64 protein-coding genes (2 of these 64 only partly in view) are annotated in these 55,024 nt (G+C 69.6%); 40 read left to right on the top strand and 24 right to left on the bottom strand.

Annotated features, from left to right (window positions below; translation table 11 throughout):
* A protein-coding gene (locus LOZ83_RS33535; RefSeq protein WP_236795784.1) for a TetR/AcrR family transcriptional regulator crosses the window boundary here: on the bottom strand, positions 1-552 show its 5' portion. It extends 30 nt beyond the left edge of the window; 552 of the gene's 582 nt are visible here — the first part of the coding sequence; it begins with the start codon at positions 550-552; its stop codon lies beyond the left edge, outside the window.
* Between the two features lie 69 nt (positions 553-621).
* Between LOZ83_RS33535 and LOZ83_RS33540 the strand changes: the two genes are divergently transcribed.
* Together LOZ83_RS33540 and LOZ83_RS33545 are read left to right on the top strand one after the other, a co-directional pair.
* Positions 622-2,010 carry an FAD-dependent monooxygenase gene (locus LOZ83_RS33540; protein WP_236795786.1) on the top strand — a complete coding sequence of 463 codons (1,389 nt, stop codon included), beginning with the start codon at positions 622-624 and terminating at the stop codon, positions 2,008-2,010.
* Positions 2,007-2,231: a hypothetical protein gene (locus LOZ83_RS33545; RefSeq protein ID WP_236795787.1), complete on the top strand. Its 225-nt coding sequence runs from the start codon at positions 2,007-2,009 to the stop codon at positions 2,229-2,231. Before LOZ83_RS33540 ends, LOZ83_RS33545 begins: the two co-directional genes overlap by 4 nt.
* On the opposite strand, the gene dapD is transcribed toward LOZ83_RS33545, so the two are convergent.
* Together dapD and LOZ83_RS33555 are read right to left on the bottom strand one after the other, a co-directional pair.
* Complete coding sequence (dapD, locus tag LOZ83_RS33550) at positions 2,206-3,186, bottom strand: 2,3,4,5-tetrahydropyridine-2,6-dicarboxylate N-succinyltransferase (RefSeq protein WP_236795789.1); 981 nt, start codon at positions 3,184-3,186, stop codon at positions 2,206-2,208. The genes LOZ83_RS33545 and dapD overlap by 26 nt on opposite strands.
* Positions 3,187-3,210: 24 nt before the next feature.
* Positions 3,211-3,639, bottom strand: a complete 429-nt coding sequence (locus tag LOZ83_RS33555; protein WP_236795791.1) for a hypothetical protein — start codon at positions 3,637-3,639, stop codon at positions 3,211-3,213.
* 35 nt (positions 3,640-3,674) lie between these two features.
* On the opposite strand from LOZ83_RS33555, the gene dapE reads away from it, so the two are divergent.
* Genes dapE through LOZ83_RS33570 form a run of 3 tightly spaced genes read left to right on the top strand, consistent with a single transcriptional unit; the run spans position 3,675 to position 6,092 of the window.
* Positions 3,675-4,739 (top strand): succinyl-diaminopimelate desuccinylase, encoded by a 1,065-nt coding sequence (dapE, locus tag LOZ83_RS33560; protein WP_236795792.1) that lies wholly within the window; start codon positions 3,675-3,677, stop codon positions 4,737-4,739.
* Between the two features lie 13 nt (positions 4,740-4,752).
* Positions 4,753-5,523 (top strand): TIGR00730 family Rossman fold protein, encoded by a 771-nt coding sequence (locus tag LOZ83_RS33565; protein ID WP_236795994.1) that lies wholly within the window; start codon positions 4,753-4,755, stop codon positions 5,521-5,523.
* Positions 5,523-6,092: a TIGR00730 family Rossman fold protein gene (locus LOZ83_RS33570; RefSeq protein WP_236795793.1), complete on the top strand. Its 570-nt coding sequence runs from the start codon at positions 5,523-5,525 to the stop codon at positions 6,090-6,092. The genes LOZ83_RS33565 and LOZ83_RS33570 overlap by 1 nt, the downstream gene beginning before the upstream one ends.
* 415 nt (positions 6,093-6,507) lie before the next feature.
* Here LOZ83_RS33570 and LOZ83_RS33575 read toward each other — a convergent pair whose 3' ends face one another.
* Positions 6,508-7,179: a 1-acyl-sn-glycerol-3-phosphate acyltransferase gene (locus LOZ83_RS33575; protein WP_236795795.1), complete on the bottom strand. Its 672-nt coding sequence runs from the start codon at positions 7,177-7,179 to the stop codon at positions 6,508-6,510.
* Between the two features lie 98 nt (positions 7,180-7,277).
* Here LOZ83_RS33575 and LOZ83_RS33580 point away from each other — a divergent pair, with 98 nt between their 5' ends.
* From LOZ83_RS33580 to LOZ83_RS33590, 3 genes are read left to right on the top strand one after another with little or no spacing between them, the layout of a single operon-like run.
* Entirely contained in the window at positions 7,278-7,574 is a 297-nt protein-coding gene (locus LOZ83_RS33580; RefSeq protein WP_236795797.1) for a DivIVA domain-containing protein, read from the top strand.
* Positions 7,571-8,026: an SRPBCC family protein gene (locus LOZ83_RS33585; protein ID WP_236795798.1), complete on the top strand. Its 456-nt coding sequence runs from the start codon at positions 7,571-7,573 to the stop codon at positions 8,024-8,026. Before LOZ83_RS33580 ends, LOZ83_RS33585 begins: the two co-directional genes overlap by 4 nt.
* Positions 8,023-8,589 carry a DNA-3-methyladenine glycosylase I gene (locus LOZ83_RS33590; RefSeq protein ID WP_308190361.1) on the top strand — a complete coding sequence of 189 codons (567 nt, stop codon included), beginning with the start codon at positions 8,023-8,025 and terminating at the stop codon, positions 8,587-8,589. The genes LOZ83_RS33585 and LOZ83_RS33590 overlap by 4 nt, the downstream gene beginning before the upstream one ends.
* Before the next feature lie 198 nt (positions 8,590-8,787).
* Here LOZ83_RS33590 and LOZ83_RS33595 read toward each other — a convergent pair whose 3' ends face one another.
* Positions 8,788-9,582 (bottom strand): enoyl-CoA hydratase-related protein, encoded by a 795-nt coding sequence (locus LOZ83_RS33595; RefSeq protein ID WP_236795799.1) that lies wholly within the window; start codon positions 9,580-9,582, stop codon positions 8,788-8,790.
* A 175-nt stretch (positions 9,583-9,757) separates the two neighbouring features.
* On the opposite strand from LOZ83_RS33595, the gene LOZ83_RS33600 reads away from it, so the two are divergent.
* Positions 9,758-9,925, top strand: coding sequence for a DUF3117 domain-containing protein (locus LOZ83_RS33600; protein WP_081617745.1), 168 nt, complete (start codon positions 9,758-9,760; stop codon positions 9,923-9,925).
* Between the two features lie 71 nt (positions 9,926-9,996).
* Positions 9,997-11,388, top strand: coding sequence for a M17 family metallopeptidase (locus tag LOZ83_RS33605; protein ID WP_236795801.1), 1,392 nt, complete (start codon positions 9,997-9,999; stop codon positions 11,386-11,388).
* On the opposite strand, the gene LOZ83_RS33610 is transcribed toward LOZ83_RS33605, so the two are convergent.
* The gene (locus tag LOZ83_RS33610) at positions 11,379-12,290 is read right to left on the bottom strand and encodes a LysR family transcriptional regulator (protein ID WP_236795803.1); all 912 of its coding nucleotides are present in this window, start codon (positions 12,288-12,290) and stop codon (positions 11,379-11,381) included. The genes LOZ83_RS33605 and LOZ83_RS33610 overlap by 10 nt on opposite strands.
* A gap of 108 nt (positions 12,291-12,398) precedes the next feature.
* On the opposite strand from LOZ83_RS33610, the gene LOZ83_RS33615 reads away from it, so the two are divergent.
* Positions 12,399-13,541, top strand: a complete 1,143-nt coding sequence (locus tag LOZ83_RS33615; RefSeq protein ID WP_236795996.1) for an MFS transporter — start codon at positions 12,399-12,401, stop codon at positions 13,539-13,541.
* Between the two features lie 109 nt (positions 13,542-13,650).
* Here the strand turns inward: LOZ83_RS33615 and LOZ83_RS33620 are convergent, their stop codons facing one another.
* Positions 13,651-14,283, bottom strand: coding sequence for an O-methyltransferase (locus tag LOZ83_RS33620; RefSeq protein ID WP_236795804.1), 633 nt, complete (start codon positions 14,281-14,283; stop codon positions 13,651-13,653).
* Positions 14,284-14,459: 176 nt separating this feature from the next.
* Between LOZ83_RS33620 and sigE the strand changes: the two genes are divergently transcribed.
* The 4 genes from sigE (at position 14,460) to tatB (ending at position 17,782) form a co-directional block, all read left to right on the top strand.
* A complete protein-coding gene (gene sigE / locus LOZ83_RS33625) occupies positions 14,460-15,077 on the top strand; it encodes an RNA polymerase sigma factor SigE (RefSeq protein WP_236795806.1) in 618 nt (205 codons plus the stop codon).
* Positions 15,074-15,733 (top strand): anti-sigma factor, encoded by a 660-nt coding sequence (locus tag LOZ83_RS33630; protein WP_236795807.1) that lies wholly within the window; start codon positions 15,074-15,076, stop codon positions 15,731-15,733. Before sigE ends, LOZ83_RS33630 begins: the two co-directional genes overlap by 4 nt.
* A gap of 81 nt (positions 15,734-15,814) precedes the next feature.
* Entirely contained in the window at positions 15,815-17,335 is a 1,521-nt protein-coding gene (locus LOZ83_RS33635) for a S1C family serine protease (RefSeq protein WP_236795809.1), read from the top strand.
* 42 nt (positions 17,336-17,377) lie between these two features.
* Positions 17,378-17,782 carry a Sec-independent protein translocase protein TatB gene (gene tatB / locus LOZ83_RS33640; protein WP_236795811.1) on the top strand — a complete coding sequence of 135 codons (405 nt, stop codon included), beginning with the start codon at positions 17,378-17,380 and terminating at the stop codon, positions 17,780-17,782.
* 604 nt (positions 17,783-18,386) lie between these two features.
* Here the strand turns inward: tatB and LOZ83_RS33645 are convergent.
* The 3 genes from LOZ83_RS33645 to LOZ83_RS33655 are packed head-to-tail and all read right to left on the bottom strand — an operon-like array spanning position 18,387 to position 21,342.
* Entirely contained in the window at positions 18,387-19,535 is a 1,149-nt protein-coding gene (locus LOZ83_RS33645; RefSeq protein ID WP_236795812.1) for an Mrp/NBP35 family ATP-binding protein, read from the bottom strand.
* A gap of 9 nt (positions 19,536-19,544) precedes the next feature.
* Positions 19,545-20,063 (bottom strand): DUF1003 domain-containing protein, encoded by a 519-nt coding sequence (locus tag LOZ83_RS33650; protein WP_236795814.1) that lies wholly within the window; start codon positions 20,061-20,063, stop codon positions 19,545-19,547.
* Positions 20,056-21,342: a magnesium transporter MgtE N-terminal domain-containing protein gene (locus LOZ83_RS33655; protein ID WP_236795815.1), complete on the bottom strand. Its 1,287-nt coding sequence runs from the start codon at positions 21,340-21,342 to the stop codon at positions 20,056-20,058. The genes LOZ83_RS33650 and LOZ83_RS33655 overlap by 8 nt, the downstream gene beginning before the upstream one ends.
* Positions 21,343-21,731: 389 nt before the next feature.
* Between LOZ83_RS33655 and LOZ83_RS33660 the strand changes: the two genes are divergently transcribed.
* The 10 genes from LOZ83_RS33660 (at position 21,732) to LOZ83_RS33705 (ending at position 30,719) form a co-directional block, all read left to right on the top strand.
* Positions 21,732-22,613 (top strand): SPFH domain-containing protein, encoded by an 882-nt coding sequence (locus tag LOZ83_RS33660; protein WP_236795816.1) that lies wholly within the window; start codon positions 21,732-21,734, stop codon positions 22,611-22,613.
* A 138-nt stretch (positions 22,614-22,751) separates the two neighbouring features.
* Positions 22,752-23,948 carry an acyl-CoA dehydrogenase family protein gene (locus tag LOZ83_RS33665; protein ID WP_236795817.1) on the top strand — a complete coding sequence of 399 codons (1,197 nt, stop codon included), beginning with the start codon at positions 22,752-22,754 and terminating at the stop codon, positions 23,946-23,948.
* A 134-nt stretch (positions 23,949-24,082) separates the two neighbouring features.
* Complete coding sequence (locus tag LOZ83_RS33670; RefSeq protein WP_236795818.1) at positions 24,083-24,619, top strand: general stress protein; 537 nt, start codon at positions 24,083-24,085, stop codon at positions 24,617-24,619.
* A gap of 122 nt (positions 24,620-24,741) precedes the next feature.
* On the top strand, positions 24,742-26,052 hold the full coding sequence (locus LOZ83_RS33675; protein ID WP_236795819.1) for an ABC transporter substrate-binding protein: 1,311 nt from the start codon (positions 24,742-24,744) through the stop codon (positions 26,050-26,052).
* On the top strand, positions 26,049-26,999 hold the full coding sequence (locus tag LOZ83_RS33680) for a carbohydrate ABC transporter permease (protein ID WP_374202746.1): 951 nt from the start codon (positions 26,049-26,051) through the stop codon (positions 26,997-26,999). The genes LOZ83_RS33675 and LOZ83_RS33680 overlap by 4 nt, the downstream gene beginning before the upstream one ends.
* Positions 26,999-27,841, top strand: a complete 843-nt coding sequence (locus LOZ83_RS33685) for a carbohydrate ABC transporter permease (RefSeq protein WP_255826322.1) — start codon at positions 26,999-27,001, stop codon at positions 27,839-27,841. Before LOZ83_RS33680 ends, LOZ83_RS33685 begins: the two co-directional genes overlap by 1 nt.
* Before the next feature lie 2 nt (positions 27,842-27,843).
* Entirely contained in the window at positions 27,844-29,028 is a 1,185-nt protein-coding gene (locus tag LOZ83_RS33690; RefSeq protein ID WP_236795821.1) for an ABC transporter ATP-binding protein, read from the top strand.
* Positions 29,029-29,055: 27 nt separating this feature from the next.
* Complete coding sequence (locus tag LOZ83_RS33695; protein ID WP_236795822.1) at positions 29,056-29,352, top strand: toxin-antitoxin system HicB family antitoxin; 297 nt, start codon at positions 29,056-29,058, stop codon at positions 29,350-29,352.
* Positions 29,349-29,783, top strand: coding sequence for a type II toxin-antitoxin system VapC family toxin (locus LOZ83_RS33700; RefSeq protein WP_236795824.1), 435 nt, complete (start codon positions 29,349-29,351; stop codon positions 29,781-29,783). The genes LOZ83_RS33695 and LOZ83_RS33700 overlap by 4 nt, the downstream gene beginning before the upstream one ends.
* Before the next feature lie 60 nt (positions 29,784-29,843).
* A complete protein-coding gene (locus tag LOZ83_RS33705) occupies positions 29,844-30,719 on the top strand; it encodes a DMT family transporter (protein ID WP_236795825.1) in 876 nt (291 codons plus the stop codon).
* Here the strand turns inward: LOZ83_RS33705 and LOZ83_RS33710 are convergent.
* The 3 genes from LOZ83_RS33710 to LOZ83_RS33720 all read right to left on the bottom strand — a co-directional run bounded on the left by LOZ83_RS33710 (position 30,665) and on the right by LOZ83_RS33720 (position 32,930).
* Positions 30,665-31,843 carry an RNA polymerase sigma factor gene (locus tag LOZ83_RS33710; protein ID WP_236795827.1) on the bottom strand — a complete coding sequence of 393 codons (1,179 nt, stop codon included), beginning with the start codon at positions 31,841-31,843 and terminating at the stop codon, positions 30,665-30,667. The two genes, LOZ83_RS33705 and LOZ83_RS33710, sit on opposite strands and share 55 nt — an antisense overlap.
* 1 nt (position 31,844) lies before the next feature.
* Complete coding sequence (locus LOZ83_RS33715) at positions 31,845-32,174, bottom strand: YciI family protein (RefSeq protein ID WP_236795828.1); 330 nt, start codon at positions 32,172-32,174, stop codon at positions 31,845-31,847.
* 90 nt (positions 32,175-32,264) lie between these two features.
* Positions 32,265-32,930 (bottom strand): TetR/AcrR family transcriptional regulator, encoded by a 666-nt coding sequence (locus LOZ83_RS33720; protein ID WP_236795829.1) that lies wholly within the window; start codon positions 32,928-32,930, stop codon positions 32,265-32,267.
* A 101-nt stretch (positions 32,931-33,031) separates the two neighbouring features.
* On the opposite strand from LOZ83_RS33720, the gene LOZ83_RS33725 reads away from it, so the two are divergent.
* Entirely contained in the window at positions 33,032-34,534 is a 1,503-nt protein-coding gene (locus LOZ83_RS33725) for an MFS transporter (RefSeq protein WP_236795831.1), read from the top strand.
* Between the two features lie 25 nt (positions 34,535-34,559).
* On the opposite strand, the gene LOZ83_RS33730 is transcribed toward LOZ83_RS33725, so the two are convergent.
* The 3 genes from LOZ83_RS33730 to corA form a co-directional block, all read right to left on the bottom strand.
* Positions 34,560-35,408, bottom strand: a complete 849-nt coding sequence (locus LOZ83_RS33730; RefSeq protein ID WP_236795833.1) for a chromosome partitioning protein ParB — start codon at positions 35,406-35,408, stop codon at positions 34,560-34,562.
* Complete coding sequence (locus LOZ83_RS33735) at positions 35,405-36,061, bottom strand: metallophosphoesterase (RefSeq protein WP_236795835.1); 657 nt, start codon at positions 36,059-36,061, stop codon at positions 35,405-35,407. Before LOZ83_RS33735 ends, LOZ83_RS33730 begins: the two co-directional genes overlap by 4 nt.
* Positions 36,062-36,232: 171 nt before the next feature.
* Positions 36,233-37,315 (bottom strand): magnesium/cobalt transporter CorA, encoded by a 1,083-nt coding sequence (gene corA / locus LOZ83_RS33740; RefSeq protein ID WP_236795836.1) that lies wholly within the window; start codon positions 37,313-37,315, stop codon positions 36,233-36,235.
* A gap of 300 nt (positions 37,316-37,615) precedes the next feature.
* Here corA and LOZ83_RS33745 point away from each other — a divergent pair, with 300 nt between their 5' ends.
* Both LOZ83_RS33745 and LOZ83_RS33750 read left to right on the top strand, forming a co-directional pair.
* A complete protein-coding gene (locus LOZ83_RS33745; protein WP_236795838.1) occupies positions 37,616-38,119 on the top strand; it encodes a MaoC family dehydratase in 504 nt (167 codons plus the stop codon).
* A gap of 12 nt (positions 38,120-38,131) precedes the next feature.
* A complete protein-coding gene (locus LOZ83_RS33750; protein WP_236795840.1) occupies positions 38,132-39,232 on the top strand; it encodes a DUF2332 domain-containing protein in 1,101 nt (366 codons plus the stop codon).
* Between the two features lie 278 nt (positions 39,233-39,510).
* On the opposite strand, the gene LOZ83_RS33755 is transcribed toward LOZ83_RS33750, so the two are convergent.
* A complete protein-coding gene (locus LOZ83_RS33755) occupies positions 39,511-39,897 on the bottom strand; it encodes an NUDIX hydrolase (protein WP_236795842.1) in 387 nt (128 codons plus the stop codon).
* A 181-nt stretch (positions 39,898-40,078) separates the two neighbouring features.
* Here LOZ83_RS33755 and LOZ83_RS33760 point away from each other — a divergent pair, with 181 nt between their 5' ends.
* From LOZ83_RS33760 to LOZ83_RS33785, 6 genes are all read left to right on the top strand, one after another.
* Positions 40,079-40,243: a hypothetical protein gene (locus LOZ83_RS33760; protein ID WP_236795844.1), complete on the top strand. Its 165-nt coding sequence runs from the start codon at positions 40,079-40,081 to the stop codon at positions 40,241-40,243.
* A gap of 3 nt (positions 40,244-40,246) precedes the next feature.
* A complete protein-coding gene (locus LOZ83_RS33765; RefSeq protein WP_236795845.1) occupies positions 40,247-40,807 on the top strand; it encodes a PH domain-containing protein in 561 nt (186 codons plus the stop codon).
* Between the two features lie 172 nt (positions 40,808-40,979).
* Positions 40,980-41,840, top strand: coding sequence for a PHP domain-containing protein (locus LOZ83_RS33770; protein ID WP_374202747.1), 861 nt, complete (start codon positions 40,980-40,982; stop codon positions 41,838-41,840).
* Positions 41,841-42,458 carry a MarC family protein gene (locus LOZ83_RS33775; RefSeq protein ID WP_308190362.1) on the top strand — a complete coding sequence of 206 codons (618 nt, stop codon included), beginning with the start codon at positions 41,841-41,843 and terminating at the stop codon, positions 42,456-42,458.
* Positions 42,459-42,474: 16 nt separating this feature from the next.
* Entirely contained in the window at positions 42,475-43,332 is an 858-nt protein-coding gene (locus LOZ83_RS33780) for a PD-(D/E)XK nuclease family protein (RefSeq protein ID WP_236796003.1), read from the top strand.
* Positions 43,329-43,646 carry a hypothetical protein gene (locus LOZ83_RS33785; RefSeq protein ID WP_374202748.1) on the top strand — a complete coding sequence of 106 codons (318 nt, stop codon included), beginning with the start codon at positions 43,329-43,331 and terminating at the stop codon, positions 43,644-43,646. The genes LOZ83_RS33780 and LOZ83_RS33785 overlap by 4 nt, the downstream gene beginning before the upstream one ends.
* A 129-nt stretch (positions 43,647-43,775) precedes the next feature.
* On the opposite strand, the gene LOZ83_RS33790 is transcribed toward LOZ83_RS33785, so the two are convergent.
* Genes LOZ83_RS33790 through LOZ83_RS33805 form a run of 4 tightly spaced genes read right to left on the bottom strand, consistent with a single transcriptional unit; the run spans position 43,776 to position 48,573 of the window.
* On the bottom strand, positions 43,776-44,549 hold the full coding sequence (locus LOZ83_RS33790) for an alpha/beta fold hydrolase (RefSeq protein ID WP_236796006.1): 774 nt from the start codon (positions 44,547-44,549) through the stop codon (positions 43,776-43,778).
* A 2-nt stretch (positions 44,550-44,551) separates the two neighbouring features.
* Positions 44,552-45,409: an alpha/beta fold hydrolase gene (locus LOZ83_RS33795; protein WP_236795848.1), complete on the bottom strand. Its 858-nt coding sequence runs from the start codon at positions 45,407-45,409 to the stop codon at positions 44,552-44,554.
* Positions 45,406-46,935 (bottom strand): hypothetical protein, encoded by a 1,530-nt coding sequence (locus LOZ83_RS33800; RefSeq protein WP_236795849.1) that lies wholly within the window; start codon positions 46,933-46,935, stop codon positions 45,406-45,408. Before LOZ83_RS33800 ends, LOZ83_RS33795 begins: the two co-directional genes overlap by 4 nt.
* 36 nt (positions 46,936-46,971) lie before the next feature.
* Positions 46,972-48,573, bottom strand: a complete 1,602-nt coding sequence (locus LOZ83_RS33805; protein ID WP_236795851.1) for a DEAD/DEAH box helicase — start codon at positions 48,571-48,573, stop codon at positions 46,972-46,974.
* Positions 48,574-48,891: 318 nt separating this feature from the next.
* Here LOZ83_RS33805 and LOZ83_RS33810 point away from each other — a divergent pair, with 318 nt between their 5' ends.
* Entirely contained in the window at positions 48,892-49,539 is a 648-nt protein-coding gene (locus LOZ83_RS33810; protein ID WP_236795853.1) for a ferritin-like fold-containing protein, read from the top strand.
* Positions 49,540-49,584: 45 nt separating this feature from the next.
* Positions 49,585-49,815 (top strand): DUF3107 domain-containing protein, encoded by a 231-nt coding sequence (locus LOZ83_RS33815; RefSeq protein ID WP_236795855.1) that lies wholly within the window; start codon positions 49,585-49,587, stop codon positions 49,813-49,815.
* 50 nt (positions 49,816-49,865) lie between these two features.
* On the opposite strand, the gene LOZ83_RS33820 is transcribed toward LOZ83_RS33815, so the two are convergent.
* Entirely contained in the window at positions 49,866-50,171 is a 306-nt protein-coding gene (locus LOZ83_RS33820; RefSeq protein ID WP_236795857.1) for a DUF4873 domain-containing protein, read from the bottom strand.
* A complete protein-coding gene (locus LOZ83_RS33825) occupies positions 50,161-50,907 on the bottom strand; it encodes a TetR/AcrR family transcriptional regulator (protein WP_236795859.1) in 747 nt (248 codons plus the stop codon). Before LOZ83_RS33825 ends, LOZ83_RS33820 begins: the two co-directional genes overlap by 11 nt.
* Before the next feature lie 49 nt (positions 50,908-50,956).
* Here LOZ83_RS33825 and LOZ83_RS33830 point away from each other — a divergent pair, with 49 nt between their 5' ends.
* Complete coding sequence (locus LOZ83_RS33830) at positions 50,957-51,853, top strand: diiron oxygenase (protein ID WP_236796007.1); 897 nt, start codon at positions 50,957-50,959, stop codon at positions 51,851-51,853.
* Entirely contained in the window at positions 51,850-52,746 is an 897-nt protein-coding gene (locus LOZ83_RS33835; RefSeq protein WP_236795861.1) for an alpha/beta fold hydrolase, read from the top strand. The genes LOZ83_RS33830 and LOZ83_RS33835 overlap by 4 nt, the downstream gene beginning before the upstream one ends.
* Before the next feature lie 52 nt (positions 52,747-52,798).
* Here LOZ83_RS33835 and LOZ83_RS33840 read toward each other — a convergent pair whose 3' ends face one another.
* Positions 52,799-53,428: a TetR/AcrR family transcriptional regulator gene (locus LOZ83_RS33840; RefSeq protein WP_236795863.1), complete on the bottom strand. Its 630-nt coding sequence runs from the start codon at positions 53,426-53,428 to the stop codon at positions 52,799-52,801.
* Between the two features lie 85 nt (positions 53,429-53,513).
* Between LOZ83_RS33840 and LOZ83_RS33845 the strand changes: the two genes are divergently transcribed.
* Complete coding sequence (locus LOZ83_RS33845; RefSeq protein ID WP_236795865.1) at positions 53,514-54,518, top strand: alpha/beta fold hydrolase; 1,005 nt, start codon at positions 53,514-53,516, stop codon at positions 54,516-54,518.
* Positions 54,519-54,598: 80 nt separating this feature from the next.
* Positions 54,599-55,024, top strand: partial view of a DUF3152 domain-containing protein gene (locus LOZ83_RS33850; protein ID WP_236795867.1) — the 5' portion only. 672 nt of this gene lie beyond the right edge of the window; only the first 426 of its 1,098 coding nucleotides appear in the window; its start codon is at positions 54,599-54,601; its stop codon lies off the right edge, out of view.

Consider the following 55,024-nt stretch of genomic DNA (forward strand, 5'->3'; position numbering starts at 1 on the left):
GAGGAAGCGAGTAAGCGCTTCCACGACGTCCTCTTCGGACAGTTCGGGTAGGACGGTGCGCCACATCTGGACGAAGTTGTCGACCATCGCGGCCATCATCGTGACACTGACCCGCGGCTCGGCCGGAAGGTCCAGCCCGTCGAGATGGCCGAGCAAGTCCGCCGCCTCGTTCGCGCCGAAGCGGGCGAGGCGTTCGGCGAACGTGGTGCTCACCAGCGCCGCCTGCTGCAGCGCGCGCATGGTCGGGGCGTTCTTCCGGTAGAAGTCCAGGTAGGCCTGGACATGCCAGCGGATCGCGTCCGGATCGGCGAAGTCGCTCTTGTGACCGGCCTGGGTGGCCGCCTCGTCGCTTTCCGCGGACATATCCGTGAGCAGTGCTTCGAGTAGCTCTTCCTTGCCCGCGAAGTGGTTGTAGAAGGAACCGGCCGCGCGTCCCGCTTCCGCGGTGATGTCGGTGATCTTGGTGTTCAGGTAGCCGCGGTCGGCGAACAACCGCTTGGCCGCTTCCTTCAGCGCGGCCTCCGTCTCGGCCGCCTTGTCCTTGCGCTTCACGGCACCTCCTTGACAGGAACGCTAGCAGCGATAACTATGAATCTAAATTCACTGAAAGGAAGTTCAGTTATGCGGGTACTCATCGCCGGAGCCGGACCGACCGGGCTCACGCTGGCCATCGACCTTGCCCGGCGGAACATCGACGTCCGGATTGTTGACAAAGCGACCGAGTTCTTCGCCGGTTCGCGCGGGGACGGGATCCAGCCGCGCACCCTGGAGGTGTTCGACGACCTGGGCGTCATCGACGCCGTGCTGGCCGCGGGAATGTCGCCCGCGACCGTCCGGGTGCACCTCGACGGGAAGTTCGCGATGGAACGGCGGATGGCGCCGCGGCGCGAGCCGTTGCCCGATGTGCCGTATCCGAACGCGTGGATGCTGGGTCAGTCGCAGACGGAGGGGATCCTGCGCGACCGGCTCGCCGAATTCGGTGTGCACGTTGAGCTCGGCACCGCGGTCAGCGGGTTCGAGCAGGACGCCGACGGTGTGACCGTGACCTTGTCCACTGGGGAAGTCGTCAGAACGTCCTACCTCGTCGGCGCCGATGGTGGGCGCAGCTTCGTGCGCAAGACGCTCGGGATCCCGTTCGTGGGCACCACGGACGAGTCGATCCGCATGCTGCTCGGTGACGTCGCCGCCGATCTCGACCCGGCCTACGGGTACTGGTTCGCGAAGGAGGCCGACCCGATGACCGGTGTCGTGCTCAGCCCGCTGCCCGGCATCGGGCTGTTCCAGTTCGGCGCACCGCTGACCGAGGACGACGACTCGGACTCGCTGGAGACCTTGCAGGCGAAGCTCGACGACGTCTCGGCCGGCGTCCGGTTGTCGCGGCTGACCTGGTCGACCGTCTGGCGCCCGAACATCCGGCTGGCCGAGCACTTCCGTGCCGGGCGGGTGTTCCTGGCCGGTGACGCCGCGCATGTGCACCCGCCGACGGGCGGCCAGGGTCTCAACACCGGTGTGCAGGACGCCTACAACCTGGGCTGGAAGCTCGCCGACGGCTCGCCCGAGCTGCTCGACAGCTACGAAACCGAGCGCCGCGCGGTCGCCGCGCACGTGCTCGGGGTCAGCACCGGACTGATGCGGAAATATGCCGAGCGTGACGAGCGCGCGCACGAGCGCGGCGCGGAAACGCAGCAGCTGGATATCAGCTACCGCACCGAATCCGGGAAGCTCGTGGCGGGCGACCGCGCGCCGGACGCCCCGGTCAAAGACGCCGCCGGCAAGGACGTCCGGCTGTTCGACCTGTTCCGTGGGCCGCACGCGACGACGCTCGTCTTCGGTGGCGGCGCTCCGGAGGCGCTGAATACGTACAACGTCCTACGTCCTGGTGAGGACGCTCGGGGTGTGTACGTTGTCGATACCGAGGGACACGCGTTCGCCGCGTATGACGCGTCGGGCGGGGTTACCGTCCATGTGCGGCCGGACGGTTACGTCAGTTCGCGTGTAGTGCGGCGTTGAGTTCGACCGTCGCATCCGGGAAGCCCGTGGCGGGCGACCGCGCGCCCGGCGCCCCGGAGGCGCCGAATACGTACAACGTCCTACGTCCTGGTGAGGACGCTCGGGGTGTGTACGTCGTCGACACCGAGGGGCACGCCTTCGTCGCGTACGACGCTTCGGACGGGGTCACCGTCCACGTGCGGCCGGATGGCTACGTCAGTTCGCGTGCAGTGCGGCGTTGAGCTCGACCGTCGCACCGGCGCGGGGCACGACCTCGACCGCGCCGTTGGCCGAGTTGCGGCGGAACAGCGCGTTGGAAATCCCGGACAGCTCGCGGGCCTTGACCGACCGGCCTTCGAGGACGACCTTCGTGCCCGCCGTGACGTACAGCCCGGCTTCCACCACCGAGTCGTCGCCGAGCGAGATGCCGACGCCGCCGTTGGCGCCGATCAGGCAGCGCTCGCCGAGTGAGACGACTTCCTTGCCGCCGCCGGAAAGCGTGCCCATGATCGACGCGCCGCCGCCGACGTCGGTGCCGTCGCCCACCACGACCCCGGCCGAGATCCGGCCCTCGACCATGGACGCGCCGAGCGTGCCGGCGTTGAAGTTGACGAAGCCCTCGTGCATCACGGTGGTGCCGTTCGCCAGGTGCGCGCCGAGGCGGACGCGGTCGGCGTCGCCGATGCGGACCCCGGCGGGCATGACGTAGTCGACCATCCGCGGGAACTTGTCCACGCTGTACACCGTGACCGCGCCCCGGCCGCGCAGCCGCAGGCGGGTGACCTCGAAGCTCTCGACCGGACACGGCCCGTGATTGGTCCAGACCACGTTGGCCAGCAGGCCGAAGATGCCGTCCAGGTTCTGTCCGTGCGGCCGGACCAGCCGGTGGGACAGCAGGTGCAGGCGCAGGTAGACGTCGTGCGCGTCGGCGGGCGCGTCGGCGAGGCGGGCGAAGCCCGTACGGACGGCGATCACCTCGACACCGCGGTCGTCGTCCGGGCCGAGCAGCGCGGCGGCGGCCTCACCGAGGGCGTCGACGGCCTGGTCGTGGGAGAGCCGCTCCGTCCCGGTGGTGCCCGGCTCGCCCAGCTTGGGGTGCGGGAACCAGGTGTCCAGCACCGTGCCGTCGCCTGCGACGGTCGCCAGCCCGACGCCGTGCGCGCCGGTGGTCTCGGGGTTCGGGGTCTCTTCGCTCACGGCCCCACGGTAACCGACCGAGAGTCAGCTGGTCGCGACCTGGGTGTCGATGACCTGCTTGATGTCGCGGAGGCTGGTCGCGATCTCGCGCAATGCGGGTGAGCAGGGGTTTCCCGGGGTCGCGACCGTGTCGCAGTGCGGGCCGCGGTAGGCGGCGATCGCCTTGTCGAGCGAGTCGGCGAGGGTGTTCAGGTTCGGGTGCTTGGCGCCCGCCTGCTCGCGGATCATGCCGATGCTGCCGCCCAGCTCCGTCACATACTTCTGGCAGCCCCTCGGCGTCTGCTGTTCCGGAGCGGTGAAGCAGGTGTCGGCCGTGTACACACGCAGCTTTGTCGCGAGGGCCGCCGGGTCGGTCGCGACTCCGCCGCCTTTCGGCGTCGGCCCGGCTTCGCTGCCGCAGCCGGCCAGCATGAGTGCGAGAGCGAGGACGGTCATGGTCTTTCGCGTGCGCACGCTGACACCGTACGCGCACCGTCTAATGTCGGCGTATGGCCCTCGACCTGCACGCCGACCCCGTCGATATCACCGCCGAACTCGTGGACATCCAGAGTGTCTCGGGCGAGGAGGCAGTGATCGCCGACGCCGTGGCGGCGGCGCTCACCGGGCAGGCCGGGCATCTGGAGGTCGTCCGCAACGGCGACACGGTGCTCGCCCGGACGAACCTCGGGCGCCCGTCTCGGGTGATCTTCGCGGGGCATCTGGACACCGTGCCGGTCAACGAGAACCTGCCGCTGCGCCGCGACGGCGACATTCTGCACGGGCTCGGCACGGTCGACATGAAGGGCGGCGACGCCGTTTTCCTCAGTCTCGCCGCGACGGTGCCGGAGCCGCGGCACGACGTGACTTTCGTCTTCTACGACTGCGAAGAGGTCGACGCGGCCCGGAACGGGCTGGGCCGGATCGAGCGTGAGCTGCCGGACTGGCTCCAAGCCGATCTCGCCGTCGTCGGCGAACCGTCCAATGCGGTCATCGAGGCCGGTTGCCAGGGCACCATGCGCGTCGAGCTGCGCACCGCGGGCCGGCGTGCCCACACGGCGCGGGCGTGGATGGGGGAGAACGCGATCCACGCGCTCGGGGAACCGATGCGGCGGCTGACCGCGTATGCCGCGCGTGAGGTCGAGATCGATGGGCTGCGCTATCGCGAGGGTTTGCAGGCCGTGCGGGTTTCGGGCGGGGTCGCGGGCAACGTGGTGCCGGACGAGGCGGTGCTCACGATCAACTTCCGGTTCGCGCCGGATCGCTCCGGGGAGCAGGCGGAGAAGCATCTGCGCGAGGTGTTCGACGGGTTCGAACTGTCTGTTGTGGACCTTTCGCCGGGAGCTCTGCCCGGCTTGTCCGCCCCCGCCGCGGCGGAACTCGTCCAGGCCGCCGGGGGCCAGGCGGCGGCGAAGCTGGGGTGGACGGACGTGGCCCGGTTCGCGGCGCTGGGCATGCCGGCGGTGAACTTCGGCCCCGGCGATCCGACCCTCGCGCACACCCGGGAGGAATTCGTTCACGCGGCGGAAATCAGGCGGGTGGCCGGTGTGCTGCGAGAGTTTCTGACGGGCCGCTAATCTGGCGGAGATGATGGAAGAAACGGACGAGTACCCCGAACACCCGCGGGAGAAGCATCGCGGCCCGGTGGTGCTGCGCCGCGGCCGGCGGGAAGAAAGCAGTACCACCGACCAGCGGCTGCTCGACGCGCGTGGCCCGAGCGACTGGGTGCACACCGATCCGTGGCGGGTGCTGCGGATCCAGGCCGAATTCGTGGAGGGCTTCGGCGCGCTGGCCGAGGTCCCGCGTGCCGTGACCGTGTTCGGCTCGGCCCGGACCCCGCGTGAGCACCCCGACTACGAGCTGGGCCGCAAGATCGGCACCGCGCTCGCCCACGCCGGGTTCGCGTGCATCACGGGTGGTGGGCCGGGTTCGATGGAGGCGGTCAACCGCGGTGCGTCGGAGGCGGGCGGGCTGTCGATCGGGCTCGGCATCGAGCTGCCGTTCGAGCAGGGCCTGAACCCGTGGGTCGATCTCGGCGTGAACTTTCGCTATTTCTTCACCCGCAAAACGATGTTCATCAAATACGCGCAGGCGTTCATCTGCCTGCCCGGTGGTTTCGGCACCCTCGACGAACTGTTCGAGGCGCTCACGCTGGTCCAGACCAAAAAGGTGACCAAGTTCCCGGTCGTCCTGTTTGGACAGGATTATTGGGGCGGGCTGTACGACTGGGTGAAGAACACCGTCTGCGGTGAGGGCAAAATCGGCGAGAAGGACCTGGCCCTGCTGCACGTCACCGATGACATCGACGATGCGGTGCGGGTGGTGCAGGAATCGTACAAAGCTTGGGAGGACACTCACTAGTGCGCCGGATCTGCGTGTTCTGTGGTTCGTCGACGGGCAACGATCCGGTTTACGCCGAGCAGGCCGCGGTGCTCGGAAAACTGCTCGCCGAGCGGGGCATCGGGCTCGTCTACGGTGGGGCGAGCGTCGGCATCATGGGTGTGGTCGCCGACGCGGTCCTCGCGGCGGGCGGCGAGGCGATCGGCGTGATCCCGGAGCATCTGGTGCGCGCCGAGGTCGCGCACCAGGGCCTGACGGAGTTGCACGTCACCGCGGACATGCACGAGCGAAAGGCCAAGATGGCCGAGCTCGCCGACGGTTTCCTCGCACTGCCGGGCGGCGCGGGCACGCTGGAGGAGCTGGCCGAAGTGTGGACCTGGGCCCAGCTCGGCCTGCACTCGAAGCCGCTCGGCCTGGTCGATGTCGCGGGCTACTACCAGCCGCTGCGGGAGTTCTTCGACCACATGGTGACCGAGGGCTTCCTGCGGCAGGAGTTCCGGGACCTGGTGTTCGTGGACTCGGATCCGGTGGCACTGCTCGACGCCTTCGCGACGTACCAAGCGCCGAACATCGCGAAGTGGATCAAGTAGCGGCGCGAGCGCCGCTAAAGGGAAAGATCGCAAGATGTCCTCGCCGGACGGGCAGGCTCCGAGATGGCCGGGCCCAAAGGGATCTCACCTTTTCAATGTGGTCGAGCTGGGTGGTCATCCCGTCGCCTGCGGTTTTGAATATCACTTTGAGGACCAGCCGCAAGTTTTGGTCGTTCGGCCGCACGGTCCGGCGCAGGTTGCGGCTGCTCCTCAAAGTGATCGTGCCGGTGTCAGGCGACGGGATGACCACCCAGCTCTTTGGCGGCTTTGCCGCCCGCCCGCGCGAGTCCCCGGTTCCGTGTCCGCGAGTCCTGCCTTCCACGTGTGCGAGTTCCGCGTTCGGTGCGCATGAGTTCTGCGTTCCCGGAGGCGAGCGTCGCGAGGAACGCGCAGCTGAGAACCGGGGCCCCGGCACTCAAGCGGCTTCGCCGGGGCGTTTGTGGTACTTGTCCACGTACTCCAGCTCCGAAAGTTCCAGGATCTTGTACATGATCTCGTCGGTGATGGCGCGGCGGATGGCTGGCGAGTTCTCCATCCCCTCGTACCGCGAGAAGTCCAGCGGCTCGCCGAACCGGACGCACACGTGGGCCGGGCGCGGGATGGTCTTCCCGATCGGCAGCATCTTCTCCGTCCCCGTCAACGCGACCGGCACCACCTTCGCGCCGGTCGCCAGGGCCAGTGCGCCGACACCGGTGTGCCCGCGGTGCACCCGGCCGTCGAGCGACCTGGTGCCCTCCGGGTAGATCCCGAACGCGTCACCGGCGTCGAGGACCTTGCGTGCCGCCTCCAGCGCCGCCAGGCCGGCAGCCGCGTTACCGCGTTCGACGGGGACGTAGTTCAGCGCCCGCAGGAACGCGGCGAACAGCCGGGCCCGCAGACCTCTGCCGGTGAAATACTCGGCCTTCCCCAGGAACGAAACGGGACGCGGCGCGACGATCGGGATCAGGAACGTGTCCACCGCCGCTCGGTGGTTCGCCGCGAAGATGACGGGACCGGTCAGCGGCACCTTGCCGGCGCCGTGCACCTCCGGACGGTAGATCAGGCGTGCGAGCGGCGCCAGCACTCGCCGGATCAACAGCTGTAGCAAAGCTCCTCCAACTCTCTCCTCCCAGCATGACACCCCGGCCCCAGCCGTTCCAGGTGCGTATCCGCCGTCCGGCCGAGCGCTGGTGTCACAATCGTGGCGTGACGACCGCGCTGATCTACCTCGTAGTCATGGTGCTCGTGGCGGCGGTGGTGTTCCTGCTGGCCGCCGTCGTGTTCGGGCGCGGTGAAGAACTCGCACCCCTGCCGCCGGGCAGCTCGCCGACCCGGCTGCCGGTTCGCGACATCACGGGCGAGGACGTGCAGGGCGTGAAGTTCCAGCTCGTCCTCCGCGGCTACAAGATGTCCGAAGTGGACTGGGTGGTGCGCAGGCTCGGCACCGAGATCGACTCACTGCGGGCCCGGGTCGCGGAGCTGGAAAAAGAGTCTTCCAGATGACGGACCTCGTCTTCTCCGTCGACATCGAGGCGCCCGCGGGCACGACCTGGCTGGCGCTCACCGACTGGGCCCGGGCGAACGAGTGGATCCTCGCCACCGACGTGCAGGTCATCGAGGGGGACGGGCGCAGCGTCGGCACCCGGTTGTCGGCGTTCACCGGGCTGCGCGGCCTCGGTTTCACGGACACCATGGAGATCACCGCCTGGGAGCCACCGGTCCGCTGCACGGTCCGGCACCTCGGCTCGTTCGTCCGCGGCAACGGTGCCTTCCACGTGCACGCGAAGGGCCCGCAGGCCTCGACGTTCGTCTGGTCGGAGAGCCTGGAGCTGCCGTTCGGCCCGTTCGGCCGGCTGAGCTGGCCGGTCACCCGGCCGATGCTCGCGCTCGGGTTCCGGCAGTCGCTGAAGAAGTTCGCGCAGTTCGCGGAGAACTACACGATCGGCGCGGTGTGACCGCCGAGCGCGGCGAGGACGGCGTGGCCCGCTGCCCGTGGGGCAACACCGCGCCGGACTACACCGTCTACCACGACACGGAGTGGGGCGTGCGGCTCCACGGCCGGGACGCGCTGTACGAGCGGTTGTGCCTGGAAGCGTTCCAATCCGGCCTGTCGTGGATCACGATCCTGCGCAAGCGCGAGGGATTCCGCCGCGCGTTCGCGGGGTTCGTGCCCGAGAAGGTCGCGAACTTCGGCGACGACGACATCGCGCGGCTGCTCGCCGACACCGCGATCATCCGCAACCGCGCGAAGATCCGGGCCGCGATCACCAACGCCCGCGCGGTCGCCGAACTCGACCGGCCACTCGACGAGCTGCTGTGGTCCTTCGCCCCCACGGACCCGCGGCCCCGCCCGCGAACCATGGCCGACGTCCCGGCGATCACCCCGGAATCGACGGCCATGGCCCGCGACCTGAAGAAACGCGGCTTCGCGTTCGTCGGCCCCACCACCTGCTACGCGCTGATGCAGGCCACCGGCATGGTCGACGATCACCTCCAAGGCTGCTTCCGCGCGGCCTAGTTGTCGGTTCCAGACGGGCTTGCGTGGCGGTGCGAGTGGCGGAACCTGAGGCGGCCCCTGGCTCCGGGATCTCCTCCTCATGACTGCCAAGTCACCACGTCGGAGCTGTCCTCGCCAGGAACCACCTCAGAACCCGCAGCGGCGCCAGCGGACGGCCCACAGCAAGCGGCTCCGCCGCTTCGAAAAGCGCGGCGGCGGCTACTTGCCCTGGAACACCGGCTTGCGCTTGGCGACGAAGGCTTCGACCGCCTCGCGGTGGTCCGCCGTCGCGCCGAGCACCGTCTGGGCGGCGTCCTCGACCAGCAGGGCGTCCTCGAGGCTGGAGTCCGCGGCCGCGTTCAGCACCTCCTTGATCTTCGCGTAGGTGACCGTCGGGCCGGCGGCGAGTTTCGCCGCGACCGTGTGCGCACGCTCCGCCAACTCCTCGTTCGGCACGACCTCGCCGACCAGGCCGAGCTGCTTGGCCTCGTCCGCTTTGACGGTGCGTGCCAGCAGCATCAGCTCGGCGGCGCGGCCGTAGCCGACCAGCCGCTGCAGCGTCCACGACGCACCCGAGTCCGGCCCGAGCCCGACGTTGGCGAACGCCATCAGGAAGTTCGCCGACTCGGCGGCGATCCGCAGGTCCGCGGCGTAGGCGAAGGCCGCGCCGGCACCCGCGGCCGGGCCGTTGACGGCGGCGATCACCGGCTTCGGCGTGCTGACGATGGCCCGGACGATCGGGTTGTAGTGGTCCTGCACGGTCTGCAGCGGCGTCGGGTCACCGGACTGCAGCAACCCGACGTGCTCCTTCAGGTCCTGGCCCGCGCAGAACGCCTTGCCCGCGCCGGTCAGTACGATCGCCCGTACCTCGGGCGCTTCCGCGGCCTCCCGCAGTGCCGCGAGCAGACGCTCTTTCAGCTCCACGGTGAGCGAGTTGTAGGCGTTCGGCCGGTGCAGGGCCAGCGTGCGCACGCCGTCCGCGTCGGCGGTCAGCAGCACTTCCTCGGTGGTCACTGGTTTCCTCCTGGTTCCTGGGCGCTCGGCGAGCCGCATACCAGCACCTATGCAAACACGAAAAGATCGGTCCGCGTACGCACGCCCGTGTTGATGAGGGAGAATGGCGTGCGACACCCGGTTGGCTCAGACATGCGCGACCCGGGCGCGCCGGTTGAGACGGAGGGAGCACGCTATGGCGGCCATGAAGCCCCGGACCGGAGATGGTCCCCTCGAGGTGACTAAGGAGGGGCGGGGCCTCGTGATGCGCGTGCCGCTCGAAGGGGGCGGGCGACTCGTCGTAGAGCTTTCGGCCGAGGAGGCCAAGGACCTGGGCGTCGCCCTGCAGGAGGCGACGAGCTGACCTTGTTCGCTCCCTTCGCCGGCTGACAATCGTCAGCCGGTTTTTCGCCGTCCCGTCCCGGAGGTCTTCCGTTGGCGCGCTTCCCGCTGCCGTCCGTACCGAGCCGCCTGATCGACATCGAGGTCGCCGACTCCCGCCGCCGCGGCGCCCCGTCGGCCACGCTGGTCCCCGGCAAGGCCGGTGAGGTGCGCAATGGCGAAGGCGAGTTCCGCTGGCAGGTCGGCATCGGCGACGGCACCGAGAAGGACTGGCGCGCGGCCGGCGCGGCGCTCGTCCGCGCGGCACAGGACGAGGACGGCAAGCCCGCCAAGGCCGTGCAGGTCGAGCTGACCCCGGAGGCCGACGGCCACACCGTCGCCGGGTTGACGATGGGTGCGCTGCTGGGCGGCTACCAGTTCAAGGTGAGCGCCGAGTCGGCGCCCGCCCTGCAGACGCTCCGGCTGCTGACGCCGTACGAGCGCGCCGTCCCGGCCTACGCGGAGATCATCGACCGGGTGCGCGCGCTGGCCGGCGCGGCGACCCTGGCCCGCGACCTGGCGAACACGCCGTCCAACATCAAGAACCCGCAGTGGCTCGCCGAGACCGCGGAGCGCGTGGTCGAGGACGTGCCCGGGTTGCGCGCGACGATCCACGACGAGGTCTGGCTCGCCGAGCAGCGCTTTGGCGGTGTGCTCGCGGTCGGCGGTGGTTCGGTCAGCCCGCCCCGGCTCATCGAGCTGGCCTACCGCCCGCGCGGTGCTACCCAGCATTTGTTGTTGGTGGGCAAGGGAATCACCTTCGACACCGGTGGTCTGTCCATCAAACCCGCCCAGGGTATGCACCTCATGCGCACCGACATGGCCGGTGGCGCCGCGGTCATCGCCGCGACCCGCGCGATCGCCGCGCTCGGGCTGGGCATCCGGGTGACGGCGCTGGTGCCCGCGGCGGAGAACCACGTGTCCGGCGGCTCGTACCGGCCCGGCGATGTCGTGCGGCACTACGGCGGGATCACCACCGAGGTGAGCAACACCGACGCCGAGGGCCGGATGGTCCTGGCCGACGCGCTCGTCTACGGCATCCGCCGGTTCCGGCCGGACGCGGTCGTCGACGTCGCGACGCTCACCGGCGCCATGAAGGTCGCGCTCGGCCTGCGCACCGGTGGGCTGTTCGCGACCGACGACGAGCTGGCCGGCCGCCTGCTCGCGGCGGGGGAGCAGGCGGGCGAGGCGTGGTGGCGGATGCCGCTGCTCGAAGAGCACGCCGACGCGGTGCGCGGCGAGCTGGCCGACGTGCGGCAGGCGCCGGGCGGTCCCGGCGGCGTGACGGCCGCGCTGTTCCTGCGCGAGTTCGTCGACGGCGTGCCGTGGGCGCATCTGGACATCGCGGGCCCGGCGCGCGCGGAGACCACGTACGCCGAGGTCGTACCCGGTGCGACCGGGTTCGCGGCGCGGACACTGGTGGAGCTCGCGGCGTCCTACGCCTGAGCCCGCACGTGGTCCCGGAAGGACCGCACAGCGGGCGTGAAGTGCTCGCCCGGGCGCCAGGTCAGGCAGATCTGGCGGCTGATCTTCGGCGAGAGCGGGATCTCCACGACACCGGCCGGGATCGCCGAGCCGAATTGGGGTAGCACCGCGACACCGAACCCGGCAGCGACCAGGCCGCGTACGGTGTCCGATTCCTGTCCCTCGAAGACGATCTTCGGCTCGAATCCGGCTTCCGCGCACAGAGCGTCGGTGATCTGGCGGACCCCGTACCCGTGTTCCAGCATCACGAACGGCTCGTCTGCCAGCTCGGCGAAGCGGATCCGGCGGCGCTGCGCGAGCCGGTGTCCTGCCGGTACGGACAGCGGCAGGTCCTGCTCGGCGATGATGATCGACTCGAGCGTGTCCGGCACGGGTGCGACGAGCGCGAGGTCGAGTTCGCCCGCCGTGAGCTGGTCGAGGATGTGCTGGCGCGAACCTTGCACGAGGCTGAACCGCACGCCGGGGTAGCGCGCGCGGAAGCCGCGCAGCAGGTTCGGCACGAGCGAGCGGCCGAGCAGGTGCAGGAAGCCCAGTACGACGTGTCCGCGGTCCGGTTCGATCTCCTCGCGCGCCTGGCGGGCGCCCGCCTCGATCGCCGGAAGCGCGCGGCCCGCGGTGTCGGCGAGGATCGTGCCGACCCTGGTCAGCCGGATGCCGCGGCCGTCGGGCTCGGTCAGCGGGGCGCCGACCGCGCCGGCGAGCGCGGCCAGGCGCCGGCTGACCGTCGGCTGCGGGATGCCGAGCAGCTCGGCCGCCCGGGTGATGTTGCGCGTTTCACGCAGCGCCGACAACAGGACCAGATTGGGGGCCAGCACCGCGCTGAGCCGCTGGTCGGCGGACTCCAGCTCGCTCTCATACGTCACCGTATCGATAATGCCAGTTTGCCGTATTAGACGTATCAGTTAGCGAACCTTAGCTTCGAACTTGTGACCGCTGACCTGCTCGTTTCCGCCCCCGTCGGCACCCGGCGCGTGAAGATCGCCGTGGCCGCCGCCGGCATCTCGTCGTTCGCGCTGCTGTACGCGCCGCAGCCGGTGCTGCCGCAGCTCGCCGCGCAGTACCACCTCGATCCCGGTGGCGCCTCGCTCGCGATCAGTGTCGCGACCGGTGCCCTCGCGATCTCCGTGCTGCCGATCGCGGCACTGTCGGAGATCGTCGGCCGGCGGCCGATCATCCTCACGTCGGTCATCGCGGCCGCCGTGCTGGGCCTGCTGCTGCCGCTCGCGCCGTCGTACGGGATCTTGCTGGTACTGCGGGCTTTGCAGGGGATCGCGATCGCGGGGTTCCCCGGCGTCGCCGCGGCGTATCTCGTCGAGCGGCTGGGCCGGACCGGGGTCGCGGCGGCGGTCGGCGCGATGATCGCGGGCAACTCGGTCGGCGGCATGCTCGGCCGGCTCGCGGCGGGCTTCAGCGTCGACCGGCTCGGCTATCACGGCGCGCTCACCGTGGTGGCCGTGCTGGGATCGATCTTCTCGCTGGTGACGGTCTTCTCGCTGCCGCCGTCGGCCATCCGGCCACGGACTCGGATGAACGTGCTCGCCGGCATCGGTGCGGCCGTGCGGAAACCGATCCTGCTGGCGCAATACACCGTCGCGCTGCTCGCGATGGGTTCGTTCGTCGCGGTCTACAACGCGGCCGGGTTCCGGCTGACCGGCTCGCCACTGAACCTGTCACCCGCGATCGCGTCGCTGGTGTTCCTGGCGTACGCCATCGGGTCGGTGTCTTCGGGGACGGTGGGCCGGACGGTGGCACGGTTCGGCAGGCTGCGCTCGGCGGTCGGCGCACTGCTGGTCACGGCCGTGGGCGCGCTGCTGACCTTGCCGGACTCGCTGGTGCTGGTCGTGGCCGGCCTGGTCGTACTCACCGGCGGGTTCTTCGCCGCGCACGCGGTCGCGAACGGCTGGACCGCGGCGGAGGCACCCGAGGGCGCGCGCGGTCAGGCGTCGGGGGCCTACACGCTGGCGTACTACCTGGGCAGCAGCGTCGGCGGCACGGCCGGCAGTGTGATCTTCGCGCACGCGGGGTGGACGTGGCTGACCGTGACCGTCGTGGCGTGGCTGCTCGTCGCGGCGGCGGTCGTCACCCTGACCGCCCGGCGGTTTTCGCCGCGCTGATGGCCTCGGTGGCGTCGAACGCGGCGACCGTCGCACCAAGTGCGATCAGCGCCGCTGCGTCATCCTCTGCGGTAGTGCTGCCGAGCTGGGTGCTCGCCGAACGACGGGCCTAGCCCCGCAAGGCGGCCGCCAGCAGGCCACCGCCGACCGGAAGCAGCGTGGGCACGAGCCGGTCGTCCTCGCGGACCGCCCGGGCCAGTTCGCGGGCCGCGAGCAGGCCCGGGTCCCGGCGGGCCGGGTCGGACCTCGGCGCCAGCACCCCGTGGAACGCGATCACGCCGCCCGCGCGCAGCAGGTGCACGCCGTTCTCGTAGTAGCTCGGGTACTCGGCACGGGCGGCGTCGATGAACACCAGGTCGTAGCCGCCGCTGGTCAGGCGCGGCAGCACTTCCAGCGCGCGGCCCATGATCAACCGGGTGCGACCAGGGGCGAACCCGGCGTCGCGGAACGTCTGCCGGGCCGCGCCGTGGTGCTCGGGCTCGATGTCGATCGACGTGAGCACCCCCTCGGGCGCCATCCCGCGCAACAGATACAGCCCGCTGACCCCGGTGCCGGTCCCGATCTCCACGACCGCCCGCGCGCGCAGGCTCGTCGCGAGGAAGCACAACGCCGCGCCGGCCGCCCCGCCGAGCGCCGCGCACCCCAGGTCCTCCGCACGCATCCGGGCAGCCAGCAGCGCGTCGTCGTCGGGCAGGTAGCTCTCGACGTAATCGTCGACGCCGGCCTGCGTCTCGGAGGTCACACCGGAGAGGTTAGCGCTGGTCGTCGCCAAAACCGTGCAAGACGTGCACACTTCTCTCAGGCGCCTCTCAGTCCGGTCTCACTAGACACATAAGGAGATCGGTCAAGCTACGTCCCATGGACGGGAACACCGCGTGGCCGGGCCACGTTGGTCCAAGCAGTAGGGAGAACAGCCTGATGGAGGTGCCTTCCCCGCCGATGCACAACAGCGCGCTGAACGAGCAGCTCGACGGCCGCCCCGTGACGGTCGACGAGACCGTGTGGACGCCACCGTCCTGGGACGAGGTCGTCCGGGAGCACGCCGACCGGGTGTACCGGCTCGCGTACCGCCTGACGGGCAACACCCACGACGCCGAAGATCTCACGCAGGAGACCTTCATCCGGGTGTTCCGGTCCCTGGCGTCCTACAAGCCGGGCACGTTCGAGGGCTGGCTGCACCGCATCACCACGAACCTCTTCCTCGACATGGCGCGCCGCCGCTCGCGGGTGCGCATGGAGGGGCTGCCCGAGGACACCGACCGGATCGTCGGCGACGACCCGAGCCCCGAGCAGGTCTACAGCGACACCCACCTGGACCCGGACCTGCAGGACGCGCTCGACGAGCTGCCGCCCGAGTTCCGTGCCGCGGTGGTGCTGTGTGACGTCGAAGGCTTGTCCTACGAGGAGATCGGCGCGACGCTCGGCGTCAAGCTGGGCACCGTGCGCAGCCGGATCCACCGCGGCCGGCAGGCGCTGCGTGCTTCGCTCGAGCGGCGGCGCGCGCTGAAGGAGGAATCCATGGAGGCTTCCGCATGACCGACATGCGAGGCAGGGGTTTCTTTCCCGAATCGCATCTCCTGCCCGACGTGGTCGTCGCCTTCGTCGACGGCGAGCTGTCGCTGGGTGCGCGGGACCGGGCCGCTTCGCATATCGCCGGGTGCCCGTGCTGTGCCGCCGACGTCGCGGCGCAACGGCAGGCCCGCTCCGCGGTCAAGCACGCCGGGGCGCCGAGCATGTCCGCCGGTTTCCTGGCGAGCCTGCGCGCGATCCCCGAGCACACCGATCTTCCGATGTCCCCGGACAACCTCGCGATGACCGAGGAAGGCCAGCTGGTCGCGATCCAGCGCCCGGACCGGGTCGCCGGCCTGCGTCACCAGGCGCCCACAGCGCTCGGGTCGTCCGCGCCGCTCGGCTCCAGCGCGCCGCTCGGCAACGGCTCCGCGGTGCTCAACTCGCACCGGACCAGTTCCGTCCGCAAGCGTGCCGCCCAGGGCGCCGGTGTCGTCGTGTCCGGCATCGTGCTGAGCGCGCTCGCGATCGTCGCCACGTCCGGCGGCGGTGGCGGCACCGCGCAGACGCCGGAGCAGCCGGCCGGTGCCAACCCGGGTGTGCTGCGGGCGCAGTTCGGTGGCGAGCCCGCCGCGCCGGCCACCACGACGACCACCACCACCTCGGTCACGCCGGGCCGCTGACGTCGGCTTCACCGTCGAGACGGAAGAATCGGATGGCGTAGGGTCGCGCCGAAGCGTGAAATCCGTCCACCCCGGGGAACGATGAGTCAGCCGAACAATCCAGCGGAGCAATCCGGCGAGCCTCGCCTCGCCCCTCGACCCCTGGACCGCCCTTCGGTCGATCCCTCGCAGGCCGCCACTTTCGGCCGGCCGCAGGGTGTCGACGGCGCGTTCGACAAGCTGTACACGCCGGGCACACCCAACGGTGCCCACATCATCGCGAAGCCACCGGCGCCGGAATCGCTGGCCGAGGCGTTCGGCCGCCCGCCCGGCGCGAACGACGTCCGGCTGCAGCGTGCCGCTGACGACAATGGGAACGGTCAGGGCCCGTCACCGGAGTCGCCACTGTGGTCCAAGACCGCCGACCCGTGGCGTGACCCGGGTGCCGCCGCAGTGCTGGGTGGCCCCGCGCTCGATGTCGCGGACGAGGAGACGGACGAGGAGGAGCGACCCCGGGGCGCGATGCTGTCGTTGCCCGAGGTGCTGTTCGGCCGTCGCGTCAAGCCGGTCGCGCTGGGCCTGCTCGGGGTCGTCGCGTTGCTGATCGGGGCTGCCGGCGGGGCCATCGGCTGGTGGATCGCGAGCACGGGCAATTCGCTGACCGGCAGTGCGACGATCTCCGAGGCCGAGGCCGGCAAGGAACGGGCGCCCGGGTCGATCGCCGACATCGCGCAGCGAGTGTCGCCCGCGGTCGTCTCGATCGAGGTGAAGTCGGGGCAGTCCGGCAGCGTGGGTTCGGGCGTGATGATCGACCCGAACGGCTACGCGATCACCAACAACCACGTCATCTCGCTGGCCACGAGCGACCCGCAGGCGAAGATCACCGCGGTGTTCACCGACGGCACCCGCACCGAGGCGAAGGTCGTGGGCACCGACCCGAAGACCGACCTCGCGGTGATCAAGGTGGCGGTGCGCAATCCGGTCGTCATCCAGATCGGCAAGTCGTCCAATCTCGAGCCCGGTGACTCGGTGATCGCGGTCGGCTCCCCGCTGGGCCTGCAGAACACGGTGACGGCGGGCATCGTCAGCGCGCTGCACCGGCCGATCACCGCGCAGGGCGAGAACGGCGAGCCCCCCGTCACCTACGACGCGATCCAGACCGACGCGCCCATCAACCGCGGCAACTCGGGCGGTGCGCTGGTCGATTCGACGGGCGCGCTGGTGGGCATCAACTCGTCGATCCGGACCGACAGCGGCGAGGCCGGGCAGGGCGGCAGCATCGGCATCGGCTTCGCGATTCCCGCGGACGACGCGATCCGGATCGCGCGGGTGCTGATCAGCAACGGCCAGGTCAAGCACGCCGACATCGGGATCAACGCGGCCTCGGTCTCGGCCGACACGTCCGAGGGCGCGCAGGTGCTCAACGTCGCCGACGGCGGCCCGGCCGCGAACGCGGGCATCGCCGAGGGCGACGTGATCACGAAGGTCGGGGACCGGCTGGTGCGCAACGCGGCCGAGCTGACCGTCGCGGTGCGGGGGCACGACATCGGCGAGGTCGTGCCGGTCCAGCTCGTCCGGCAGGGGCGTCCTCTTGTCGTTGACGTAACCCTCGGTTCCGATTAGGCGGGTACGCTGACCTCGCAAGGGTCACGAGGAGGTTCGCTGGTGTTCGATAGCGTGGGCTGGGGCGAGATTCTCGTTCTCATCGTCGCCGGTCTGTTCATCCTCGGCCCGGAACGGCTGCCCGAAGCGGCGTCGTGGCTGGCGAAGAGCGTGCGGAAGGTGCGTGAGTTCGCCAGCGGTGCGCGGCAGCAGTTGCAGGACGAGATGGGCCCTGAGTTCGACGAGTTCCGCAAGCCGCTGGAGGATCTGCGGCAGCTGCGCAACTTCGACCCGCGGCGGGCGATCACCAACCACCTGTTCGACGGCGACCCCGATCCGTTGGGGCTCAACGGAACCAGCGGTGGCAGCACGAAGCCGAACGGCTACCCGGCGGTGACAGCGAAGCCCACCGAGCCCGAGACCCTCAAGCCCGGCGAGAAGCCCCCCGTCGACCCGGACGCCACTTAGCTTTGACGGGTTGGCGGCCGGTGCCGGGCGCCGTGCGTGCTCCCTGTCTCGATCGCCGTTTTTGCCGCCCGCGCGGCCGTGTTTGCCCGTGGCGTCGGTGAGTTGGCTGGTGGCGCGGCCGTTGTTGCCGCTCGCGCGGGGCGTGTTTGCCCGTGGCGCGGGCGTGTTTGCCTGTCGGGGCGGTGAGTTTGCCGGTGGCGTCGGTGTGTTTGCCGCTCGCGCGGGCGTGTTTGCGCGTGGCGCTGGTGAGTTGGCCCGCCGCGGCGGTGAGTTTGCGGCTCGCGTGGCCGTGTTTGCGCGTGGCGTCGGTGAGTTGGCTGGTGGCGCGGCCGTTGTTGCCGCTCGCGCGGTCGTGTTGGCCCGCCACGGCGGTGAGTTTGCTGCCCGCGAGGGCGTGTTGGCCCGTGGCGCGGGCGAGGGCCCGCTGCGGCGGCGTGTTTGCGGCTCGCGTGGGCGTGTTTGCCCGTCGCGCCGGTTGAGTTGGCTCGCCGCATCGGTGATTTGCCGCCCGTGCGGCCGTGTTGGCCCGCCACGGCGGTGAGTTTGCCGCTCGTGCGGCCGTGTTGGCCCGGCGCGGCCATGTGGGCCGCCCGCGCGCAGTGGGTCAGCGCCTCGTCGGGGTCACGTTCAGCATCATCCCGGCCAGGCCGCGGGCCCGGACGGACAGCTTCGTCGCCACGTCCTTGAGGACCTCGGCCGCCGGGGCGGTCGGCTCGGCCAGCACGATCGGCGTGCCGGCGTCACCCTGCTCGCGCAGCCGCGGGTCCAGCGGGACCTGACCCAGGAGCGACACTGTGGCGCCCGTCGACTTCGACAGCGAGTCCGCCACCGTCTGCCCGCCGCCCGAGCCGAAGATCTCCATCCGCTCCCCGGACGGCGTCTCCAGCCACGACATGTTCTCGATGACCCCGGCCAGCCGCTGCCGCGTCTGCATCGCGATCGCCCCGGCCCGCTCGGCGACCTCGGCCGCGGCCTGCTGCGGCGTGGTCACCACGAGGATCTCGGCGTTCGGGATCAGCTGCGCGACCGAGATCGCGATGTCCCCGGTGCCCGGCGGCAGGTCCAGCAGCAGGATGTCCAGGTCGCCCCAGAACACGTCGGCCAGGAACTGTTGCAGCGCACGGTGCAGCATCGGCCCGCGCCACACCACCGGCGTGTTTCCCGGGGTGAACATGCCGATCGAGATGACCTTCACGCCGTGCGCCTGCGGCGGCATGATCATCTTCTCGACCTTGGTCGGCTTCTCCCGCGCGCCCAGCATCCGCGGCACCGAATGGCCGTAGATGTCCGCGTCGACCACACCGACCGACAGCCCGCGCTCGGCCATCGCGACCGCCAGGTTGACGGTCACGCTCGACTTCCCGACACCACCCTTGCCCGACGCGACGGCGTAGACCCGCGTCAGCGAACCGGGCTGGGCGAACGGGATCACCGGCTCTTCGGCGTCTCCGCGCAGGGACTTCCGCAGCTCGGTGCGCTGCTCGTCGCTCATCACGTCGAGTTCGACCCGCACGTCACGGACACCGTCGAGCTTGCCGACGGCCTTCGTCGTGTCGCGCGTGATCGTTTCCTTGAGCGGACACCCCGCGACCGTCAGATACACCGCGACCGTGACGACGCCGTCGTCGCCGACCACGACGTCCTTGACCATGCCGAGGTCGGTGATCGGTTTCTTGATCTCCGGGTCGTAGACGTCCTTGAGCGCCGCGCGGACGTCCTCCACGCTGGGGATCTGCTGCGTGCTGCTGGTCATTCCCCCATGCTACGTACCGGTAACGGGCTCCGGTGCCGGGCGGTTGCCTTTCTGCTTCCGGCGCTTGGTGTTCAGGTCCTCGCGCAGCTTGTCGAGTTCGCCGCGGAGGTAGTCCCGGGTGGCGACCTCGCCGATCGCGAGCCGCAGGGCGGCCAGCTCCCGCGCCAGGTACTCGGTGTCCGCCTTGGTCTGTGCGGCGCGGTTCCGGTCCTCCTCCAGGGAGATCCGGTCACGGTCGTCCTGCCGGTTCTGCGCCAGCAGGATCAGCGGCGCGGCGTACGCGGCCTGCGTGGAGAACGCCAGGTTGAGCAGGATGAACGGGTACGGGTCCCAGCGCAGCGCGGCGGCACCGAGATTGAGGGCGATCCACACGATCACGATGAGCGTCTGCCAGAACAGGTACTTGCCGGTGCCCAGGAACCGGGCCAGCCGTTCGGAAAGCCGTCCGAACGTGTCCGGGTCGATCGAGATGACCCGGCGCCCCGCGCGGGGCTGGTCCAGTCGCCGTCTGGGGAGCAGTTCAGGCACGCTCCACCTCCTCGTTGTCGGTCGTGTCGCGCAGCCCGGTCTCGCGCCAGTCCTCGGGCAGCAGATGGTCGAGCAGGTCGTCGACGGTGACGGCACCCAGCAGATGGTCCTGCGGGTCCACGACCGGCCCGCACGCGAGGTTGTACGCGGCGAAGTACCGCGTCACCTCCGGCAGCGACGCGCTCGGGCTCAGCGCGGGCAGGTCGGAGTCGACCGCGGCCGCGATCATCTCCGCGGGTGGCTCCCGCAGGAGCCGTTGGAAGTGCACGACCCCGACGTAGCGCCCGGTGGGCGTCGCCTGCGGCGGGCGGCACACGAAGACCATCGTCGCGAGCGCGGTAGGCAGATCGGCGTTGCGGATGTGCGCGAGCGCTTCGGCGACCGTCGCGTCCGGGGTGAGGACCACGGGTTCCGGTGTCATGAGCCCGCCCGCGGTGTCGGACGAGTACGCCAGCAGCCGCTTGACCGGCTCGGACTCCTCCGGCTCCATCAGCTCCAGCAGCCGGCTCTGGTCGGCGGGCGCGAACTCGGCGAGCAGGTCGGCGGCGTCGTCCGGGTTCATCGCTTCGAGGATGTCGGCCGCGCGTTCCTCGGACAGGTGCTGCAGCAGCTCCTTCTGGTCGTCCTCGGGCAGCTCTTCGAGCACGTCGGCGAGCCGCTCGTCATCCATCGAGTCGGCCACCTCGTGCTTGCGCTTGGTGGGCAGATCCCGCACCGTGGCGGCGATGTCGACCGCGCGCATCGTGTCGAACAACATGAGCAGCTGGGCCGCGCCTTGGGGACTTTGCCCGGTCAGGTCGGTGAGGCTCAGGCCCGAGACGTCGCCCCACGGCAGCACCTGCAGCGACGACCGGCGTCGGGTGAGGCCGAGGCGTCCGGTGCGCTCGCGGACGGCGAGCTTCGCGAGCACCCAGTCGCGGGTGCGCTGTGGCTCGATCGCGGCGTCCACGACGGAGACGCGGGCACCGGTCTCCCGCAGGGCCGCGTGCGCGTCGATGAGCTGCCCCAGCACGAGCACCTCGTTGGGGCGCTGGTGAAACTGGCGCATGTTGACCGAGCCGGTGGCGAGTGTGACCGCGTTCGGCTCGATCGAGGTGACCCGCAGCATCGGCACGAACACCCTGCGGCGGGTCGAGAGTACGACGACGAGCCCGAGCACCCTCGGCGGCTGCTGGTCCAGCCGCAGCCCGACGACGAGATCCCGGGCTTTCCCGATGGACTCACCATCCGGGCCGAATACCGGCAATCCGGCTAGCTGAGCGGCGAAGACCCTGTTCACGGGGCCAGGCTAACGGTATCTCGGGCGGGCTGCCCAGCACACGATCTCAGCGCTGTCTCAGCGAAGGCCGACGGGCGCACCGGCTCGGCGTCGAGGTTCACTTCTACGGCGATCGCCGCGAACTTCTCATCCACTGTGGACTTGCTCATTCTGTTCCACAACAGGGAATCACGCCGAACGTCACATCGCCGACGACCGGGATCGGATCCCTCTATGTCCTAAGTGGATAGTTAAAACCGGCCGGCTCGCCAGGCGCGCCCTCGCGCCGGGCCGGTTGCTCGGAAGCGCTTTCGGTATCCGCACGTGACCAGGATGCTGAACCGATGGGGCTCCGGAATCGTGTGACGGGGGTAACATTGGTGAAAGGGACCTACGTCCGGGGAGCTGCCATGGTGGTGGAACTCGTCTCCATAATCGCCGTCGCGGGCGTCGCCTGGCTCGGTGCGAGCGTGCGCGTGGTCAAGCAGTACGAGCGGGGCCTGGTCTACCGGTTCGGCCGGGTGCGGTCGACCGTGCGGGAACCGGGGCTGACGATGCTCGTGCCGCTCGCGGATCGGCTGCAGAAGGTCAACATGCAGATCGTGACCCTGCCGGTGCCCGCGCAGGAGGGCATCACGCGCGACAACGTGACGGTTCGCGTGGACGCGGTGGTGTACTTCAAGGTCATCGACCCCGTGGTGGCCGCGGTGAACGTGCAGGACTACCGGTTCGCCGTGGGGCAGGTGGCCCAGACCTCGCTGCGCTCGATCATCGGCAAGAGCGATCTCGACGACCTGTTGTCCAACCGCGAGCGGCTCAACCAGGGCCTCGAGTTGATGATCGACAGCCCGGCGCTGGACTGGGGTGTGCACATCGACCGCGTGGAGATCAAGGACGTCGCACTGCCGGAGACGATGAAGCGCTCGATGTCGCGACAGGCGGAGGCAGAGCGGGAACGCCGCGCGCGGGTCATCTCGGCCGACGGTGAGCTGCAGGCGTCGGAGAAACTGTCGCAAGCCGCCGCCCGGATGGCGGACACCCCCGCCGCGCTGCAGCTGCGGTTGCTGGAGACGGTGGTGCAGGTATCGGCGGAGAAGAACTCGACGCTCGTGCTGCCGTTCCCCGTGGAGCTGTTGCGTTTCGTCGACCAGTACACGCAACGGGCGCAGCAGCAGAACGAGACTCAGCAAGCGAAAGAAGCGGAGTCGCCGAAGGAAGTGCGGGCCTCGAAGGAGGCGGCCAACGGGCACCCACCCCAGCCGCGCCTCCCCGAAGGGGAGAAGTCCACCTAGTCCACCTTCTTCGTACACAGTGGACTCACGGTCGCGCCGCGGACGTCCCGCCAGCCACGGTGGCCCCGTCCCGGCGGCAGCGAACCCCGTGAGGGTTCTCATACCCGGGTCACCTGGGCAGGGGTCATACTCGGCGGCATGGCTCGTCTCGCCCAGACCGCAGGCCTCACCGAAGTGCAGGCCGAGATCTTGTCCACCGTGCGCACGTTCGTGGACAAGGAGATCATCCCGCACGCGCAGGAGCTGGAGCACGCCGACGCGTATCCCGCGGACATCGTCGAGGGCATGAAGGAGATGGGCCTGTTCGGGCTCACCATCCCCGAGGAGTTCGGTGGGCTCGGCGAGTCGCTGCTGACGTATGCGCTGGTGGTCGAGGAGATCGCGCGTGGGTGGATGAGCGTGTCCGGGGTGATCAACACGCATTTCATCGTGGCACACATGATTTCCCGCCACGGCACGATCGAGCAGAAGCAGAAGTACCTGCCGAAGATGGCTCAGGGCGAGATCCGCGGGTCCTTCTCCATGTCCGAGCCCGATCTCGGTTCGGACGTGGCCGCGATCAAGACCCGTGCCAAGCGCGATGGCGACGAGTACGTCATCGACGGGTCGAAGATGTGGCTCACCAACGGCGGTTCCTCGAACCTGATCGCGTTGCTGGTCAAGACCGACGAGGGCGGCGAGAAGGCGCATCAGAACCTGACCACGTTCCTGGTGGACAAGCCCGAGGGGTTCGGCGAGGTCGCGCCGGGGCTGACGATCCCCGGCAAGATCGACAAGATGGGCTACAAGGGCGTGGACACCACGGAGGCGGTGTTCGAGGGCTACCGCATCCCCGCCACCCAGGTCCTCGGGCACGCCCCCGGCCAGGGGTTCGCGTTCATGATGGACGGTATCGAGGTCGGCCGGGTGAACGTGGCGGCGCGCGCGTGCGGGATCGCGATCCGCGCGTTCGAGCTGGCCATCTCCTACGCCCAGCAGCGCACGACGTTCGGCAAGCCGATCGTGCAGCACCAGGCGATCGCGTTCAAGCTGGCGGAGATGGCGACGAAGGTCGAAGCCGCGCACCTGATGATGGTCAACGCCGCGCGGCTGAAGGACACCGGCGAGCGCAACGACGTCGCCGCGGGGATGGCGAAGCTCATCGCGAGTGAGTACTGCGCGGAGGTCACCCAGGAAGCCTTCCGGATCCACGGTGGCTACGGCTATTCCAAGGAGTACGAGATCGAACGCCTGATGCGGGAAGCGCCGTTCCTGCTCATCGGCGAGGGCACCAGCGAGATCCAGAAGACGATCATCAGCCGCGGCCTGCTGCGCGACTACCGCGCGCGAGGCTGACCATCCGGCCGCCCGATGGGCTGAACGAGTCAGCGGCTCGATAAAAGGGCGGTCACGGTGCACCGCCCGCCGGGTTCGCGTGGTTTCCTAGGCATTGGCAGGATGGAACCCCGCTCGAACTCTCGTTACAGGTGATGACCGTGACCAGCCCGTTTTCCTCATCAGGACGTCCCGCGCAAGGGCTGCCCCGGATGCCGACGCCGCCGACCGGGTGGCCGATCGGCTCGTATTCGACCTACGCGGAGGCGCAGCGCGCGGTGGAACACCTCGCGGACGGCGATTTCCCGGTCGGGGACGTGACGATCGTCGGCGTGGATCTCATGCTCGTGGAGCGGGTGATCGGCCGCCTGTCGTGGGGCCGGGTGATCGGCACCGGCGCGGTGTCGGGCGCCTGGTTCGGCCTGTTCGTGGGCATCCTGCTCGGCCTGTTCAGCGGCGGCGGCCCGGGCATCCACTACCAGCCGATCCTCGTCGGCCTCATTTCCGGCATGTTCTTCGGCGTTGTTTTTGCCGGCATCAGCTACGCCTCGACCCGTGGCCGGCGCGATTTCTCCTCCGCCAGCCAGCTCGTCGCCGGCCGGTACGACGTGCTCTGCCAGCCACGCAGCGCCGAACAGGGCCGCGATCTGCTCGCGAAACTCGCGATGCGCCCATCCGGGTCAACCGACTGAATCGTTACCACGTCCGCTTGCCACCAAACATCGCCCGGCATAAGTTGATTTCCCACCGATCCACTGGCACGTCGTAGTGCGGGGGTCCCCCTCCGGCGTGTTCGTCGGCGAAGGAGGCCCGGATGGGCATGGGGAGGACCCGGTCGTGGCGCCGGGTCACAGCCGTAGCGGCGGCGGGAATGGTCACCGCCGGTCTGCTGACCGCCTGTGGTTCGGGCGACGGCAACACGGTCACCGTCTACATGTATCCCGAGGATCATTTCCAAGCCACCGTCGACAAATGCAACCAGCAGGCCGGCGGGCGCTACCACATCGTCTACAACAAGCTGCCGCGCACCGCGGACGGCCAGCGCGAGCAACTCGTGCGCAGGCTCGCCGCCGGCGACTCCAGCCTTGACATCCTGGGTCTCGACGTCACGTGGGTGCCCGAGTTCGCCGAGGCCGGCTGGATCGACGAGTGGACCGGCCAGAACAAGGCCCAGGCACAACAAGGTGTGCTACCCGGCCCGCTCGAAACGTCCACTTGGGACGGAAAGCTGTACGCGGCGCCGAAGCACACGAACGTGCAGCTGCTGTGGTACGACGACCGGATCACGCCGAACCCGCCGAAGACGTGGGACGACATGATGGCGCAGGCCGAGGCGCTCAAGGCGCAGGGCAAGCCGCACAACATCCTGTTCACCGGCGCCCAGTACGAGGGTCTGGTGGTCGTCTACAACACGCTCGTCGAGTCCGCCGGCGGCCACATCCTGTCCGACGACGGGAAGTCCGTGGTGATGGACGCGGGCGCGGTCAAGGGCCTGGAGGTGCTCCAAAAGCTCACCACGTCCGGGATCACCGACCCGTCGCTGACGAACCAGAAAGAGGACGAGGTCCGGCAGGCGTTCCAGCGCGGCAATGGCGCGTTCGAGCTGAACTGGCCGTTCGTCTACGCCTCCTACGCCGAGGACGACGCGGCGAACCTGTCGCATTTCAAGTGGGCCACCTATCCCGAGGTCGTCCCGGGCACGCCGGGTCGCACGACGATCGGCGGGATCGACCTCGCGGTCAGCTCGTACTCCAAGCACAAGGACGCGGCTTTCCAAGTGGCGCTGTGCATGCGCACCCCGGAGAGCCAGAAGTTCGCGGCGCTCAACGACGGCGTGCCACCGGTCGACGAGGCGCTCTACACCGACAACGCGCCGCTCGACCCGGGCAAGCCGGTGGATCCCGTCAGCAACCCGAGTATGCAGACCGCGTATCCGATGCGGGACGCGATCCTGGCCGCACTCAAGACCTCCGCGGTCCGGCCGCTCACCCCGGCGTACCAGAGCCTGTCGACGGTGATGTCGAAGGTGCTCTCGCCGCCGTCGAAGATCGATCCACAAAGGACAGCGGATGAACTGCGCAAGCAGCTGTCTGACGCGCTCCAGTCGAAAGGGGTGATCCCGTGAGCTCCGTCGTCAGCGAAACCGTCGCGACACCGGTGAAAGCGGGGAAGAAGGCCAAACCGGTACTGAGCGAGGGAAAGAAGGCGGAGCGGCGGCTCGGCCTGCTGCTGTGCGCGCCCGCGGCCATCGTCATGCTGCTCGTCACCGCCTACCCGATCGGCTACTCGATCTGGCTGTCGCTGCAGCGCTACGACCTGCGGTTCCCGGCGGAGCGGGAGTTCATCGGCCTCGCCAACTACGCGGCCGTACTGTCCAATTCGTACTGGTGGACCGCGTTCGTCACGACGCTGGTGATCACCGTCGTGTCCGTGGCGATCGAACTGGTGCTGGGCATGCTGCTCGCGCTGATCATGCACCGCACGATCGTCGGCCGTGGCCTGGTGCGCACGGTTTCCCTGATCCCGTACGGGATCGTGACCGTGGTGGCCGCGTTCTCGTGGTACTACGCGTGGACGCCCGACACCGGCTACCTGGCGAACCTGATCGCCCCGGGCGGCGCGCCGCTGACGGAGTACCTGCCCTCGCTCGCGATCATCGTGCTCGCCGAGGTGTGGAAGACGACGCCGTTCATGGCGCTGCTGCTGATGGCCGGGCTCGCGCTCGTGCCGGACGATCTGCTCAAGGCCGCCGCGATGGACGGGGCGAACGCGTGGCAGCGGTTCATCAAGGTGATGGTGCCGGTGATGAAACCGGCGATCCTGGTGGCACTGCTGTTCCGCACGCTCGACGCGTTCCGGATCTTCGACAACATCTTCGTGCTCACCAGCGGTGCCAACGACACCTCCTCGGTGTCCATGCAGACCTACAACAACCTGATCAAAGGTCTGAACCTCGGCATCGGCTCGACGATGGCGGTGCTGATCTTCATCACCGTCGCGATCATCGCGTTCATCTTCATCAAGCTCTTCGGCACGGCGGCGCCGGGCTCGGATTCGGGAGGCAAGCGCTGATGGCCATGCAGGGCGCGATCACCGCGGGCCGCAGGACCCGCTGGACACTGGTCAACATCGTGGTGGTGGTCTACGCGCTGGTTCCGGTGCTGTGGATCCTTTCGCTGTCGTTCAAGACGAAGGACACCCTCGACGACGGCAAGTTCATCCCGCGGGCGTGGACCTTCCAGAACTACGCGGACATCTTCGTCACCGACGACTTCGTCCGGGCACTGGTCAACTCGATCGGCATCTCGCTCATCGCGACCGCGATCGCGGTCGTGTTCGGCACGATGGCGGCGTACGCGATCGCGCGGCTCGACTTCCCGGGAAAGCGCTTACTGATCGGCATCTCGTTGCTGATCGCGATGTTCCCGCAGGTCTCGCTGGTGACGCCGCTGTTCAACATCGAGCGGACGCTGGGACTGTTCGACACCTGGCTCGGCCTGATCATCCCGTACATCACGTTCGCGCTGCCGCTGGCGATCTACACGCTGTCGGCGTTCTTCCGGGAGATCCCGTGGGAGCTGGAGAAGGCGGCGAAGATGGACGGCGCGACGCCTGCGCAGGCGTTCCGGCGGGTCATCGCGCCGCTCGCCGCGCCCGGCGTGTTCACCACGGCGATCCTGGTGTTCATCTTCTGCTGGAACGACTTCCTGTTCGCGATCTCGCTGACGTCCACCAACGCGTCCCGCACCGTGCCCGCCGCGCTGTCGTTCTTCACCGGCGCCTCGCAGTTCGAGGACCCGACGGGCACGATCGCGGCGGCCGCCGTCGTGATCACCATTCCGATCGTCCTGTTCGTGTTGTTCTTCCAGCGCCGTATCGTCGCTGGGCTGACCTCCGGCGCCGTGAAGGGGTAGACATGGCTGAAATCGTTCTGGACAAGGTGAGCAAGCGCTATCCCGACGGCGCGCTCGCGGTGTCCGAAGTGGACCTCACGGTCGCGGACGGCGAGTTCATCATCCTGGTCGGCCCGTCCGGCTGCGGGAAGTCGACCACGTTGAACATGGTGGCGGGGCTGGAGGACATCTCCGCGGGCGAGCTGCGCATCGACGGGCAGCGCATGAACGAGAAGGCGCCGAAGGACCGCGATATCGCGATGGTCTTCCAGTCCTACGCGCTGTATCCGCACATGAGCGTCCGGGAGAACATGGCCTTCCCGCTGCGACTGGCCAAAGTGGACGATTCGACGGTGCGCTCGAAGGTCGAGGAGGCGGCCCGGATCCTGGACCTGACCCAGCACCTGGACCGCAAGCCCGCGAACCTCTCCGGTGGGCAGCGGCAGCGGGTAGCGATGGGGCGGGCGATCGTGCGCAGCCCCAAGGCGTTCCTGATGGACGAGCCACTGTCCAATCTGGATGCCAAGCTGCGCGGGCAGATGCGCACCTCGGTGTCGAAGCTGCAGAAGCAGCTGGGCACGACAACGCTGTACGTGACCCACGACCAGACCGAGGCCATGACGCTGGGCGACCGGGTCGTGGTGCTGCGCGCCGGGTACGTGCAGCAGATCGACAGCCCGCAGTTTCTCTACGAGCATCCCGCGAACCTGTTCGTGGCGGGGTTCATCGGCTCGCCGTCGATGAACTTCCTGCCGGCGACGCTGGAAGGCGGGCAGATCAAGAGCCCACTCGGCTCGTTCGCGCTGCCGGACCGGGTGCGGCGGCTGGCCGAGGCGGCGAACGCGCCGCGCGAGGTGATCGTCGGCGTGCGCCCGGAGCATTTCGAGGACGCCCAGCTGGTCGACGAAACGGCGAGCGCCGGCGGCGTCACGTTCACCGCGCATGTCGACGTGCTGGAGTCGATGGGTTCCGAGAAGTACGCCTACTTCACGGTCGAGGGCGAGCTGGCGAGCACCGCGGAACTGGAGGAGCTGGCGGCGGACACGGGGGCCGACGACGTGCCCGGCGGTGGCGCGCAGATCGTGGCCCGGCTGTCCGCCGCCTCGCGGATCGTCGAGGGCGGCCAGGCCTCGGTGTGGTTCGACGCCACGAAACTGCAGCTCTTCGACCCGTCTTCAGGTGCCAACCTCACTTATGAGGAGGCGTGATGCAGGCATGCCTGCTAGCATGGGGTCATGAGCCAGGTCACGTGGCGCGCTGAAGAGGAGCTGGTGCGGCGTGTCCAGCTCGCCGCCAAACAGCAGGGGAAGAGCATGAACGAATACGTGACCCAGGTTCTCGACGCCGCCACCAACCCGGAGCTGGCCGGGGACGAAGCCGCCCGGGTGCGTGAGCGCCTGCGGACGTCCGGCCTGCTCTGGGAGGGTGGAAGCCCGCGTGCCCGCCCGGATCCGGAGGCCGTGGCAGCTGCCAGAGCCGCGGCCGGCCGAGGTACCCCGGTTTCGTCGCTGGTCGCTGAAGAACGGGAGTGAGCACGTTCGCGGATTCGTCCGCCCTCGTCAAGATCTATGCCGACGAGCCGGGGCACGAGGATGTCCGTGAGCTGCCCGCGCTGGTGGTCTCCCAGCTCGCGCGCGTCGAGGTGCCGGCCGCGCTCTGGCGGAAGTACCGGCTGCGCGAGCTGACACCGCGGCAGGTCAGCGTGCTCGTCGCGGAGTTCGAGGCCGACTTCTACGGCACGCTGGACGAGCCGGGCCGGTTCGCCGTCATCCCGATCTCGGATCTCGTGCTGGAGACCGCTTCCCGGCTCACGCGCGTGCACGGCCTGCGCGGCTACGACGCCACCCAGCTCGCTTGCGCGATGCTGGCCGTCTCGGCGGACCGCGACTGCCGGACCTTCGCGGCGACGGACAAATCGTTACGCGCGGCCGCGGTGGGCGAAGGATTCACAGTCGTCCCTTAGCCGATTCTCAGCCCCGTTCCGGCATGCTGAGCGTATGTACTCCCGGCGCGGAGCGAGCACGTGACGACAGTGGGGGTCGCGTGCGCCGTGTGCGCGGCGGTCGCCAGCGGAGTGGGTGCGCGGTTGCAGCACAAGGGTGTCCGCGCGGCGACCCAGCATGATCCGTTGAGCCTGCGGTCACTGGCGAAGCTCGGCCGCAATCCCGGCTGGAGCGTCGGTCTCGTGGTGCTGCTGACCGGGACCGCCCTGCAGATCATCGCGCTCACCTATGCGCCGGTGATCGTGGTGGCGCCGCTGGTGGTGCTCGCGCTCCCGGTGGTCGTGGTGCTGGGCCGTCGTTTCGACGTGACGAGCCTGGCGGCGGTCGGGGCGGTGTCGATGGCGGTCGGTATCTTCGTCGCGCTGTCCAGCGGCGCGTCGTCGAACCCGCGGCTGCCACCGTCCGATGTCCTGGGGGCGGCGCAGATCGTCGCGGTGACCGTGATCGTGCTGGGCACGGTCGCCGCATTCACCCGCCGGCTGATCCGCTGTGTCGCGCTGGCGGCCGCGGCCGGTGCGTCGTACGCGCTGGTGTCCGTGCTGATCCGGGAAATCGCGTTCACGGTCCGGACGCTGGGGCTCGCCGAGCTGCCGTGGACGGCGCTTTTCGGTGCTGTGGCAACGATCCTGCTCGCCGCGTGGCTGGTGCAGCTGGCTTACGCGAGTGGCCCGCCCGAGATCGTGGTGGGCTGCGGGACCACGGTGAACCCGCTGATCGCGACCGTGCTCGGGATGACGATCCTCGGCGAGGCGCCGGCCGCAAACCCGCTGACGCTGGTCGAGCTGGCCGCGTGCGGGGCGGTGGCGATCGCCGGGGTCGCGGTGCTGACGCTGCGGCACCGTCAGCTGCTCGTCAGTTCGCCCAGCCGCCGTTCCAGGTACTCCCGCTCCACCTGATTGCCCACCAGTTCCAGCGCTTTTTCATACGCGGCAACGGCTTCCGGTACCCGCCCGGCGCGGCGCAGCAGGTCCGCGCGGGCCGCGGGCAGCAGGTGCGAGTCGAGCCGGACGTGGTCGAGCAGCCGCAGCCCGGCGTCCGGGCCGGTCGCCATCGCGACCGCGATCGCCCGGTTCAGCTCGACCATCGGTGACGGCGCGAGCATCGCGTACAGGTGCACGATCTGCGGCCAGTCGGTCTCTTCGGGGGTCCGCGCGTCCGCGTGCACCGCGGCGATCGCGGCCTGTACCGCGTACGGTCCGGCGCTGCCGATCACGAGCCGCCGCCCTTCGTCGAGCTGGGCCCGGTTCCACAACGTGCGGTCCTGCTCCTCCAACGGAACCAGCCGTCCGGACGCGTCGACCCGCGCGGCCCGGCGGGCGTCGGTGAGCAGCAGCAACGCGAGCAGCGCGGCGACCGGACGTTCCGGCAGCAGCTCGTACAGCACGCGCGCGAGCCGGATCGCCTCGTCGCACAGGGAATTCTTGATCAGGTCGGGGCCCGAGGTCGCGGCGTAGCCCTCGGTGAACAGCAGGTAGATCACCGCGAGCACGGCGGGCAGCCGGTGCGACAGCTCGTCGCTGCCGGGCACCCGGAACGGGATCCCGGCACCGCGGATCTTCCGTTTCGCGCGCACGATTCGTTGCTGCACAGTGCTTTCCCGCACCAGGAACAGCCGCGCGACCTCCTCGCTGGACAGTCCGCCGAGGCAGCGCAGGATCAGGGCGACCTGCGCCTGCCGGTCCAGGGCCGGGTGACAGCACGTGAAGAACAGCCGCAACCGGTCGTCCAGCACCGGGCCCTCGACGGGCGGCGGCGCGGGTTGCTCCGCCAAGTCGGCGAGATGCGCGTCGAGCCGTCGTGCCCCGCGAATCCGGTCGATGGCGCGGTTCCGCGCGGTGGTGACGAGCCAGGCCGCGGGGTGGTCCGGCACGCCGTCGGCGCGCCACTTTCCGGCGGCGGTCGCGTAGGCGTCGGCGAGCGCCTCCTCAGCGAGGTCGAAGTCGCCGAGGAGGCTGATCAGCCGGGCCAGCACGCGGCCGTGTTCCGCCCGGAACACGGCCGCCAGCGGATCGGTGCTCATCTCAGTGCGCGAGCGGCCGGACCTCGACCGCGCCGTACTGGGTGGCGGGGCACTGGGCGGCCCACTTGAGCGCCTCGTCCAGGTTCTCGCACTCGAACAGGTAGTAGCCGCCGAGCTGCTCGCGGGCCTCCGCGAACGGGCCGTCGGTGAACAGCTCCTCGTTGTCACGTACCCGGATGGTCGTCGCGGTGGACGAAGCCAGCAGCCGGGCGCCGGCCTGGAAGACCCCGGCCTCGGTCAGCCGCCGGGCGTAATCCTCGAACTCGGGGCTGATCTTGCTGTAGTCCGCGGGCGCCGTCTCGTCGATGTAGATCATGACCAGGTACTGCATGGTGAAATCCCTTCTTCTCGGTCAGCGTGCCCGGTAAGGACGACAGGCGGGCGGCCGGATCGACAGGGAGTGTATGTGACCTGAGTCACATCATCGGCACCAGTGGTCCATGACGTCGCGCACATCGACGGTGTCGAGCGCGGACACCGGCAGCGGGGACGGCTTGCCGGTCTCGGCGCGCAGGCTGTCGATCAACAGCGCCGCGTACCGCCGCCACTGCTGCGGTGCGACCCGGTGGGTGTACTCGGCCGCGGCGCCGATCATCTTGAACAGCATCGGCATGTCTTCCGCCTCGAAGTCCTCGCGCAGCTTCCCGGCCCGCTTCGCGCGACAGACCATCTCGTGCGCCAGCGGGATCAGCTTGTCTCGCGCCATCGCGACCTTGTCGTGCCCGAACGCCGTGCTGAGCATCACATCGTGCAGCCCGCGGTCCTCGGCGATGAGCGCGGCCGCCGCCCACAGGAAGTCCTGCAGGGCCTGCCACGGGTCGGGATTGTCCAGCGATTCGCTCATCAGCCGGCCGATGTCCTCGAGGCGGTCCGCGAACATGGCCTCGACCAGGTGCTCCTTGTTGGGGAAGCGGCGATAGACCGTCCCCACACCCAATCCCGCGTGATGAGCGACGTCGTCGAGCGTCGTATCCATGCCACGTTCCCGGAAGACCTCACGGGCACTGGTGATGATCCGCTGACGGTTGCGTTCGGCGTCGCGCCTGAGCGGCCGCTCCATTGCGGTCCGCGATGTGTCCGGCGTCATGATTCCCATTCTACCCGGAAGTCGAGGCGCCTCCTCCACTTCCTGTACCGTGGATCGTGAAAGGGGAGGTCTCCACTCCACATATGTTTGCGAGGACCAGTATGCCTGACTCGTCAACGGCCGTCGCCGAACCCAGAACGGGTGGCGCCACGACCGAAGATCCACATCACTCACGTCGCTGGCTGATCCTCGTGGTCATCAGCCTGGCGCAGCTGATGGTCGTGCTCGACTCGACCGTCGTGAACATCGCACTGCCCACCGCGCAGCACGACCTCGGCTTCTCGAGCGACGCGCGGCAATGGGTGGTCACCGCCTACGCACTCGCCTTCGGCAGCCTGCTGCTGCTCGGCGGCCGGGTGGCCGACCTGTTCGGCCGCAAGTACGCACTCCTGATCGGGCTCGCCGGGTTCGCCGCGGCGTCCGCGATCGGCGGCGCGGCCAACGGGTTCGAGATGCTCGTCATCGCACGCGCGGCGCAGGGGGTCTTCGCCGCGCTGCTCGCACCGGCCGCGCTCTCGCTGCTGACCACGACATTCACCGACGTCAAGGAACGTGGCCGGGCGTTCGGCATCTTCGGGGCGATCGTCGGCGCGGGTGCCGCGATCGGCCTGCTGCTCGGGGGCGTGCTCACCGAATACCTGAACTGGCGCTGGTGCATGTACGTGAACATCGTGTTCGCCGTCATCGCGCTCATCGGTGCCATGACGCTGCTGGTGCACCGCCCGTCGGAGCACCGGCCCAAGCTCGACCTGCCGGGCACGGTCGCCGCGTCGGGCGGTCTGTTCGCGCTGGTCTACGGCTTCTCCAACGCCGAGACGCACGACTGGTCCTCGGCTCTGGTGTGGGGGTTCCTGGCCGCGGGGGTCGTGCTGCTCATCGCATTCGTCGTGCTGCAGAACCGGACCAAGCATCCGCTGCTGCCGCTGCGCGTCGTGCTCGACCGCAACCGCGGCGGCGCCTACCTCGCGGTGTTCATGCTCGGCATCGGCATGTTCGGGATCTTCCTGTTCCTGACCTACTACCTGCAGCAGAACCTCGGCTTCTCGCCGGTCACCTCCGGTGTCGCGTTCTTGCCGATGGTGGCCGCGCTGATGATCACGGCCACCACCGCGACCGCCACGCTGCTGCCGCGATTCGGGGCGAAGCCGCTGGTCGGGATCGGCATGCTGGTCGCGGGGGCCGGGCTGTTCTGGCTGAGCGCGATCGACACCAGCAGCACCTATGCGAACGGCGTGCTGCTCCCGCTGATCGTGGTCGGCCTGGGCATCGGCCTGTCGATGGCGCCGTCGATGAACGTCGCGACGTCCGGGGTCGCCCGGCACGACGCGGGGGTCGCGTCGGCGATGGTGAACACCGGGCAGCAGGTCGGTGGCTCGATCGGCACCGCGCTGCTGAGCTCGATCGCCGCGAACGCGGTGACCTCGTTCGCCGCGGGCAAGGCGGCGACGCCGCAGGTGATGGCCGAGGCCGCGATCCACAGCTACACCACGGCGTTCATCTGGGCCGGTGCGATCTTCGTGGCCGGCGCGGTCATCTGCTACCTGCTACTCAAGCCGGGCGTGCAGGAGCAGCCGGCGGGCGAGCCGGCCGCCGTCCACATGTGACACTCGCCGCGTTCCCGCCGGTGCCTCAGTGCCGGCGGGAACGCAGCGCTTCGATCACTTCGTCGTCCCAGCGGTGGGTGCGGATGAGGCGGTAGCGCTCGCCCGCGACCCACATGTACGCCTCCGCCTCGGTGCGGTCTCCGATCAGATCGGCCTGCCGAAGCATCTGCACGACCGGCTCGTATTCGTCGTGGTACCAACGGTTCGCGACCGCGGCGCGGTCGAGGAACCCGCCCTTGTCCTGCATCAGCCGGAAGCCCCACGCCTCGACGTGCTCGCCGAGCATCGCGTAGTGCCACGGGTCGGCCAGCACGATCGCCGCGCGTGCTTCGCCCGTCAGCGGTACGCGTTCCAGGAACAGCCGGCGGTAGTCCTTGACGATCAGGTCACCGCGGTAGCGGATTCCTTCGGGTTTGAGCTTAGTTCGCACCTCGGTCACGTAGGCGTCTATTGTGGACAGTCCTAACGCGTGCGCGACGGACACCCGGTGGTGCCCGTCGATAATGAAATGCAGGTCACCGACCCGGTACACCTCGATCGCCGGCAGGGACTCGCCGCGGCGAGCGGCCAGCGCCAGCCGTTCCCAGCGTTCGCGCACCCGCCCGGAAGTCGGGCGGAACCGGCGGTCGAAATCGCGGCCGCGGTCCACGCTGCCGACGATCGAGTCGAGCCGGATCACCCGCGTCCCGAGCCGCCGCTCGCCCTGGTAGCCCAGTGCGTCGACGACCTCGTCGAACGGCAGCATGATGTTGACGTCGTCGGGTTCGCGGCGCAGCCGGTTCGCCAGCCGGGACAGCACCTGGCGGCGGCGGGCCCGCAGGAAGTCGTGCTCGGCGTCGGCGCGCGGGAAGCCGGTGTCCCTGGCCGGGCTCACACCGGCACCTCGCCCAGGTCCAGCACGTGCGCGCCCACCACGTTGCGGACCCGGGTGATGCCGAGCCGGTGCTCGGGCGGATGCTCGCCGTACGGGTGGATATGCCCGTGCAGCAACCATTTCGGCGCCAGTTTCTCAACCGTCCACAACAGACAATCGAAGCCGTGGTGCGGTGGGTCTTCGCGGTCGCCCACCCCGCGCGGCGGGGCGTGCGTGAGCAGGATGTCCACCCCGCGCCCGTCCCGGCGGCGACGGCGCTGGGCTTCGCGCACGAGCCGACGGGCGCGACGGGCCTGCTGCGCCTGGGTCCACTGGTTCGGACCGTTGCTGTAGCGGACCGAACCACCCAGGCCCGCGATGCGCAGCCCCGCGACGTCGACCACCCGGCCGTCGGCGTTGATCGCACCGGGCGGGCCGGGCCAGGTCTGCGGGAAGCCCGCGCGCAGCCATAGTCCGCCGGAGCGGGTGAAACCGGTCAGGTCGGTGTCATGGTTGCCCGGCACGAAAACGCACGGCCGGTCCGCGGTGTCGGCGAGATAGCCGAGGTAGTCGTACGGCAGATCGCCCGCACCCAGCACGAGGTCGACGTCGGCGCGGACCCCGTGGGTCCACAACCGTTCGTCGACCTCATCCGCGACAACGAGGGCGCGCACGGCCTCACACTACGTGCTATTTGGCCGCGCCCGCGAGTTCCGGGTGGTCGGCGATGAAGAAGACGACGGTTCCGATCCACAGCAGGCAGGCGGTCAGGACCCAGAACTTGAGGTTCGTCAGAAAGCGGGACATGGGAACACTCCTCTCGCGAGTTTCAGGAAGAAAAAAGGTCAGAGCCATTTGTTCTTCCGGAATATTCGGTAGAGGAGCAGGCAGATACTGAGAATGACGACGAGCACCATCGGATAACCGAAGCGCCAGTGCAGTTCCGGCATGAAGTCGAAGTTCATCCCGTAGATGCCGGCGATCATCGTCGGCACCGTGATGATCGCCGCCCACGCGGTGATCTTGCGCATATCGGTGTTCTGCTGCAGCGAGATCTTCGCCACTGTCGCGTCGACCAGTGTGGTGAGCAACTCGTCGAAGCTCGCGATCCGTTCGGAGACAGTGATCAGGTGGTCGTCGACGTCCCGGAAGTACGAGCGGACCTCGTCGGGGACCAGCCGGGTGAAGCCCTCGGAAAGCCGCCGCACCGGCGGCGCGAGCGGCACCACGGCGCGCCGCAGCTCCAGCACTTCGCGCTTCATCAGGTAGATCTGCTCGGCGCTGACCTGCGTGCGCGGCGCGAAGACGCGGGTCTCCATCTCCTCGATGTCGTCCTCGATCGCGCTGGTCACCTCGAGATAGTGGTCCACCACGTGATCGGTGATGGCGTGCAGCACCGCGGACGGCCCCGCCTTGAGGGATTCCGGGTCCTCGTCGAGGTCACGGCGCAGCCGGGCGAGCCCGGAGTGCGCGCCGTGGCGCACGGTGATGATGAAGTCCAGGCCGAGGAACGCCATCAGCTCGCCGGTCTCGACGATCTCGTTGGCCGTCGTCGGCGACTCGTGCTCGACGTAACGCAGCGTCTTCAGCACCATGAACAGCGTGTCGTCGTAGCGTTCGAGCTTGGGCCGCTGGTGCGCCTGCACCGCGTCCTCGACGGCGAGTTCGTGCAGCCCGTACATCTCCGCGATGCCCTGGATCTGCTCGGAGTCCGGCTCGTGCAGACCGATCCAGACGAAACCCTCGCGCCGGCGGCGGACCTCCTTGATGGCTTCGGCATGGGACCAGCGGCCGTGCAGCCGCTTGCCGTCGACGTAGACGGCGCAGTCGACGATGTAGGCCGAAAGTGGCACCGGAATCGGCGGTTCGACGCGCGCGCGACCGTTCCCGCGGCCGCGCAGGCCACCGAGGGAGGGAATGGCAGGCATGGGGTCTCCTGGCTGACGTAGTGCGTACTACGACGGCCGCGCGGTGTCGTCCGCCCGGCCGCTACCAGCGTCTCCCGGAAAGTGGTCTAGCGCGTGGAGCTCGACCCGGCTGGGGGAACGCTGGTCTTACTAGGGAGCGGACTATCGCCACTGCTCATCTTGCGTTCCTCACCTCCTCGGGCCGGGGACAATGTGCCGGTGGTCGCGTTGACGCGAGCCCTCCGTTGGTCGAGGGTACTCCTCGACCACCAGTCACGTCGTTCTCGGTCGATGTGGCGTTACCCATTCCAGGAGTGTGCGGTGCAGTTCGGGCGGTATTTCGAAGAGTTCGAGGTGGGCGCGGTGTACAAGCACTGGCCGGGCAAGACGGTGACCGAATACGACGACCATCTGTTCTGCCTGCTCACCATGAACCACCACCCGCTGCACCTGGACGCGCACTATGCGGGGGAAACCACCGACTTCGGCAAGAACGTCGTGGTGGGCAACTACGTCTATTCACTGCTGCTGGGCATGTCGGTGCCGGACGTCTCCGGCAAGGCGATCGCGAACCTGGAGGTCGAATCGCTCAAACACGTGAAGCCGACCTTCCACGGTGACACGATCTACGGTGAGACCGAGGTGCTCGACAAGACCCCGTCGCGGTCGAAGGACGACCGGGGCGTCGTGTACGTCGAGACCCGGGGCTACAAGCAGGACGGCACAATCGTGTGCACCTTCCGCCGCAAGGTGATGGTGCCCAAGCGTTCCTACGGTGAAGCCCGGGGTGGCGAGCAACCCGCCCGCCCGGTACCGCACGAATGACAGGAGGCTTGGGTGTCCGTCGCACTCGACGAGGTCAAACAGCGGCTGCGTGAGTTCGCGGCGGGGCAGGCTGCCGGGGTGTCGCCGCTGTACGAGCACCTTGCCACGAAAGCGGCGGAGGACGACGAGGTCGCCGGCCTGCTGACGGAGGCGACGGACGGCGCGGCGTTGTTACTGGCCGCCGCGCACCGGCTGGTCCAGGCCGATCCCATCCACCCGCTTTCCCGCTATTACCCGTCGCTGGGCGGTTTCGACGGGGTCGACAGCGCGACCTGGCCGGTGTTCCGCGAGTTCCTGGTGGAGCGGGCGGACAAGGTGCGCGCGATCGTCTCGACCCGGCACGCCGAGACCAACGAGGTGGGCCGCGCGGCCGCGCTGTACCCGGCCGTCGCGATGGCCGCGAAGCAGGCCGGCGGCAAGGTCGCGTTGCTGGAAGTCGGGTGCAGCGGGGGTTTGCTGCTCGGGCTGGACACGTTCGGCTACCGGTATCAGTGCGACGGTGGTGAGCAGTTGCTCGCCGGGCCCGCGAAGGCGGCGGTCGGCCTGCACTGCGCGCTCGGCCTCGAGCCGGGCGCGGTGCTGCCGAAGCTGCCCAAGAAAGTGAGCGTGGGCGCGAAAGTCGGGCTCGACCGGGCGCCGGTCGATGTGTCCGATGAGGACGAGCTGGCGTGGCTGGAGGCGTGCGTGTGGGCCGACCAGCTCGACCGGATCCGCCTGCTGCGCGCGGCGGCCGCGGCGCAGCGCAAGTCCGCGCCGGAACTGGTGACCGGCGACGCGGTGGACGATCTCGCGGCCGCCGCCGCGCGCACCGGCGACCTGCCGCTGGTGGTCTTGACCAGTCGGGTGCTGGCCCACCTGGCCGAGGAACGGCGGGCGGAGTTCGTCGAGGGCGTGGCGAAGCTCGCCGCGTCGCGTCCCGTGTGGTGGGTCAGCGACGAGCCGTACGAGGCCGGGCTGTCGTATCTACTGCCGGGCCGCCCGGAGCTGAACTTCTTCGACGGCACCGGCCTGTGCACCCTCGGCCTGGTCTCGTGGCGCCACGGCGCCGCGGAGGCCTGGGCACTGGCCCAGACCTCCCGCCACGGCAACCGCATGACCTGGCTGGCCCCCTGACCCCCGCGAGTCCGACGCTCGCGACGCCGAGTCCGACGCTCGCGACGGCGTGTTTGCCGTTCGCGCGGGCGTGTTGGCCCGCTGTGTCGGTGAGTTTTGCCCGTGGCGTCGGTGAGTTGGCCCGTGGCGTCGGTGAGTTGGCGCCGCGCGGAGCCAACTCACCGACGTGAGGAGCGAACACGCCCGCGTCGGGTGCGAACACGCCCGCGTGGCGAGCCAACTCACCGACGTGGGGCGCCAACACGCCCGCGCGGGGCGCGAACACGGGCGGATGGCGGTCAGCGCCGCGGCAGGGCGTGCCAGTCGCGGAGGGTGTCCGCCAGGCCGTCGGTCAGCTCCAGCGCGGCGAAGGCGGCGGCGTCGACCCAGCGGGCGTCCGCAGCGTCGTCACCGGCGCGCAGCCGGCCGCCGAGCACCTCGCACACGTAGTCGTAGATCTCGAACCGGCCGCGCACGACCATCCCCGCCAGCGCGCCCGCCCGCACGTCGAGGCCGGTTTCCTCGCTCATCTCACGCACGATCGCCTGCGCGTCCGTCTCGCCGGGCTCGACCCGTCCGCCGGGCAGCGACCACAGGCCGCGACCGGGGTCGTGCCCCCGCTGGATCATCAGCAGCCGTCCCGCTGCGTCGTGCACGATGCCGCCGACACAGCGCACCAGAGCCATAACGCCAGCGTATCCCGCTGACTGGGCGCGCAATGTGTACACGGAGAGTAGCGGTACGGTACGATCAACCCCGGGCACTGACCCAAGCGCGGGACTTTTCTCCCGTAACGGAGCGCAGTGCGGTACAACGTTACTGGTGAGCTTGCTAGACCGATGCCGGAGCAAGAGACGGGATTGATCTGTGGATGTGAAGAAGATTGCCGGACTTCTGGGTATCGCGCTGGTCTTGTTCTTCGTGATCGCCCAGCCTGGTCAGGCTGCCAACCTCGTGGGCAACATCCTGACCTTCCTTCGTACGTCGGCTGAAGCGGTGATCACCTTCGTCAGCAACGTGTTCAACGGGTAGCTCGTGTTCGCTCCCCGGGACCCCGACGAGTACCTGCTCGACACCGAGCGGCGGGTCGTTCGCATCCGCCGCCATTGGGCGGTCCTCGCGTGGGACACCTTCGAGGCGGTCGCCCTGCTGGCGATCTGCGTGATGGTGTCCTACCTGCTCCCGCCGTCGTTGTACATCGTGCAGAACATTCTGTGGTACGCCGCCCTGCTGGTCGTCCTGTACTTCGCGTACAACGTGATGGAGTGGTGGGTCGAGCGGCTGGTTGTCACCGACAAGCGGTTCGTGCTCACCAGCGGCGTCTTCACCACGAAGGTCGCGATGATGCCCATCAGCAAGGTCACCGACCTGACCTACGAGCGCACGGCCTGGGGCCGGATGTTCGGATACGGCACCGTGGTCGTCGAGTCCGCCGGGCAGATCCAGGCGCTCAACCGGATCGAGTTCCTGCCCAAACCGGAAGACTTCTACGACACGATCTCCGAGTTGGTGTTCGGGGACAAGCAAAAGCAGAGCGAGCGCTTCTCGATGATCAAGGCCCAGCGACTCGCGCGCGGCAAGCGAATGGTTGGCTGAAAGGGCCGAAGCGAGTGGGTGAGGTGTGCTCACGGAGAACGCTCGCCGGTCTCGCTTCAGTGTGTCTTTCGGGGGTCGAACCCCCGAACCCCCGCCGGGGGCAAGCCCCCTGGACCCCCGCCGTGGTCGGCTGAACAGGGGCCACTGCGTTGCGTAGGACAGAATGGGTCTGATGCGCATCGACCTGCACACCCATTCAAGCGTCTCCGATGGCACGGACAGTCCGGCCGAGCTGGTCCAGGTGGCCGCACAGGCCGGGCTGGACGCCGTCGCGCTGACCGACCATGACACCACCGCCGGCTGGGATGCCGCGATCGCGGCCCTGCCCGCCGGGCTCACCCTCGTGCCCGGCGCCGAGCTGTCCTGCGTGAGCAACCACGACGGCCCGCGCGGGATCAGCGTGCACCTGCTGGCGTACCTGTTCGACCCGGCCTCACCCGCCGTCGTCACCGAGCAGCAGCGGCTGCGGGTCGAGCGCCGGACCCGGCTGCGCGCGATGGCCGAGAGGATGGCCGCCGACGGCCTCCCGGTCGACCCCGACGAGCTCATGGGCCTGCTGCCCGCCGACTCCCCGGCCGGGCGCCCGCATCTCGCGCAGGTGCTGGTGCGCGCCGGGCTCGTCGCCACCGTCGACGAGGCGTTCGCCGAATACCTCGGCAACGGCCGCGGCTACTACCTGCCGCGTCAGGACACACCCGTCGAGGACGCGATCGACATGATCGCGGCGGCGGGCGGGGTCACCGTGTTCGCGCATCCGTTCGCGCGCAGCCGCGGGCGCGTCGTGTCCGTCGACACACTGGTGCGGCTCGCCGAGCGCGGCCTGACCGGTGTCGAGGTGGACCACCCCAACCACGACGAGGAGACCCGCGTCCAGTTGCGCGGTCTCGCGCGGGAACTGGGGCTGGTGCCGACCGGGTCGAGCGACTACCACGGCACCAACAAGACGATCCCGATCGGCGCCGAGACGACACCACCGGAGTCGCTCGACGCGCTCGTCGAAAAGGCGTCCGGCGCTCAGCTCGCGGTGGGCTGAGTGTCCTTCTTCAACGTGAGCGTTTTCGTCGAGGCGACGATCACGCTCGTGGTGATCATGGACCCGCCGGGCACGGTGCCGGTGTTCCTGAGCCTCACCGGCCGCAAGCCGCCGGCCATCAGGGCGCGCGCGGCGCGGCAGTCGGTGCTGGTGTCGCTGCTGGTCATCTCGCTGTTCGCGGTCGCGGGCCAGGCGATCCTGACCTACCTCGGCATCGGCATCCCCGCGTTGCAGGGCGCGGGCGGGCTACTCCTGCTGCTGATCGCGCTGGATCTGTTGACCGGCAGGGGAAGTACCAGCCCCGAGGTGGTCGAGGACGTCAACGTCGCGCTCGTCCCGCTCGGCACCCCGCTGCTCGCCGGGCCGGGGGCGATCGCCGCGACGATCGTGTTCGTGCGCGAGGCCGCCGGGCATTTCGGCTCGTACGTGGCGCTGGCGGTCGCGATCGTCGTCGTGCACCTGTTCATCTATCTGTGCATGCGTTATTCGGGCCTGGTGATCCGGGTGATCAGGGAGAGCGGGATCGTGCTGCTCGCGAAGATCGCCGGTCTGCTGCTGGCCGCGATCGCGGTCGAGCTCATCGCGAACTCCGTGCGCGGGTTCGTGGCCGGGGGCTGAGTACGGTGGGGGAGTGGTGGAACAACTGGGGTTCGAGTTCGCGGTGCAACCGCGGCGCCTGACCAAGGTCAGCCCGGCGCGGCTGGCCACGTTCGCGGACTGCCCGCGGCGCTACCGGCTCACCTACCTGGACCGGCCGACGCCGGTGCGCACCGGGTCGTGGGCGCACAGCACGCTGGGTGCGGTGGTGCACAACGCTTTGCGCGCGCTGTTCGAGCTGCCGCCGGAGCGCCGCACGCCGATCCGCGCGGCGCAGCTGCTGAGCGAGCACTGGCAGGACGCGGGGTTCGCCGACGCCGAGCAGGCCGCTGTGTACCGGGACCGCGCGAAGAGCTGGATCATGGAGTACGTCGAGCACAACGACGTCTCCACTACGCCGATCGGGCTCGAGCGCTGGGTTTCCGCGCCGGTCAACCCCGAGCCGGGGCAGCCGCCGTCGATGATCATCGAGGGCCGGGCGGACCGGATCGACGAGCGCGGCGACGAGCTGGTCGTGGTGGACTACAAGACCGGCCGGCGGGCGCCCGACGAGTACGAGGCGCGTAGCTCGCAAGCGCTTGCCATGTATGCCGTCGCTGCCGCCCGGACGTTGCGGAAGCCGTGTCACCGGGTGGAACTGCACCACCTGCCGACGGGCACGATCGCGGCCGCCGAGCACACGGACGAAAGCCTGCGCCGCCACCTTTCCCGCGCGGAGGAGACGGCCGAGGATCTGCGCCTCGCGACGGACACGCTGGCCGCTGGCGGAGACGGGCAGGTGCTGTTTCCGGCGAACACCAGCACGCGCTGCTCGTGGTGCGACTTCCGGCCCAGCTGTGCGGACGGGCAGGCGGCCGCGCCGCCGGCGAAATCGTGGGAGCTGCTGGCGCCGTGAGCACCGAAGAGCTACAGATGCCGCCCATCGAGGAGTCGCCTCGACGAGGGCGGTGGTGGCGCGGACTGACCGGTTCGCTCGCCGCGGGCCTGGCCGGACTCGCCGTGATCGTGCTGGGCGCGGCACTGGTCTGCCTGCTGCTCGGCGCGCCAGGGCCCGGTGCCGTGATGCTGATCGGACACCCGGTGGCGGCCGCGATCGCCTTGGTGGCACAGCGTTTCGTCGACCGGCGCGAGGGCCCGGTCGCAGCCGTCGCGGCGGGAGTCGTCGTCGCCGACCTGGTGGCGGCGCTCGTCCTGTTCTGGTGGTTCTAGGCGTTCATGCGCGTGTTTGCCGTTCGCGCGGGCGTGTTTGCCGGTGGCGTCGGTGAGTTGGCGCGCCGCGAGCAAACTCACCGACGCGGGGAGCAAACTCACCGACGTGGTGGGCAAACACGCGCGGAGTCAGATGCTGGCGGGGTCCGGCTGATCGAGGAAGTCGGTGATGAACGGCAGGGTCCGTGCGAGGGGCCCGGGATTTCCCGCCGCGGCAAGGAGTTCGCCGAGGTAGTCGCCGTGGTTGCCGGGGACGATGAGGATCCGGGCGCCGGGGATCAGGGAGCCCAGCAGCACGGTGTGCTCGACGCGGATCACGTCCTGGTCGGCCGCGATGACGAGGGTCGGTGCGGCGATCGACGCGACCAGCGAGTCGGGCCAGTCGGTGAACCCGGTCAGCATCAGTTCGCGATCCAGTTCGAACATCCGCTCGGCGTGCGCGGGATCGCCGCTGACCGCGAGGTCCGCGTCGCGATAGGGCTGCGGCAGGTCGGCGAAGGTCCCCGCCGCCAGACCGTCCCAGAATCCGTCGATCATGCCGTCCCGGCGGAACGGCGCGGAGGCGACGACGAGCCGGCGCACGGTATCCGGATGGCGGATGGCCAGCTGCATCCCGACCTGGCCGCCGTTGGAGAACCCGAGGACGTCGACCGGTCCGACGGCGAGGTCCTTCAGCAGCGCGGCGACACCGTCGGCCGAGCCCTCGAACGACGCGGGTCCGTCGCCCCCATTCGTGCGGCCGTGTCCCTGCAGCTCGACGGCGAGCATCCGGCGCGAGCTTTCGAGCGCCGGGATGAGCCGGCCCCAGTTGGACTCGATCGTCGAGCCGCCACCATGGATGAGCAGCAGCGGAATGCCGTCAGGCTTGCCGTGCCATGCGAAGTAGAGCGGCAGGTCGGTCATGATCACGCGCCCTTCTCGAGCCACGAGTGCCACGTCGGCAACAGGATATCCAGTAATCCCCGGGGATTCTCGGTGTTCGGGGAATGCGCGGCGTCCGGCACGATCGCGAACGCGGCGCCGAGACGTATGGCCATCTCCTGCTGGGACGGCACGCTCCACGCGTCGTCGCCGGCGCCCGCGACCACCAGCGACGGGCGCGGCCCCAGTGCGTCGGCGAGGGAAGCGACCAGATCAGGTTCGTGGCGCAGCCCGTCCGCCATCCCCAGGAGCCCGGCTGGGCTGGACGTCACGAAGCGGTGCCGGAAGAACGCCTTCAGCTCGGCCGGAAGCGCTGTCCAGGACGGGAACCGTTCGTTCAGCTGCTCGCGCACCTGGTACGCGCCCTCGACGCCGCCCTGGCGCAGCAAGGGTTCTCCTTCGGACAACGCGGCGCGACGTGTGCCGTCCGGTAGCGCTGACGGGCCGCTGTCCATCAGGGTCAGTCCGGCGATCGCCGCCCCGGCGAGCACCGCGGCGCGGGCGACCAGGCCGCCGTAGGAATGCCCGAGCAGCAGCACGGGTTTCCCTTCAGCGGCAAGGTGTTTCACCACACCGGCGACGAGTGGACCGAGCGCAGCGGGCAAGTATGCCGCCTCGTCGTCGGGGCCCGGCGACTCGAACTGGCCGGGCAGATCGATCGCGACGGCCTGGAAACCGCCTGCGGCGAACGAGTCCAGCAGCGGGGCGAAGTCCTCTTTGGACCCGGTGTACCCAGGTACCAGCAACGCGATCGCGTCGGCGTCTTCTCTGGTGCGCAACGCGGCGAGCCTGCCGGGCAGAGTGATGCGCTCCGCCGTGTGCGCCGTGAGCGGGCCGGTCACCTGAGCGCGGCCAAGGTCTGGCCGCGCTGCTCCAGGAGCACCGGGCCGGCCGCCTCGAGCCGCACCGGGCCGGTGTAGCCGTGCCGGTCGACGCCGATCGTGCGGATCGTCGAGCCGTCCTCCTCGTTCAGCACCGCCAGCCCACCCTGGATCGGCACCACGAGCTGGTGGTCGAACAGGATGCCCGGGCCGAGCGCGGACGTGAGTGTCCACTTGGGAGCGAGAGTGTCCCGCGAGAAGGCCATCAGCTTGGAGCCGGTGAACCAGTACACATTGGACGCCGTCGACGAAGTGACCGGGATACCGCCCGCCGGGTCGTGGTCGAGGTCGCTCGCCGGCAGGTCCAGCGGGTACGCCGCGGTCTCGGCGCCGTCCGCGCCGTAGAGCACGAGCTGTTTCTGGTCCGGCATCGCGACCAGCACGTTGTCGCCGGACATCGCGACCATCCGCCCGTGGTAGCCGGGCAGGATCTCGCTGAACGACACCTGCGGGCTGTCGGAATCCTTTGGTGCGGCACGGAAAACGGTGATCCGGTCGCCCGGGTCGCCGGGGCAGCGTTCGATCACCCCGACCCGGCTCGACGCCATCGCGATGGAGCCGTACGTACAGCCCACCCGCGGCTGCTTGTCCGGGTTCACCAGCGCCGGCACCCTGCCGTACTCGTCGGTCTCGACGAGATCGTCGCGCCACGTGTTGAGCAGCGTGCGGCCGAATGCTGTGACGTACGAGCCGTCGGTGGTCAGCCCGGTGTTCAGCGGCGCGCTGCCGGTGCGCTGCGCCATCCGGGCCCCGGTCGCCGGGTCGAGCGCGATGACCTCGCTGCAGCCGCTCTCGTTGTTGACGCCGTCCTCGCGGTACAACGCCACCGCGCGTGACCAGCCCTCGGCGGCCGTGCACAGCTGGAGATCGCGCGAGTAGCGCCAGCGCACCTGACCGGTGAGCGGGTCGCGGCCGTCGAGTTCGCCGCCGTTCGCCGTGACCACCGCGTTGCTGGCGGCGATCGGTACCGGCGTGGCACCGCTCGGCGCCTGCCACAACTCGCTGAGCTGCGCGGGAACGGCGGCCGGCGAGTCGGGCAGCGCGGGCGCGGGGGCGGCTGTCTGCGAGTTCGTGGCGCGGCTTTCGCTGGTGAGCCACACTGTCAGGGTCGTGGCGACGGCGATCACCGCGAGCACGATCGCGATCACCCGGTCCCGCGGGCGGTTCCACGGCGAAGGCCGGTCCGGCTGGATGATCGTGTGCCGCCGCGGTGGGCCCTTGGGCGCATCGGCACCCGCGAGCACGTCTTCGACCCCGATGATCACGGTGGTCTCGGAGTCCTCGGCCGGGCGGCGATGACGGCCCCGGCGCGCGGGCGAGGTTTCCCGTTCGGCGTCGGCACCCCAGGCACCGATCGTCTTGGGCGCCTCGGGTTCCCCCGGAGCAGGTTCCGCCGAGGCTTCAGCCGGAGCCTTGCCGGGCTGCTCCTCCGGCTCCTGCTGCGGGACCTCGGCGTGCTCCAAGGCCCCCTCGACGGGCTCGCTCACCTGCTCTGCTTCTCCCCGTTGTCGGCGCGCTTGCCCCTAGTCTGCCGAAGCGGGTGTGTCGGTCGTGTTTGCCGCCCCCGAACGGCGGCGACGGCGGCGCCGCGCGGGACGTTCGGCGTTGTCGCCACCCTCCCGCTCGGCGGCGGGAGCCGTCTCCGCGCTGCGGCCGCGGGTGCGGCGGCGCGGACGGTCCTCGTCGGACTTCTCCGCGGCATCCGCCTTTTCGATGGCCTCGGCCGCGGCGGCACCACCGCGGGTGCGGCGACGGCTGCGCGAGCGGGGCGCCGACGACTCCGGCGAACGGCGCTTGCGGCCGCCGCCCATCTTCTCCTCGGGCTCCGCGGCCAGCCCGGCGCGGGTCCGCTTGCCCAGCGGCAGCCGGCCGGTCGAGTCCTCGGGAATGTCCAGGTCACTGAACAGGTGCTTCGACGTCGAATACGTCTCCACCGGCTCCGGGATGTCCAGGTGCAGCGTGTCGGAGATGAGCTTCCAGCGCGCTTCCTCGTCCCAGTCGACGAGCGTGATCGCGACGCCGGTCTTGCCCGCGCGGCCGGTGCGGCCGATGCGGTGCACGTAGGTCTTCTCGTCCTCCGGCGTCTGGTAGTTGATCACGTGCGTGACGTCGTCCACGTCGATACCGCGGGCCGCGACATCGGTGGCGACCAGCACGTCGATCTTGCCGGAGCGGAACGCGCGCAACGCCTGCTCACGGGCACCCTGACCGAGGTCACCGTGCACCGCGGCGGCGGCGAACCCGCGCTCGGCGAGATCGTCGGCCACCTTCTGCGCGGTGCGCTTGGTGCGGGTGAACACCATCGTCAGGCCGCGCTCACGGGCCTGCAGGATGCGGGCGATCAGCTCGGGCTTGTCCAGCGAGTGTGCCCGGTAGACGTACTGCGTGGTGCGCTCGTGCACCGCGCCCGCGTCGTTCTCCTCGGCGCGGATGTGCGTCGGGCGGTGCAGGAACGTGCGGGCCAGCGTGATGATCGGGCCCGGCATGGTCGCCGAGAACAGCATCGTCTGCCGCTCTTCGGGCACCATCGTCAGGATGCGCTCGATGTCCGGCAGGAAGCCGAGGTCGAGCATCTCGTCGGCCTCGTCCAGCACCAGCGCGCGGACCTTGCCCAGCACCAGATGCCGCTGCTCGGCCAGGTCCAGCAGCCGGCCCGGGGTGCCGATCACCAGGTCGACGCCCTTGCGCAGGGCATCGATCTGCTGCTCGTACGGGCGGCCGCCGTAGATGGCGAGGGTGCGGATGCCCAGGTGCTTGCCGGCGTCGGTCAGGTCATGGGTGACCTGCAGGCACAGCTCGCGGGTGGGCACCACGACGAGCGCCTGCGGCGTACCGTCGCCCGGGGTGACGATCCGCTGCAGCAGCGGGACGCCGAAGCCCAGGGTCTTGCCCATGCCGGTGCGGGCCTGGCCGATGAGGTCCTCGCCCTCGAGGGCGAGCGGCAGCGTCAGCGCCTGGATGGCGAAGGTCCGCTCGATACCGGCCTCGGCCAGCGCGCGGACGATCTCCGGGCGGACGCCGAACTCGCCGAAGGTCGGGTTTTCCGGCTCGACCTCGGCCCCCGCCTGCAGCGGATGTGAGGGGTCGGACTCCGGCAGGCCGCTCTCGCTGTGCTCGAGGGCCACCGGGTCGGTATCTGTTCGGTTGTCGGAAGTGCTCGCGGTCAGTGTGATCGCCTCTCTCGTACCAGCGCGCACTCACCTGGTCGGATCTCAGCACTCGACCGCGAATCCGTAGCCGCGGGAATGCCGCACAAAAGGCGTGCACGCACACTGTGTTGTCACGGCCCGCCAGCGAACGGCGGGCCCGATATCCGCGCCAAGCCGGCGCGGAAGCTCGTCTATACAGCACACATTGTACTGGCTGGTCTCCTGGCCTCGGACTTTCGGCCCGGCGTGTCCAGGTGGGATTGGTCTCTTCCAGTAGCAGATAGGGTCTCAGCCGTGACTTTCCAGATCAGTGAAGGCGTCGTCGACCTGCTCGGCGTCATCGCGTACGGCGAGCTCTCGGCGTTCGACCGGCTGGCCGAGGACGCGCGGGCCGCCCCCACTCTTTCCGGTCGCGCGGCGCTGGCCTCGATGGCCGCCGCGGAGATCGGCCACTACGACATGTTGTCGCAGTATCTGCGCGAACACGGCGTCACCGTCGAGGACGCGATGTCCCCGTTCGTCGCGCACATCGACGCCTGGCACGCCTCGACGGCGCCGAAGTCCTGGCTCGAATCGCTGGTCAAGGCATATGTCGGGGACGGGCTCGCCGCGGATCTGTACCGCGAGGTCGGCAGCTGGCTGGACGAGCAGGCCAAGGACCTGGTGACGACGGTGCTCGCCGACACCGGGCATTCGGAGTTCGCCGAGCGCGAAGTCGCGGCGGCGATCCAGGCCGACCCGAAGACGCGCGACCGGCTGGCGCTGTGGGGGCGGCGGTTGCTGGGGGAGGCGCTGACCCAGGCCCAGTACGTGGTGGCCGAGCGGGACGGGCTGGCCGAGCTGATCGTCGCCGGCTCGGGTGATCTGTCGGGAATCGCCGCCCTGTTCCGGCGGTTGCAACAGGGGCACGGCAAGCGGATGCAGAAGCTCGGACTCAGCTAGCCTGGGCAGCAAGTACGTCAAGAACACATCAGGCGGAGGTCACACGTGGAGGTCAAGATCGGCATCAAGGACACGCCGCGCGAGCTGGTGGTGTCCAGTGGCCAGTCTGCCGAAGAGGTCGAGGGGCTGGTCGCCGACGCGCTGAAGGCCGCCGACGGGCTGTTCCGCCTCACCGACGAGAAGGGGCGCAAGTTCATCGTGCCCGCCGACCGGATCGCCTACGTCGAGATCGCCCCGACCGACGTGCGCAAGGTCGGCTTCGCCGTCGGCGCCTAGTTTTCGGCTCTCTGGCAAGGGACGTCCGCGATCGCGGGCGTCCCTTTTCGTTATTCGGCCAGCGCCGTCGCCACCGCGAACGGCGGCGTGCTCACGCCGAGCAGGCGGTAGCGGCCCCAGGGGTCCGGATCGGACAGCTCGCCGCTCGCGAAACCGTCCGGCGTGCGGATCTCGGCCGGCTGCTTGCGCCCGCCGGCCAGCTCGTGCAGGCGCTCGTCCCGGGCGATGCGCCCGTACCAGCGGTAATAGCCGTCGATGGGCTGGAAATGTCCCCGCAGGTCGACCTCGACGTCGAACTCCTGCCCGGCCACGACCAGCGTCGCCGGACCCGTGTAGCCCTCGTCGTCAGCCGGCATCGGACGCCTCCTTCGAGTGGAACAGCACGACCTTGTTCGCTTCCAGCGGCAGGTTGGGATCGATCGTGATGCCCTGCTGCCGGGCCAGGCCGTCGATCGCGGCCCAGATGATCTGCGTCAGGTACTCGACCACCGCGTCCCGGCTCATCGACCGCCGGTCCAGCCACCATTCGCCGGTGTTCTGCACCATGCCGACGATCCCGTACGCCCACGGCTCGGCCGCGCCGGAGTCCAGGCCGAACATCCGCATGTAGTCGCCGAGCAGCGTGCTCAGCGCGGTCGCGATGAGCTCCTTGTCCTCCGCGACGACGTCGGCGTTCACCGGCTTGTCCAGGAACGAACCGCGCGCCAGCAGGCGGTACAGGTTCGGGTGCTCCTCGATCACGCCGAAGAACGCGTCGAGCGCCATCCGGATGCGCGGCACCGGCGCCAGTTCGGCGTTGATCGCCGGGACGAGCCGGGAGAACAGCAGTTCCGTGCCGCGCTGGCCGAGCGCCACGTACAGGTCCGCCTTGTCCGCGAAATGCCGGTACAGCACGGGTTTCGTGACACCAGCGGCCACCGCGACGTCCTCCATCGCGAGGTCGGGCCCGTGCTCGTCCAGCGCCTTCAGCGCGGCCCCGACGAACTCCGCCCGCCGGGCCACCCGGTGCTTGCGCCAGCGGTCGCGCCGCGCGTCCCCGGTGGGCGCGTCGCCTGTCTTGCCGCGCTTGACATGTTCCGCCACGGGAGCCATGCTACCAAAGGTAACTGTTACCTCAAGTTACATGAACCTGGGAGGCGCGATGACGCGGATGCTCGACGGGCGCGAGAAGACCGCGGACCGGCTGCTGAAATCCTCCGCGAACAAGTTCTACGACCCCGAGGTCGACATCGACTGGGCGGCACCGCTGCCCGAGGGCAAGCCCTACGAGCTCGAGCACCGGTGCTCGCTCTACGGCACCCACCTGTGGGACCAGCTGACCCCCGAGCAGCGCATCGAGCTGGGCAAGCACGAGATCGCCAGCATCGCGAGCAACGGCATCTTCTTCGAGGTGCTGCTGATGCAGCTGCTGCTCAAGGACATCTACCGTGGCGACCCGACGAGCCGGCACGTCCAGTACGCGCTGACCGAGATCGCCGACGAGTGCCGGCATTCGACGATGTTCGCGCGGATGGTCGAGCGTTTCGACGCGCCGCCGTACGGCCCGGTCAAGATCGTGCACCAGCTGGGCAAGCTGCTGCCGGTGCTCGGCTACGGCCCCGCGCTGTACGGCTCGATCCTGGTCGCCGAAGAGGTCCTCGACCGGCTCCAGCGCGAGAGCATGGCCGACGAGAACGTGCAGCCGCTGGTCCGGATGGTCAACCGGATCCATGTGCTGGAGGAGGCCCGGCACGTCACGTTCGCGCGCGAAGAGGTCACCCGCGGCATGGCGAAACTGTCCAAAACGGAGCTGTACTACCAGCGCTGGCTGATCGCGTCGGTCAGCTTCGCGATCACCCGGAGCCTGATCAACCCGCGTGTTTACGCGTCGGTGGGGCTGCGGCCGAAGGAGGCGTGGGAGACCGCGATGGCCAATCCGCACTTCCAGGAGACCATGCGCTGGGCCGGTGAGCGCATTGTCGCGTTCCTCGACGAGGCCGGGCTGGTCGGTGCCCCGGGAATGCGGATGTGGCGCAGGTCGTTTTTGGTGGCCAAGTGACCGCGGTGGCCGGTCGCAGGGGGACCGGTCACCGTTTTCTCACCGCGGACGGCACGGCGCTGTACGTGGAGAGTTCGGGACCGGAGAGCGCGCGCCTGACCCTCGTTCTCGTGCACGCGTGGACACAGGACCAAACCGAGTGGGAGCCGATCCTGCCGCTGCTGCCGCCGGAAGTCCGGGTGGTCCGGTACGACCATCGCGGGCACGGCGCGTCGGCCCCCGCGAAGCCGGGTACGGCGACCATCGCACAGCTCGCCGACGATCTCGCCGAGCTGCTGCGCGAAGAGGTGCCGGACGGGCCCGTCGTGCTCGCCGGGCATTCCCTGGGCGGGATGACGATCATGGAGCTGGCCGAGCGGCATCCCGGGCTGGTGCGCGAGCGGGTCGCGGGTGTGGCGTTCATCGCGACGTCGTGCTCGAACATGGACCGGCTCACCCTCGGGCTGCGCGGGGCCGCCGGGCGCGCGGCGATGCGGGTGGACAAGGCGCTCGCACGGTCACTTTCCCGCTATGGCAAGGAGTTCGTGCCCATTCCGGCCGTTCTCGCGCGGCCGGCGACGAAGTGGATCGCGTTCGGCAAGCGGGTCGACCGGGCCGATGTGCGGGCGATGACGGCGCAGTTCCTGCGCGCGCATCCGCGCAGTGTCGGCGGTTTCCGTGACTCGATCTCGCAGCACGACCGCCGCGCCGCGCTCGCGACGCTCGCCGGGAAGCCGAGTGTGATCCTCGTCGGCGACCGGGACCGGATCACGCCGGTGCGGCACGCGAAGGTCATCGCCGACGAGCTGCCCGGCGCGGAGTTCGTCCTGTTCCCGGGCGCCGGGCACGAGCTGACCTACGAGCGGCGCCAAGGCGTCGCCACCCGCCTGCGCGCCCTGCTGGAAGCCGGGTAGAACTCGCCGTCGCGAGTGTCGGACTCGGCGTCCTGGGCGTCCGACTCGCGCGCTACTTGCCCTGGTGGAGGGGGAAGCCGGCGCCGATGCCGCGCCAGGCTAGGGTCGCGGTCAGCGCGACGGCGTCGTCCTGGCTCATCGTGCTGTGATGTGCGAGCCAGAACCGCGCGCTCACCTGACTCAACCCGACGAGGCCCACCGCGAGCAACCGCGCCTTGTCCTCGTCCAGGCCGGCGTCCGCGGTGATCGTCTCGGTGATCGCGTCCACACTCGCCGAGGTTGCCCTGTCCACGGCCTCCTGCACCGCGGGCTCGCCGCGCAGGTCCGACTCGAACACCATGCGGAACGCGCCGGCGTCGTTGCTGACGAAGCCGAAGAACGCGCCGACCGCGGCCTGCACGCGCTGCTTGTTGTCGGTCGTGGAACCCAGCGCCCCCTGCACCCGCCCGACGAGCTCGTCGACGTGGCTCTCCAGCAGGGCGATGTACAGGTCGAGCTTGCCCGGGAAGTGCTGATACAGCACGGGCTTGGACACTCCGGCCTGCTCGGCGATCTCGTCCATCGCCGCCGCGTGGTAGCCGTTGGCGGAGAAGACACGCTGCGCCGCCGACAGCAGCTGCGCCCGCCGCTCGGTACGCGGCAGCCGCACTCCCCGCTGCTGTGTGGGCGCCATTTCCGTCATAGTTCCTCCTGGTTCAACCCGTTCGAGATTACTCGCCGGTACCGAGAAGTCGCCAAGTCCGGGCATCCAGTTGCATCCTGGATTGATGACCGACACTGATACCAGGACCGGGGCCGCCCCCACGGGCAGAAGACGCTCGCCGGTCACCCAGGTGCCTCTCTCCACCACCCCACTGCCCGCGCTCGACCCGAAGTTGCCTCCGTGGCCGGGTGGCGTCGAGACGTCGGGCGGTGTCACCCTCCACGTGCGCCGCACTCCCGGCACCACCGAAGCGACCGCCGTGTACGTGCACGGCCTCGGTGGTTCATCCACGAACTGGACCGACCTGTCGGCGCTGCTGGCGCCGTCTGCCGGCGGGATCTCCGTCGACCTGCCGGGGTTCGGGTTCTCCGAGCCGGCGCACGGGTTCCGGTTCAGCCTCGACGAGCACGCCGACGAGCTGACGAAGTTCGTGGAGGGGCTGGGTGGCCCGGTCCACCTGCTCGGCAACTCGATGGGCGGTGCGGTGTCGCTGCTGATCTCGGCACGCCGCCCGGACCTGGTGCGCTCCCTCACCCTGATCTCGCCCGCGATGCCCGACCTCAGGCCCGACCCGCGGCGGCTCTCGGATCCGACGATGGCGCTGGCGTACCTGCCGTTCGTCGGCCGCGGGATCCGTCGCCGGCTGGCCGGACAGACCGCGCGGGACAAGGCGGCGCAGGTCATCAAGTTGTGCTTCGCCGAGCCGGGCGCCTTCCCGGCCCACCGGCTCGACGAGCTCGCTGAGGAGCACAGCGCGCGAGCCGGGCTGCAATGGGCCAACGCGGCGATGTCGGCGAGCACCCTGGGCATCGTCCGGACCTGGTTGACGCGCGGTCCGGCGTCGCTGTGGTCGGTCGCGCCGCTGGTGCCGGTGCCGAGCCTGGTCGTGTGGGGCAGTGAGGACAGGGTGATCTCGGTGCGACGCGCGCGGCGCACGGCGAACGCGCTGGCACGGGGCCGGCTGCTGGTGCTGCCGAGGACGGGCCACGTCGCCCAGATGGAGCGGCCGACGGCGGTCGCACGTGCGGTTTTGGGGATGTGGGAACGGGCGGAAGGGAACGCCTGGTAGGCCGTCCGGGTGAGGTAAACCCGTTGTGTGGCCGGACAGTCGCTGTGCGGAGCGGCAAGGTGGTGTGGCACCCTGGGCGCGTGAATCGGGTGACGGACGGGGCGCGCAGCGAAGATCAGCGATCTTCGGCCCGCCGCCGCGACGTCCCGGGTGATCGTTACCAGCCGCGTCGCCGGCGGACCACCGGTGAGCCGCTGAGCGCCTCGTGGCGCCCCGAGCCCGGGCAGCTGGAGCAGAACCCGGCGCAGGCACGCCAGGCGCGCCGCGACCGTGGCCGGGTCCGCGGGCTGACGAAGGCGTACGGCTGGCGCATGTACGCCCTGCCGATCCTGGTGGTCATCACCGCGCTCGTGGTCTTCAACACCGCGCGGGACCCCGCGCAGCCGGCGCCGAGCGGGCCGACCGGAACCGACGCCAGCAGCGTCACCGCCGGCAGCGACATCAACGAAAAGCCCGCGCTGCCAGCGAATCTGAACGTGCCCACCGCGGCGCTGCCCGAGGGCGGC

Origin of the sequence: Amycolatopsis sp. GM8, from assembly GCF_021653975.1 — a bacterium.
Lineage (GTDB): Bacteria > Actinomycetota > Actinomycetes > Mycobacteriales > Pseudonocardiaceae > Amycolatopsis_E.

Coding starts and splice junctions, on each gene's coding strand:
- LOZ83_RS33540 (WP_236795786.1), top strand. CDS start 622: ATGCGGGTACTCATCGCCGGAGCCGGACCGACCGGGCTCACGCTGGCC.
- dapE (WP_236795792.1), top strand. CDS start 3,675: ATGGCCCTCGACCTGCACGCCGACCCCGTCGATATCACCGCCGAACTC.
- LOZ83_RS33565 (WP_236795994.1), top strand. CDS start 4,753: ATGGAAGAAACGGACGAGTACCCCGAACACCCGCGGGAGAAGCATCGC.
- LOZ83_RS33585 (WP_236795798.1), top strand. CDS start 7,571: ATGACGGACCTCGTCTTCTCCGTCGACATCGAGGCGCCCGCGGGCACG.
- LOZ83_RS33600 (WP_081617745.1), top strand. CDS start 9,758: ATGGCGGCCATGAAGCCCCGGACCGGAGATGGTCCCCTCGAGGTGACT.
- sigE (WP_236795806.1), top strand. CDS start 14,460: ATGGAGGTGCCTTCCCCGCCGATGCACAACAGCGCGCTGAACGAGCAG.
- LOZ83_RS33630 (WP_236795807.1), top strand. CDS start 15,074: ATGACCGACATGCGAGGCAGGGGTTTCTTTCCCGAATCGCATCTCCTG.
- LOZ83_RS33635 (WP_236795809.1), top strand. CDS start 15,815: ATGAGTCAGCCGAACAATCCAGCGGAGCAATCCGGCGAGCCTCGCCTC.
- LOZ83_RS33645 (WP_236795812.1), bottom strand. CDS start 19,535: ATGACCAGCAGCACGCAGCAGATCCCCAGCGTGGAGGACGTCCGCGCG.
- LOZ83_RS33660 (WP_236795816.1), top strand. CDS start 21,732: ATGGTGGTGGAACTCGTCTCCATAATCGCCGTCGCGGGCGTCGCCTGG.
- LOZ83_RS33665 (WP_236795817.1), top strand. CDS start 22,752: ATGGCTCGTCTCGCCCAGACCGCAGGCCTCACCGAAGTGCAGGCCGAG.
- LOZ83_RS33670 (WP_236795818.1), top strand. CDS start 24,083: ATGACCGTGACCAGCCCGTTTTCCTCATCAGGACGTCCCGCGCAAGGG.
- LOZ83_RS33675 (WP_236795819.1), top strand. CDS start 24,742: ATGGGCATGGGGAGGACCCGGTCGTGGCGCCGGGTCACAGCCGTAGCG.
- LOZ83_RS33685 (WP_255826322.1), top strand. CDS start 26,999: ATGGCCATGCAGGGCGCGATCACCGCGGGCCGCAGGACCCGCTGGACA.
- LOZ83_RS33690 (WP_236795821.1), top strand. CDS start 27,844: ATGGCTGAAATCGTTCTGGACAAGGTGAGCAAGCGCTATCCCGACGGC.
- LOZ83_RS33695 (WP_236795822.1), top strand. CDS start 29,056: ATGAGCCAGGTCACGTGGCGCGCTGAAGAGGAGCTGGTGCGGCGTGTC.
- LOZ83_RS33710 (WP_236795827.1), bottom strand. CDS start 31,843: ATGAGCACCGATCCGCTGGCGGCCGTGTTCCGGGCGGAACACGGCCGC.
- LOZ83_RS33715 (WP_236795828.1), bottom strand. CDS start 32,174: ATGCAGTACCTGGTCATGATCTACATCGACGAGACGGCGCCCGCGGAC.
- LOZ83_RS33720 (WP_236795829.1), bottom strand. CDS start 32,930: ATGACGCCGGACACATCGCGGACCGCAATGGAGCGGCCGCTCAGGCGC.
- LOZ83_RS33725 (WP_236795831.1), top strand. CDS start 33,032: ATGCCTGACTCGTCAACGGCCGTCGCCGAACCCAGAACGGGTGGCGCC.
- corA (WP_236795836.1), bottom strand. CDS start 37,315: ATGCCTGCCATTCCCTCCCTCGGTGGCCTGCGCGGCCGCGGGAACGGT.
- LOZ83_RS33755 (WP_236795842.1), bottom strand. CDS start 39,897: ATGGCTCTGGTGCGCTGTGTCGGCGGCATCGTGCACGACGCAGCGGGA.
- LOZ83_RS33770 (WP_374202747.1), top strand. CDS start 40,980: ATGCGCATCGACCTGCACACCCATTCAAGCGTCTCCGATGGCACGGAC.
- LOZ83_RS33790 (WP_236796006.1), bottom strand. CDS start 44,549: ATGACCGACCTGCCGCTCTACTTCGCATGGCACGGCAAGCCTGACGGC.
- LOZ83_RS33820 (WP_236795857.1), bottom strand. CDS start 50,171: ATGCCGGCTGACGACGAGGGCTACACGGGTCCGGCGACGCTGGTCGTG.
- LOZ83_RS33825 (WP_236795859.1), bottom strand. CDS start 50,907: ATGGCTCCCGTGGCGGAACATGTCAAGCGCGGCAAGACAGGCGACGCG.
- LOZ83_RS33830 (WP_236796007.1), top strand. CDS start 50,957: ATGACGCGGATGCTCGACGGGCGCGAGAAGACCGCGGACCGGCTGCTG.
- LOZ83_RS33840 (WP_236795863.1), bottom strand. CDS start 53,428: ATGACGGAAATGGCGCCCACACAGCAGCGGGGAGTGCGGCTGCCGCGT.
- LOZ83_RS33845 (WP_236795865.1), top strand. CDS start 53,514: ATGACCGACACTGATACCAGGACCGGGGCCGCCCCCACGGGCAGAAGA.